This window comes from Segatella asaccharophila, from assembly GCF_054687055.1.
This window is the reverse complement of sequence record NZ_BAACAN010000020.1, coordinates 1-57,419: the sequence shown is the minus strand read 5'-3', so window position 1 is coordinate 57,419 and position 57,419 is coordinate 1. Positions and strand designations below refer to the sequence as shown.

Annotated in this window: 42 protein-coding genes, 1 tRNA gene and 2 pseudogenes; 30 read left to right on the top strand and 15 right to left on the bottom strand. The window is 45.5% G+C overall.

The window, feature by feature from the left end; all coding sequences use genetic code 11:
* The 3 genes and pseudogenes from ACYRYG_RS10680 to ACYRYG_RS10670 all read left to right on the top strand — a co-directional run.
* Positions 1 to 181 (top strand): annotated as a pseudogene (locus ACYRYG_RS10680) (IS1595-like element ISPbu1 family transposase); the annotation flags it as partial.
* A gap of 642 nt (positions 182 to 823) precedes the next feature.
* Positions 824 to 2,752 (top strand): ATP-dependent zinc metalloprotease FtsH, encoded by a 1,929-nt coding sequence (ftsH, locus tag ACYRYG_RS10675; RefSeq protein ID WP_460198133.1) that lies wholly within the window; start codon positions 824 to 826, stop codon positions 2,750 to 2,752.
* Positions 2,753 to 3,001: 249 nt separating this feature from the next.
* Positions 3,002 to 3,571 carry a hypothetical protein gene (locus ACYRYG_RS10670; RefSeq protein WP_293416775.1) on the top strand — a complete coding sequence of 190 codons (570 nt, stop codon included), beginning with the start codon at positions 3,002 to 3,004 and terminating at the stop codon, positions 3,569 to 3,571.
* Between the two features lie 47 nt (positions 3,572 to 3,618).
* Here ACYRYG_RS10670 and ACYRYG_RS10665 read toward each other — a convergent pair whose 3' ends face one another.
* Both ACYRYG_RS10665 and ACYRYG_RS10660 read right to left on the bottom strand, forming a co-directional pair.
* On the bottom strand, positions 3,619 to 4,290 hold the full coding sequence (locus ACYRYG_RS10665; RefSeq protein WP_293416778.1) for a YggS family pyridoxal phosphate-dependent enzyme: 672 nt from the start codon (positions 4,288 to 4,290) through the stop codon (positions 3,619 to 3,621).
* Between the two features lie 66 nt (positions 4,291 to 4,356).
* Complete coding sequence (locus ACYRYG_RS10660) at positions 4,357 to 4,896, bottom strand: DUF4494 domain-containing protein (protein WP_293416781.1); 540 nt, start codon at positions 4,894 to 4,896, stop codon at positions 4,357 to 4,359.
* 115 nt (positions 4,897 to 5,011) lie between these two features.
* Here ACYRYG_RS10660 and ACYRYG_RS10655 point away from each other — a divergent pair, with 115 nt between their 5' ends.
* The 4 genes from ACYRYG_RS10655 (at position 5,012) to ACYRYG_RS10640 (ending at position 11,064) form a co-directional block, all read left to right on the top strand.
* Positions 5,012 to 6,223: a pyridoxal phosphate-dependent aminotransferase gene (locus ACYRYG_RS10655; protein ID WP_460198131.1), complete on the top strand. Its 1,212-nt coding sequence runs from the start codon at positions 5,012 to 5,014 to the stop codon at positions 6,221 to 6,223.
* A 9-nt stretch (positions 6,224 to 6,232) separates the two neighbouring features.
* Positions 6,233 to 7,480, top strand: a complete 1,248-nt coding sequence (locus tag ACYRYG_RS10650; protein ID WP_293416787.1) for an ABC transporter permease — start codon at positions 6,233 to 6,235, stop codon at positions 7,478 to 7,480.
* A 206-nt stretch (positions 7,481 to 7,686) separates the two neighbouring features.
* On the top strand, positions 7,687 to 9,351 hold the full coding sequence (locus tag ACYRYG_RS10645; RefSeq protein WP_293416790.1) for an AMP-binding protein: 1,665 nt from the start codon (positions 7,687 to 7,689) through the stop codon (positions 9,349 to 9,351).
* 48 nt (positions 9,352 to 9,399) lie between these two features.
* On the top strand, positions 9,400 to 11,064 hold the full coding sequence (locus ACYRYG_RS10640) for an AMP-binding protein (RefSeq protein ID WP_293416850.1): 1,665 nt from the start codon (positions 9,400 to 9,402) through the stop codon (positions 11,062 to 11,064).
* Between the two features lie 54 nt (positions 11,065 to 11,118).
* On the opposite strand, the gene ACYRYG_RS10635 is transcribed toward ACYRYG_RS10640, so the two are convergent.
* A complete protein-coding gene (locus ACYRYG_RS10635) occupies positions 11,119 to 11,718 on the bottom strand; it encodes a Crp/Fnr family transcriptional regulator (RefSeq protein WP_293416793.1) in 600 nt (199 codons plus the stop codon).
* A 130-nt stretch (positions 11,719 to 11,848) separates the two neighbouring features.
* Positions 11,849 to 13,645: a translation elongation factor 4 gene (gene lepA, locus ACYRYG_RS10630; RefSeq protein ID WP_293416796.1), complete on the bottom strand. Its 1,797-nt coding sequence runs from the start codon at positions 13,643 to 13,645 to the stop codon at positions 11,849 to 11,851.
* A gap of 86 nt (positions 13,646 to 13,731) precedes the next feature.
* Between lepA and ACYRYG_RS10625 the strand changes: the two genes are divergently transcribed.
* Positions 13,732 to 14,199, top strand: a complete 468-nt coding sequence (locus ACYRYG_RS10625) for a hypothetical protein (RefSeq protein WP_460198129.1) — start codon at positions 13,732 to 13,734, stop codon at positions 14,197 to 14,199.
* 397 nt (positions 14,200 to 14,596) lie between these two features.
* Here ACYRYG_RS10625 and ACYRYG_RS10620 read toward each other — a convergent pair whose 3' ends face one another.
* The 5 genes from ACYRYG_RS10620 to ACYRYG_RS10600 all read right to left on the bottom strand — a co-directional run bounded on the left by ACYRYG_RS10620 (position 14,597) and on the right by ACYRYG_RS10600 (position 20,788).
* Positions 14,597 to 14,848, bottom strand: coding sequence for a TIGR03905 family TSCPD domain-containing protein (locus ACYRYG_RS10620; RefSeq protein ID WP_460198128.1), 252 nt, complete (start codon positions 14,846 to 14,848; stop codon positions 14,597 to 14,599).
* Positions 14,848 to 15,594 carry a YebC/PmpR family DNA-binding transcriptional regulator gene (locus ACYRYG_RS10615; RefSeq protein ID WP_293416802.1) on the bottom strand — a complete coding sequence of 249 codons (747 nt, stop codon included), beginning with the start codon at positions 15,592 to 15,594 and terminating at the stop codon, positions 14,848 to 14,850. The genes ACYRYG_RS10620 and ACYRYG_RS10615 overlap by 1 nt, the downstream gene beginning before the upstream one ends.
* 64 nt (positions 15,595 to 15,658) lie before the next feature.
* A complete protein-coding gene (gene pheT, locus ACYRYG_RS10610; protein ID WP_460198126.1) occupies positions 15,659 to 18,127 on the bottom strand; it encodes a phenylalanine--tRNA ligase subunit beta in 2,469 nt (822 codons plus the stop codon).
* 232 nt (positions 18,128 to 18,359) lie between these two features.
* Positions 18,360 to 19,004, bottom strand: a complete 645-nt coding sequence (locus ACYRYG_RS10605) for a cytidylate kinase-like family protein (RefSeq protein ID WP_293442946.1) — start codon at positions 19,002 to 19,004, stop codon at positions 18,360 to 18,362.
* A 158-nt stretch (positions 19,005 to 19,162) separates the two neighbouring features.
* Positions 19,163 to 20,788, bottom strand: coding sequence for an NAD(P)/FAD-dependent oxidoreductase (locus tag ACYRYG_RS10600; RefSeq protein ID WP_293442949.1), 1,626 nt, complete (start codon positions 20,786 to 20,788; stop codon positions 19,163 to 19,165).
* Positions 20,789 to 21,038: 250 nt separating this feature from the next.
* Here ACYRYG_RS10600 and ACYRYG_RS10595 point away from each other — a divergent pair, with 250 nt between their 5' ends.
* The 4 genes from ACYRYG_RS10595 to thrC all read left to right on the top strand — a co-directional run bounded on the left by ACYRYG_RS10595 (position 21,039) and on the right by thrC (position 26,668).
* The gene (locus ACYRYG_RS10595; RefSeq protein ID WP_293428852.1) at positions 21,039 to 21,305 is read left to right on the top strand and encodes a hypothetical protein; all 267 of its coding nucleotides are present in this window, start codon (positions 21,039 to 21,041) and stop codon (positions 21,303 to 21,305) included.
* A gap of 255 nt (positions 21,306 to 21,560) precedes the next feature.
* A complete protein-coding gene (gene thrA / locus ACYRYG_RS10590) occupies positions 21,561 to 23,996 on the top strand; it encodes a bifunctional aspartate kinase/homoserine dehydrogenase I (RefSeq protein ID WP_293416817.1) in 2,436 nt (811 codons plus the stop codon).
* Positions 23,997 to 24,012: 16 nt separating this feature from the next.
* Positions 24,013 to 25,275 carry a cofactor-independent phosphoglycerate mutase gene (locus ACYRYG_RS10585; RefSeq protein ID WP_293416820.1) on the top strand — a complete coding sequence of 421 codons (1,263 nt, stop codon included), beginning with the start codon at positions 24,013 to 24,015 and terminating at the stop codon, positions 25,273 to 25,275.
* Between the two features lie 61 nt (positions 25,276 to 25,336).
* Positions 25,337 to 26,668 carry a threonine synthase gene (gene thrC / locus ACYRYG_RS10580; RefSeq protein ID WP_293432040.1) on the top strand — a complete coding sequence of 444 codons (1,332 nt, stop codon included), beginning with the start codon at positions 25,337 to 25,339 and terminating at the stop codon, positions 26,666 to 26,668.
* Between the two features lie 12 nt (positions 26,669 to 26,680).
* Here thrC and ACYRYG_RS10575 read toward each other — a convergent pair whose 3' ends face one another.
* The 3 genes from ACYRYG_RS10575 to ACYRYG_RS10565 all read right to left on the bottom strand — a co-directional run bounded on the left by ACYRYG_RS10575 (position 26,681) and on the right by ACYRYG_RS10565 (position 28,640).
* Positions 26,681 to 26,833 carry a hypothetical protein gene (locus tag ACYRYG_RS10575; protein ID WP_293416826.1) on the bottom strand — a complete coding sequence of 51 codons (153 nt, stop codon included), beginning with the start codon at positions 26,831 to 26,833 and terminating at the stop codon, positions 26,681 to 26,683.
* Between the two features lie 68 nt (positions 26,834 to 26,901).
* Positions 26,902 to 27,828 (bottom strand): RluA family pseudouridine synthase, encoded by a 927-nt coding sequence (locus tag ACYRYG_RS10570; protein WP_293422251.1) that lies wholly within the window; start codon positions 27,826 to 27,828, stop codon positions 26,902 to 26,904.
* On the bottom strand, positions 27,825 to 28,640 hold the full coding sequence (locus tag ACYRYG_RS10565) for an HAD family hydrolase (RefSeq protein ID WP_460198124.1): 816 nt from the start codon (positions 28,638 to 28,640) through the stop codon (positions 27,825 to 27,827). The genes ACYRYG_RS10570 and ACYRYG_RS10565 overlap by 4 nt, the downstream gene beginning before the upstream one ends.
* A gap of 56 nt (positions 28,641 to 28,696) precedes the next feature.
* Between ACYRYG_RS10565 and ACYRYG_RS10560 the strand changes: the two genes are divergently transcribed.
* The 8 genes and pseudogenes from ACYRYG_RS10560 to ACYRYG_RS10525 all read left to right on the top strand — a co-directional run bounded on the left by ACYRYG_RS10560 (position 28,697) and on the right by ACYRYG_RS10525 (position 40,378).
* The gene (locus ACYRYG_RS10560) at positions 28,697 to 30,310 is read left to right on the top strand and encodes an ABC-F family ATP-binding cassette domain-containing protein (RefSeq protein ID WP_460198123.1); all 1,614 of its coding nucleotides are present in this window, start codon (positions 28,697 to 28,699) and stop codon (positions 30,308 to 30,310) included.
* 95 nt (positions 30,311 to 30,405) lie between these two features.
* A complete protein-coding gene (locus ACYRYG_RS10555; RefSeq protein ID WP_293416835.1) occupies positions 30,406 to 31,041 on the top strand; it encodes a nucleotide exchange factor GrpE in 636 nt (211 codons plus the stop codon).
* A 44-nt stretch (positions 31,042 to 31,085) separates the two neighbouring features.
* The gene (gene dnaJ / locus ACYRYG_RS10550; protein ID WP_293416838.1) at positions 31,086 to 32,252 is read left to right on the top strand and encodes a molecular chaperone DnaJ; all 1,167 of its coding nucleotides are present in this window, start codon (positions 31,086 to 31,088) and stop codon (positions 32,250 to 32,252) included.
* A gap of 142 nt (positions 32,253 to 32,394) precedes the next feature.
* A complete protein-coding gene (locus ACYRYG_RS10545) occupies positions 32,395 to 33,705 on the top strand; it encodes a bifunctional folylpolyglutamate synthase/dihydrofolate synthase (protein WP_293426431.1) in 1,311 nt (436 codons plus the stop codon).
* 175 nt (positions 33,706 to 33,880) lie between these two features.
* On the top strand, positions 33,881 to 34,969 hold the full coding sequence (locus ACYRYG_RS10540) for an aldose epimerase family protein (protein ID WP_460198122.1): 1,089 nt from the start codon (positions 33,881 to 33,883) through the stop codon (positions 34,967 to 34,969).
* A gap of 64 nt (positions 34,970 to 35,033) precedes the next feature.
* Positions 35,034 to 36,341, top strand: coding sequence for an MFS transporter (locus ACYRYG_RS10535; protein WP_293416844.1), 1,308 nt, complete (start codon positions 35,034 to 35,036; stop codon positions 36,339 to 36,341).
* A gap of 80 nt (positions 36,342 to 36,421) precedes the next feature.
* A complete protein-coding gene (galK, locus tag ACYRYG_RS10530; RefSeq protein ID WP_460198121.1) occupies positions 36,422 to 37,582 on the top strand; it encodes a galactokinase in 1,161 nt (386 codons plus the stop codon).
* Positions 37,583 to 37,904: 322 nt separating this feature from the next.
* Positions 37,905 to 40,378: pseudogene (locus ACYRYG_RS10525) on the top strand (TonB-dependent receptor domain-containing protein).
* Between the two features lie 258 nt (positions 40,379 to 40,636).
* Here the strand turns inward: ACYRYG_RS10525 and ACYRYG_RS10520 are convergent.
* A tRNA-Gln gene (locus ACYRYG_RS10520) sits at positions 40,637 to 40,707 on the bottom strand.
* A 187-nt stretch (positions 40,708 to 40,894) separates the two neighbouring features.
* On the opposite strand from ACYRYG_RS10520, the gene rsfS reads away from it, so the two are divergent.
* From rsfS to ACYRYG_RS10505, 3 genes are read left to right on the top strand one after another with little or no spacing between them, the layout of a single operon-like run.
* Positions 40,895 to 41,275, top strand: coding sequence for a ribosome silencing factor (rsfS, locus tag ACYRYG_RS10515; RefSeq protein ID WP_293422242.1), 381 nt, complete (start codon positions 40,895 to 40,897; stop codon positions 41,273 to 41,275).
* Between the two features lie 45 nt (positions 41,276 to 41,320).
* On the top strand, positions 41,321 to 43,513 hold the full coding sequence (ftsH, locus tag ACYRYG_RS10510) for an ATP-dependent zinc metalloprotease FtsH (protein ID WP_293428862.1): 2,193 nt from the start codon (positions 41,321 to 41,323) through the stop codon (positions 43,511 to 43,513).
* Between the two features lie 5 nt (positions 43,514 to 43,518).
* Positions 43,519 to 44,388: a phosphatidate cytidylyltransferase gene (locus ACYRYG_RS10505; RefSeq protein WP_293425298.1), complete on the top strand. Its 870-nt coding sequence runs from the start codon at positions 43,519 to 43,521 to the stop codon at positions 44,386 to 44,388.
* Positions 44,389 to 44,416: 28 nt separating this feature from the next.
* On the opposite strand, the gene lpxB is transcribed toward ACYRYG_RS10505, so the two are convergent.
* Together lpxB and surE are read right to left on the bottom strand one after the other, a co-directional pair.
* Positions 44,417 to 45,736 carry a lipid-A-disaccharide synthase gene (gene lpxB, locus ACYRYG_RS10500; protein ID WP_460198120.1) on the bottom strand — a complete coding sequence of 440 codons (1,320 nt, stop codon included), beginning with the start codon at positions 45,734 to 45,736 and terminating at the stop codon, positions 44,417 to 44,419.
* Between the two features lie 24 nt (positions 45,737 to 45,760).
* A complete protein-coding gene (gene surE / locus ACYRYG_RS10495; RefSeq protein WP_460198119.1) occupies positions 45,761 to 46,531 on the bottom strand; it encodes a 5'/3'-nucleotidase SurE in 771 nt (256 codons plus the stop codon).
* Between the two features lie 115 nt (positions 46,532 to 46,646).
* Here surE and ACYRYG_RS10490 point away from each other — a divergent pair, with 115 nt between their 5' ends.
* The 7 genes from ACYRYG_RS10490 (at position 46,647) to ACYRYG_RS10460 (ending at position 56,979) form a co-directional block, all read left to right on the top strand.
* The gene (locus tag ACYRYG_RS10490; protein WP_293419588.1) at positions 46,647 to 47,411 is read left to right on the top strand and encodes a ParA family protein; all 765 of its coding nucleotides are present in this window, start codon (positions 46,647 to 46,649) and stop codon (positions 47,409 to 47,411) included.
* 39 nt (positions 47,412 to 47,450) lie between these two features.
* Positions 47,451 to 48,374, top strand: a complete 924-nt coding sequence (locus ACYRYG_RS10485) for a ParB/RepB/Spo0J family partition protein (protein ID WP_293419585.1) — start codon at positions 47,451 to 47,453, stop codon at positions 48,372 to 48,374.
* The gene (locus ACYRYG_RS10480; protein ID WP_293419582.1) at positions 48,371 to 49,129 is read left to right on the top strand and encodes a DUF5683 domain-containing protein; all 759 of its coding nucleotides are present in this window, start codon (positions 48,371 to 48,373) and stop codon (positions 49,127 to 49,129) included. Before ACYRYG_RS10485 ends, ACYRYG_RS10480 begins: the two co-directional genes overlap by 4 nt.
* 168 nt (positions 49,130 to 49,297) lie before the next feature.
* Positions 49,298 to 50,758: a lytic transglycosylase domain-containing protein gene (locus ACYRYG_RS10475; protein ID WP_460198117.1), complete on the top strand. Its 1,461-nt coding sequence runs from the start codon at positions 49,298 to 49,300 to the stop codon at positions 50,756 to 50,758.
* A 19-nt stretch (positions 50,759 to 50,777) separates the two neighbouring features.
* Positions 50,778 to 53,057: a RelA/SpoT family protein gene (locus ACYRYG_RS10470; protein ID WP_293419576.1), complete on the top strand. Its 2,280-nt coding sequence runs from the start codon at positions 50,778 to 50,780 to the stop codon at positions 53,055 to 53,057.
* A gap of 302 nt (positions 53,058 to 53,359) precedes the next feature.
* Positions 53,360 to 54,337, top strand: coding sequence for a pectinesterase family protein (locus tag ACYRYG_RS10465; RefSeq protein ID WP_293427710.1), 978 nt, complete (start codon positions 53,360 to 53,362; stop codon positions 54,335 to 54,337).
* Positions 54,338 to 54,702: 365 nt separating this feature from the next.
* A complete protein-coding gene (locus tag ACYRYG_RS10460; protein ID WP_460198115.1) occupies positions 54,703 to 56,979 on the top strand; it encodes a cation:proton antiporter in 2,277 nt (758 codons plus the stop codon).
* Positions 56,980 to 57,419 lie beyond the last annotated feature (440 nt).

Below are 57,419 nucleotides of genomic sequence, written 5' to 3'. Positions count from 1 at the left end.
GAATGCAAAGTCACTTTTGCTTGATATGTATCATGGCATCAAAGACGAGTTCCTTCAGAGTTATCTGGATGAATTCTGCTGGAAGTTCAACCGAAGATCATTTGGTGACAGACTTTTTGACAGGCTACTTGTTGCGGCTATGTCCTATAGGCCGATGTTTCAGCACAGAATCTATGATTGAAGAAAATCTCTCAGTTGAGGATAATCATATATTTTTTTATCCATCTTTTACACTATTTTGCTTATCTGCATCTTCAACCCTAAAATATTATCACTTATAAGACAAATGATAAAAATAAGGCTAAGTTTAGTTCACACTTTTTTAAATTTCAGAGCAGATTACAGAGGAACCGTTCAATTATCTTAACGTTCTATTTTTAAAACCTTTAAGACTGAAAGGACCAACTATCTCGATCAACAATTTTTTCATCTCCACGAGTTCTTATATATTCAAAACGCCCATACTTATCAATCTTTCAAAGGAAATTCGATCTTTAACATCAGTTATCACTCTGCTTTCACATCTGAATTTATCATTTAAAAGAGAGAATCCCTATTTCCTCCATCATCAAGTCTTTTTTACTCCCATCAAAAAAGTATTAATCAATAGATTACCTTATTATTATATTCTTGACATCAGAATTTTTAATATCACATAATTCTTCTGAGAATGTTCTCGATTAATAAACCATAATACACCTTCTGTTAACAAGCGGTACGACTGCCCCACATAATCCTCAGGGAAATAAAAAGATTCATCAAATTTCACTTGCAAATTACCTACTTTTTTTATAACTTCGCATAATAATCAACATCGTGAAATATGATGAAAATGAATAACAATAAGAAAAAGGCTCCAAAATCATCTAAAACCTATAATTTCTGGGGAGTCTTTTACAGTATTCTGTTACTGGTCCTCCTCAACGGACTATTATTCCCGAGTCTTCAGAAACCCAAAATCGTCAACACAGACTATGGTACTTTCATTGCTGAATTAAACAGTAATAGAGTTAAGGATGTAGTTATTAAAAATCACATCATTTATTTTACTGTAGTCGCTCGAACAGGAGAAATCAGCTATCAGACCACAGAGATTAATGATCCGGATCTGGTAAATCGCCTGATAAAAGCGAAAAGTCCGAATAAGAACGGAAAGATCACCTTTTCTGAAACTCCGCCTAAAAAAGATTCACCTCTGCTCGATTTCTTTCTGTGGTGGATACTGCCCGGCCTGATCCTCTACTGGATCTGGCAGAAAGGTTCCAGTAAAATGATGGCAGGAGCAGGCAATTTTATGTCCTTTGGTAAAAGCGGAGCAAAAGTCTATGCAGAGAATAGTGTCAAAACGGTCTTTGCTGATGTTGCCGGTCAGGATGAAGCTAAAGATACTCTGAAAGAGGTAGTCGATTTTCTCCATAATCCAAAGAAATATACCCGTCTGGGAGCAAAATTACCCAAAGGTGTACTGCTCGTTGGTCCTCCAGGAACAGGAAAGACCCTCATTGCGCGTGCTGTAGCAGGTGAGGCACATGTTCCTTTCTTCTCTATCTCCGGCTCTGAATTCGTACAGATGTTCGTCGGTATGGGAGCTGCCAAGGTGCGTGACCTGTTCAAACAGGCTTCTGAAAAAGCACCTTGCATTATCTTCATTGACGAAATTGATGCCATCGGTAAAAGTCGTGATAGTGCGATGGGCGGCAATGACGAACGGGAACAAACTCTCAACCAACTCCTTACAGAAATGGATGGTTTTGATGCCACAAAGGGTGTAGTCATCCTTGCCGCCACCAACCGGCCAGAAAGTCTGGACAAGGCCTTGCTGCGTCCGGGACGTTTTGACCGTCGTGTACAAATGGAACTGCCAGACCTGGCAGGAAGAAAGGCTATTTTCAAAGTTCATCTGAAAAACATCAAGCATGGTGCCATAGACCTGGACCTTATTGCCCGGTCAACAGCAGGTTCGTCAGGAGCTGAAATTGCCAACATCGTCAACGAAGGAGCTCTCCGCGCCGTCCGTCTGGGGAAAAAGGAAGTGGGGACTGATGATCTGGAAGAGAGCGTAGAAACGGTTATGGTAGGAGAGCAGAAAAAAGGAGCTGTCATCAATCCTAAAGAGAAAAAGATCATATCCTATCATGAAATAGGACACGCTATGGTAGCAGCACTACAAAGTCATACGGCCCCCGTACAGAAAATCACCATCATTCCACGCACGTCAGGAGCATTAGGCTATACCATGCAAGTTGATGAAGGAGAAAAACACCTGTTAAGCAAGCAGGAGTTGCTTAACCGCATTGCAACCTGCACAGGCGGACGGACAGCTGAAGAAGTAATATGTCATACCTGCACAACCGGCGCAAGCAATGACATCGAACAGGCTACCAAAATGGCACGCTACATGATTACCATGTATGGAATGAGTGATAAATACGGAATGATGCAACTGGAAAGTATCCAGAACAGATATTTAGGTGGTAACAGTTCACTGATCTGTTCAGCCCAGACAGCCTCTGATATTGACCAGGAAGTTCGTTCAATCATAGAAAAGGCTCATGCTAAAGCCGTTGACATCATTTCGACCCACCATAAGGAAATGGATGAAGCTGCAGCTATCTTGCTTGAGAAAGAAACCATTTCTGGAGAGGAATTCATGGAAATCCTTAGACGTAATGGAGACTTCCCGGAGGAAGGAAACAAGAATCAGAAGAGTCTGCCAGAAGAGAACAAGGATGAAACCTTACAGGGAAATTGAGACCCAGTTGCTTCTCTGAAGACAAATCCTTTTCTGCAAGAAAAAGGAAGAAGTACAAACCATAGGAAGAATAAACGCAATAGGGTATTTCCTCGTAACAAAAGGGGTATTCCTATCGCTTTTTAGGGATCTCAATCCTATAAACTGGTGACAAATTCATAAATTTGCAAAAGAAACCTGAGGGCACCTGATCAAATTCACCCCCGAAGGCCGAACAAAGGTTTGTTTAATTCTTTAATGCTTACGATTATGAAACGGAATATCTTCTTACTTGCAGCCTTGTTGATCATGTCCTTATCAGCAAAGGCAATGGGCTATAAAAGAGCGGCTGTTGAAGCCAGGTACCTGACGGATAAAATGGCTTATGAGATGGGACTCTCTTCCCGTGAATATGACAGGGCATACCGCATCAACCTCAACTATTTCTTGGGTATCAACGACAGAAATGACCTTTATGCTTCCGGATGGCGGACACGCAGCTCCGCTTTCAGGGTTTTCTTCAACAACAGACAGTGGAATCTGTTCATCGGCACAGACTACTTTTACCGTCCTGTCTCCTGGCGCAATGGCAGTTACGTTTATAATGTTTATTCGAGGTATCCCCGCCATGACAATGGTCGCCATCGTGGAAATTACAACAGTCAGTATCGTGGAGATTACAACGATCGGCATCGTGGAAATTACAACGGCCGCCACTATGGGCAGGACAGGAAAAACTCGCACGATGAAGTTTACGGATTTGATCGTCAGCCCTATCGTAAAAATCAGGAGAAAATTGATAAACGTATGGAGAGGGGAAACAAGCATCATGAGTGGTGAGAAACGCTCTCCCTCATGAGGACCTCTCCCCAGGCAGACCAGTAAAATCAGTAGACCCTCGGTCCAAAAATAGCCGTACCGACACGGACCATCGTGGATCCGTGCTCTACGGCTACACGATAATCATGACTCATGCCCCAGGAACGTTCCTTGAAATCAGGATCATCAGCAAAATACTTAGACTTGACTTCTGTAAAGAATGTGGCAGCTTTATCAAATTCCTGAGCGATCTGATGCTGATCATCTATGTTTGAAGCCATCATCATCAGGCCACAGATCCGGACATGCTTCATATCCTTCCAAACTCCGGAGTCAAGCAGTTCCCGGCATGCATCCAGTGTCAATCCATATTTGGTAGCCTCCTCAGCGATATGAAGCTCAAGGAGCACCTTGATCACCCGGTTACATTTTGCAGCCTGCTTCTCGATCTCTTTCATCAATTTCACACTGTCACAGGATTCTACCATGGTGATATAAGGTACAATATATTTCACCTTATTTGTCTGAAGGTGACCGATAAAATGCCATTCAATATCCTTGGGAAGGACTTTCACTTTCTGTTCAAGTTCCTGTTCATGGCTCTCGCCGAAAACACGTTGGCCCTCGGCGTATGCCACTTCTACATATTCCTTAGGATGAAACTTGCTGATGGCAACCAATCTTACTCCATCGGGCAGGCTGTCCAGCACTTTGTGTAAATTCTTTGCAACATCAACCATTTCATTATTGATTAAAAATCACCTCCGCGGCAACAGGCCACGGAAGTGATCGTCATTTATCCTTCATTATTTGACTGCCCCAGCTTGCTGATCAGGATCAGATGGCTGTTCCTCATATTCAGGGACATCATTTTTCTCCTCTTTCTTTTTTGAAGTTCCAGGAGCATGATGTTCAAAGACATCCATAATCTGCGTCTCGACAATAGAAGCGATCACATAATCGATCATCGTGCCGCCCATGACCTCATCAACATGCTTCACGGCACCTGGCAGAGAAGCAGCCTGAACCAGATAATACACGTTGGAACGTTTCTCTTTCTCACTCTTCTCATCAATGGTGATAAACTGCAGTTTGGCTTTATACCATTTATCATCTGAATCCATGTCACTGAAAAAGACCTCGCCGTATGAAGCCGGTTTAATATCCGTAATCTTCATCTCTCCGCTGATATAAGAAGACATCTCCTCAATGATCGTGTTTTCAGCTTCCGTGAAACTCAAGGCATCGACGACATACTGTTCCGTAACCTTTTTCTGCATGCCATCTTCCATCATCTTCTCATATCTGATCTTGGTCTCAAACCAAGTACTCGTTCTGGATCTCATAATCGATTTAATTAGTATTTGTGAAAGTTCGTTTATTCTTAATTTTTCTCAATCATCATGCAAAGATAATAAAAATTTCCTTATCTTTGCAATTCGATAATTAATTATTCATACAATGCCAGAAATATCAGTACGTGGATTAAACATGCCAGAGTCACCAATTCGCAAATTAGCACCATTGGCGGCGGCGGCAAAAGAAAAGGGCATTAAGGTTTACCACCTGAATATTGGTCAACCGGATATGCCTTCTCCACAATGCGGACTGGATGCACTCAAGCATATTGACCGCAAAGTTCTGGAATATGCTCCAAGTCAGGGCTTTTTAAGTTTTCGGACTAAATTAGTAGACTATTACAAACGATATAGTATCAATGTTTCTCCAGAGGACATCATTATCACCAGTGGAGGAAGCGAGGCTGTCATGTTCGCTTTCATGAGTTGTCTGAACCCCGGTGATGAGATCATCATGCCTGAACCCGGCTATGCCAACTATATGGCTTTCGCCGTTTCCGCAGGCGCCAAGATCCAGACCATCGCGACAACTATTGAAGAAGGTTTTTCCCTGCCTAAAGTAGAGAAATTCGAAGAACTGATCAACAGCCACACTCGTGCTATCATGATCTGTAACCCGAACAATCCGACGGGGTACCTCTACACACGCAGGGAGATGAACCAGATCCGCGACCTCTGCAAGAAATACGACCTGTTTCTATTCTCCGATGAAGTGTATCGTGAATATATCTACACCGGCTCTCCCTATATCAGTGCCATGCACCTGAAGGGCATTGAGCAGAACACGGTACTTATCGATTCCGTTTCCAAACGATATTCAGAGTGTGGAATCCGGATCGGGGCATTGATCACGAAAAACGAACAGGTACGAAAGGCGGTAATGAAGTTTTGTCAGGCCAGGCTGAGCCCTCCTCTCATCGGACAGATTGTCGCTGAGGCTTCGCTGGATGCGCCGAAAGAATACTACAGCAATGTCTACGATGAATATGAACTCCGCCGTAAATGTCTCATTGACGGACTGAACCGCATACCTGGCGTCTACTCCCCCATCCCGATGGGCGCTTTCTATACGGTAGCCAAACTGCCGGTAGATAATGCTGAAAAGTTCTGCAGGTGGTTACTGACCGACTTCCATTACGAGGGAGAAACTGTCATGCTGGCTCCTGCAGCAGGATTCTATACCACTCCCGGAGCGGGAATCGACCAGGTCCGCCTGGCTTATGTTCTGAAAAGACCCGACCTGGAAAAAGCACTTTTCCTGCTACACAAGGCTTTGGAAACTTATCCGGGACGAAAAAAGACATTTGATATCTGACACCCAGGCATGAATTTTCCTTTATACATAGCGAAGAAGATCTATTTTGATGCAGGCGGCAGGCAAAAGGTTTCCCAGCCGGCCATCCGCATCGCCACAGCAGGCGTAGCCATTGGCCTTGCCGTGATGATCATCTCTGTATGTATTGTTCTGGGATTCAAGCACTCCATACGAGACAAAGTCATCGGCTTCGGAGGACAAATCGAAGTAGCTGATTTTCTCACCTTACAGTCCAGCGGGAATTACCCTGTCGTCATCAACGATTCCATGATGAATGTGTTTAAGGGGATACCGGGCGTAAAGCATGTAGAGCGCTTTGCCCTTAAACAGGGAGTACTAAAAACTGACTCCGATTTTCTGGGAGTAGCCTTCAAGGGAGTAGGACCGGAATGGGATTCTACTTTCATCCATAAGAATATGGTGGCAGGAAGCATCCCGAAGTTTAGTGACAAAACCAGCAGCAATCATATTCTGGTTTCCAAACTGATGGCCGATAAACTTCATCTGAGCGTGGGACAGCGCATCTTTGCTTATTTCATAGACAGCAAGGGGGTCAGGATCCGACGTTTTACAATCCAAGGCATCTATGAGACCAATCTAAAGAAATATGATGAAATAACCTGCTATACCGACCTCTACACTGCCGTAAAGTTGAATGGCTGGGATAGCGACCAGGCCAGTGGTGCAGAGATAACGGTAAAGGATTTCAACAAAGTAAACGAGACTGAAGCTTATCTTATCAATAAGGTGAACCGGACAGTGGACCATTTCGGGGAAACTTATTCCAGTGCGACAATACAGGAAATTAACCCACAGATATTTGCATGGCTTGATCTGCTGAATCTGAATGTATGGGTCATCCTCGGCCTGATGATGGCTGTTGCCGTCGTCACGATGATTTCAGGATTACTGATCATCATTCTTGAAAGGACCAACATGATCGGCATATTGAAAGCTTTAGGTGCACGAAACAAGACCATCAGGCATACTTTCCTGTGGTTTGCCGCCTTTATCGTCGGCAAGGGATTACTCCTGGGGGATGCCATTGGCATCGGACTTCTTGCCTTACAGAGATATACAGGACTGATCAAACTTGATCCACAGACCTATTATGTCAATACCGTTCCTATAGAATTCAACTGGGCATTCATTTTAACCTTGAACATCATCACCATGATCATCAGCATGATGATGCTCGTGACTCCCAGTTATTTAATTTCACACATCCACCCCGCTCAAAGTATCCGATACGAATAGGAAGGAATTCCATCCTATGATCAGATCCCGCAAAAGGGCAGGCAGGAGCCGGCATTCTTGCCGACAAGTCACAGAAAACGAAGATTTATTGTCCCTTTTTCCCGTTAAAGACAAAATTCTTACAGAATTAACTAAAATACTGCACAGAAAGTTTTGGGATGTGCAGAAAACTGGTTACCTTTGCACAAAATTTTTAGTTTTGTGCAATGGATACGAATCTAAGCTTTAACTCGTATATTGAAAAAAGCATTGTAGATAATTGGGACAACGATTCACTTACTGATTACAAGGGAACAACTCTTCAATATCACGATGTTGCACGCAAGATTGAAAAACTCCATATCTTGTTTGAGAGCTGCAATATACATAAAGGTGATAAAATAGCTATATGCGGACGCAATAGTGCCAACTGGGCAGTTGCTTTCCTGGCGACACTGACATACGGCGCTGTAGCTGTACCCATCTTACATGAATTTACATCCGAACAAATACATAACATTGTCAATCATTCCGAAGCAAAAATTCTCTTTGCGGGTGACATTATTGCGACACAAATAGATCCCGAAAAAATGCCCAACCTTGAAGGCATTATCTATCTGCCCTATCGCTCTCTCATCCTATCCCGTAACCCGCAGTTTTCCTATACGGTAGAGCATGTCAATGAGATCTTCGGCAAGAAATACCCAAAGTATTTCGGCAAGGAGCACATCCACTATTATCACGATCAGCCAGACGAACTCGCGCTGATCAACTACACCAGCGGAACGACCGGTTTCTCAAAGGGCGTGATGCTCTCCTATCAGGCTCTCTGGAGCAATCTGGACTTCATCCTGAACGCCTTAGGACCACATCTGAAAAAGGGCAGCCCCGTGCTCAATATCCTGCCGATGGCCCACATGTACGGGTTGATGGTGGAATTTCTGTTCGAGTTCTGTTTCGGAAATCACATCTACTTTCTGACAAGGCTCCCCAGCCCCTCCGTCATCGCACAGGCCTTTCACGAGATTAAACCTGCGATCATCATCGCCGTACCACTGATTATAGAAAAGATCGTACGCAGAAAGATCATGCCGCTGCTCCAGACCAACAAGATGAGGCTGCTTCTGAGCATGCCGATCGTCAGCAAGAAAATCAAGGAAAATATCCTCGAAAGGGTAAAAGAACTGTTTGGAGGCAACCTGTACGAAATTATCATAGGCGGAGCAGGACTCAATAAAGAGGTTGAAAACTTCTTTACCAGCATACATTTCCCCATCACTATCGGTTACGGGACTACAGAGACCGCCCCGCTGATCACTTTCACCAACTGGGAGGATTTCGTTCCCGGCTCATGCGGGAAACCCGTTAAGAACATGGAGGTCAGGATATTAAGCCCTGACCCGGAGAATATTCCGGGAGAGATTATTACCCGCGGGCTCAATGTCATGCAAGGGTACTACAAGAACGAGGCAGCCACAAAGAAGGCACTCGTTGATGGCTGGTTTCACACAGGAGACCTGGGAACGATGGATAAAGGCAACAACCTGTTCATCAAGGGGAGGATAAAAAACATGCTCTTAGGAGCAGACGGACAGAATATTTATCCCGAAGAAATCGAAGATAAACTCAATTCCATGGCTATGGTCAATGAGAGCCTGGTCATCCAATCAGGCGGAAAACTCGTCGGTCTGGTCAATCCGAATCGTGAAGAGGCCCAGTCCTTAGGATTTACGGAAGAGGATCTCACAAACATTATGGAGCAGTATCGGAAACAATTGAATTCCGTACTCCCTTCCTTCTGCAAGATCTCACAGATCCAGCTCCAGGACAAAGAATTTGAAAAGACACCGAAAAGAAGTATCAAGCGTTATCTCTATAAGGATATGGTCTGATATGATCTTTTCTCACAATAAATTTGCACACAAAACATAGATCAAATGATGGAAAATATTCCCAGCTTAAATTCACTAATCGAGAAAAGCATTATTGACCATTGGGATTTTGATGCATTGACGGATTATAAGGGGAAAACCCTCCAATATAATGATGTAGCAAGGAAGATTGAAAAACTTCACATCCTGTTTGAATATTCGGGCGTAAAAGAGGGCGACAAGATAGCCCTCTGCGGGCGTAACAGTGCCTGCTGGGCCGTGGCCTTTTTAGCCACACTGACGTATGGATGCATCGCTGTACCCATTCTTCATGAGTTTACTGCCGACCAGATCCAGAATATCGTCAACCACTCCGATGCGCGGCTCCTCTTCGTAGGAGATATAGTAGCCACACAGATCAATACGACGAAAATGCCTAATCTGGAAGGTATCATCTATATCCCTGACTATTCCTTAATCCTCAGCAGAACGGATAAACTGACCTATGCGCGGGAGCATCTGAACGAAATATTCGGTCAGAAATTCCCCAAATATTTCAGGAAACAGCACGTTCATTACTATCGGGAGAAAAGTCCGGAGGAGATGGCACTCATCAATTATACCAGTGGGACTACAGGTTTTTCAAAGGGAGTGATGATCCCTTACAGAGCCCTATGGAGTAATCTTGACTTTGCCAAACAGGTTTTAGGTGACCGGATCAAACAGGGGTGCAAGACGATATGTATCCTTCCGATGGCCCACATGTACGGGATGTCCTTCGAATTTCTGTTTGAATTCCTGCAAGGCGTCCATATCTTCTTCCTGACACGCCTGCCCAGTCCGTCGATCATCGCCCAGGCCTTTGATGAGATACAGCCTTCCCTGATCATATCCGTTCCGCTGATCATCGAAAAGATCATCAGAAGGGAAGTCTTCCCGAAAATCCAGAATAATAAAATCCGTCTCCTCCTGAGCATGCCAGTTGTCGGCAAGAAAGTAAAGGAAAGGATCAAGGATCAAGTCATCAAAGCCTTTGGAGGAAAGTTCTATGAAATCATCGTCGGCGGAGCAGCCTTCAACCAGGAGGTAGAATCATTCCTGCGGCAGATTGATTTCCCTTATACCGTGGGTTACGGGGCCACGGAGACGGCGCCGATCATGTGTTATGCAGACTGGCATACCTTCGTGCAAGGGTCATGTGGCAGACCGGTCGTGCACATGCAATTACGAGTCAACAGCCCTGATCCGGAGAACATACCGGGAGAGATCCTGGCCAAGGGCCTGAATGTCATGCTGGGCTACTATAAAGACCCGGCTGCGACGAAAAAGGCCATCGACAAGGATGGCTGGTACCATACAGGTGATTTGGGGACAATGGATGCCGAAGGCAACCTCTTTATCAAGGGCCGCTCGAAGACTATGCTGCTGGGATCCAACGGACAGAATATTTATCCGGAAGAAATCGAGGACAAACTCAATTCCCTCACGCTCGTCAATGAATGTCTGGTGATCCAGGACAATCAGAAACTGATCGGTCTGGTTCATCCGGACTATGATGAAGCAAAAACACTGGGACTATCAAATGATGACCTGAAAAATATCATGGAACAGAACCGGCAGGAATTGAACGCACAGATGCCTGTCTACAGTAAGGTTGCAGAAATCAAGATCCAGAAAGAAGAATTCCAGAAGACGCCCAAAAAGAGCATCAAAAGGTATCTCTACGAAAAATAATGCCTCTCCCGGAATACCGGGCTCACGCAGCGAAGCGATACCTTACGGGGATTCTCAATCTTCGTTAAGAGCAGCAGTCCGGACACGACTCAAGGTTTCCGGAGTCATCTGCAAATAGTTAGCAATGTAATTCAGTGGAGCCCTCAGCACCAGTTGGGGGTTCAACTTGCAGATCTTCTTATAACGGGCCTGGGCCGTCTCAAAACGTACAAGGTCAGCATGTACCTGGGAGATGATCAGACTCTCTTCCAGGATCTTACGGTACAGCATCTGAATATTCACATTGTGAATAGCCTCCTCTTCCAGTCGCTTCTTTGGCAGAGCATAAACGATGGAAGGTTCCAGCGCCTCTACCTGAAGCTTAGACGGTTCCTCTCTGAAGAGACTCTCTATGCACATGAAAATCGATCCGTCAACACCCAGGTGCTCAGTCACTTCCTTGTCATTCTTAAAATAGAACTGACGGATCAAGCCCCGCCAGATATAATAGATGGATTTGCATACCTCTCCCTTATGAATGATCATATCTCCCTTGGCAAACTTCATAGGAACCAGGATACCCTCCAGGGTGGTCAGTTCGTCGTGAGTCATCGTACTGTACTTTCGCGCAAGTTCCCGAGCGATGTCTCGTGTGGTTACAGCTAATTCTTTCATACTTCCTCCTTATCAAAAATTACACTTATATCTTCTTTTAACATACCAATGAGGGGTGGTGCTTCCGGATGAGGCTTCAAAATCAAGAAGCCAACAAGATCAGATGACTGTCTCTGCGCCGGAGGACAGGTCAGTCATCCAGTTTCAGTACAGCCAGGAATGCCTTTTGAGGCACCTTGACATTCCCGATCTGTTTCATCCGCTTTTTACCCTTTTTCTGTTTTTCAAGTAATTTCCGTTTACGGCTCACATCTCCGCCATAGCATTTCGCCGTCACATCCTTACGGACCTGCTTGACGGTCTCCCGGGCAATAATCTTCCCTCCGATAGCCGCCTGAATGGCAATATCAAACTGCTGTCGAGGGATCAGCTCCTTTAACCTCTCACACATCTTCCTGCCAAAGGTCACCGCATTACTTTCATGAGTCAGGGTAGACAGGGCATCTACAGGCTCACCGTTGAGAAGGACATCCAACTTGACGAGCCGGGACGGCCGGTAAGAATCGAAATGATAGTCAAACGAGGCATAACCTTTAGAGATGCTCTTCAATTTGTCGTAGAAGTCGATGACGATCTCCCCTAAAGGCATCAAGAAATACAGTTCCACACGATCACCGCTCACATATTCCTGGTTAAGCAGCTCTCCCCGCTTATCCAGGCACAACTTCATGATCGGGCCGATAAACTTTGTCGAAGTGATGATGCTAGCCCGGATATAGGGTTCCTCGACATGCTCAATCAGCGTCTGGTCCGGCAGCCCGGCAGGGTTGTGAACTTCCGAGACATTCCCCTGTTTATCGAAGACCTTATAGCTTACATTAGGAACCGTAGTGATGACATCCATATTAAACTCACGATCAAGTCGTTCCTGCACGATCTCCATGTGCAAGAGACCGAGGAAGCCACAACGGAATCCGAATCCCAGGGCGATGGAACTCTCAGGGGAGAAAGTAAGGGACGCATCATTCAACTGGAGTTTCTCCAATGAAGTACGCAGGTTTTCATAATCATTAGGATCAATAGGATAAACCCCGGCGAAGACCATGGGTTTAACCTCCTGGAAACCCTCAATAGCCTGAGTACACGGACGTTCAGTGGCCGTAACCGTGTCCCCTACCTTCACCTCAGTAGGATCCTTGATCCCGGTAATGATGTAGCCCACCTCACCCGTGGAAAGTGTATCCCGTGGAACCAGGTCCATTTTCAGCACCCCCACCTCTTCAGCCACATATTGCATTCCCGTATTGAAAAGTTTCACCTTTTCCCCTTTCCTGATAAAACCATTATCCACCTTACAGAGAATAATGATTCCCCGGAAAGGATTGTATAGCGAGTCGAAGATCAAAGCCTGGGTGGGCGCATTGGCATTCCCCTGGGGATGGGGGATCCGGAGGACGATAGACTCGAGGATCTCCTCTACCCCTTCGCCTGTTTTTGCAGAAGCCCTCAGGACATCCTTCCGGTCACAACCCGTCAGATCCACCATCTCATCCTCCACTTCATCCGGCATAGCATTCGGCATGTCGATCTTATTGATGACCGGAATAATCTCAAGATTATGGTCCACGGCCATATACAGATTAGAGATGGTCTGAGCCTGCACCCCCTGTGTGGCATCCACCACCAGCAAGGCACCCTCACAGGCAGCTATACTCCGGGACACTTCATAAGAAAAGTCCACATGTCCGGGAGTATCGATCAGGTTAAGGATATAACTCTTTCCATCACGGGCCTTGTACTCCATCTGGATAGCATGGCTTTTGATGGTAATACCCCGCTCCCGCTCCAGATCCATATCATCCAGCATCTGCCCTTCTGTGATCTTGATCGTATGAGTCTTCTCCAGAAGGCGGTCAGCCAGCGTAGACTTACCATGGTCAATATGAGCGATGATGCAAAAGTTTCTGATTTTACTGATATTATCCATGCGTTATTCTCACTTTTTAGAACACAAAGATACAAAGTTTTTATTATTTCTTTGTATATTTGCAAAAATAAAATTTAAAGTTAATAATGACGACTAATACATTTCATTCCCATTACACCCTACATTCCGTATGGAATAAACCTATTCTGGGAATGGCCCTTCTGTTCTGTTTTACCTTATCTGCCTGTCATGAGAGTCTTTCAGACCGGGCAGTGCGTGAAAGCAAGGAATACACGGAGAAGTTCTGCCCCACTCCCGTCATCAATGACGAGCGAACGGACAGCATGTCTTTCGATAAGGCTACGCACACGATGAATTATTATCGGACACTTTCGGGCAAGGCCGATAATCCCCAGGTCATCAAGTTCAATGCAAAGAAGTTGAAAGGGGTATTGCTGACGGCCCTGATCGACGATCCCAGTTCAAAAGCTTACAAAGATGCCGGTTTCAATTTCCGTTTTCTGTACCGTTCTGCCAGGCACAGGGGGAAAACTCTTTTCGAAGCGGTCTATACGCCCAGGGATTATCAAAAGGGACACTCCGGAAGACCATAACATAGTGACCGAAAAATAGCAGGTTAAAGGAGGAAAAACTTACCAAGCCGTAGGAAGATGATTACCAGGCCGTGGTAACGAACTTACCAGGCCGTGGAGACATGCTTACCAAGTCTTGGAGACAAGATTACCAGGCCGTGGTAAAATTGCCGACATAATATATACAGGAATCAGTTACATCTTTTGTTGTTGCTAAATTACCTTTTAGTTGACTAAGATAATTTGTTAACCACAGATCAGATGGTCACCGAGGCAGTTGGCATCCCCTTGATTCCCTATTGAGTATGGCAGAAAAACCTTACTTGCAAGAAAGGCAAAATAAGAAAGGGATGGACGCAAGTTTTCAACTTTTGCGTCCATCCCTTTTTCGACAGGAAAGATCCACTGCCGTCAATAGTCAATAGCCCATCTCTTCCAGGGCATGAGCCAACTGATCAGGGCAGCTCGTAGGCCTCTTTCCACAAAGAATACCCTTGAGACGATTCTTGACCTCGGTTGCTTTCATCCCCCTAATCAGCGAGCAGATTCCCTTCGCATTCCCCTCACAGCCACCCGTAAAACGTACGTTTCCGACATTTCCGTGATCATCCACATCCACATCGATCCACACGCTGCAAGTGCCGTGGGTCTTATATCTCAAATGTGCCATCAGGCCTCTTCTTCTGTCTCCTCCTCAGGCTTCATGTTCGTATATACATTCTGCACATCCTCAAACTCCTCGAGTTTATCCTGCATCTCATCGATCGTCTTCCGCTGCTCCGGAGTCACATCCTTCAGGTCATTCGGAATACGGGTAAACTCAGCAGTAGTAATCTCAAAGTCATGATCCTCCAGGTATTTCTGGATATCCCCGAAACTCTTCGGGTCACCATAGATCGTAATCTCACCCTCCTCCTCATCGTCATCATAATCATCATCCACGCCATAATCAATCAGATCCAGGATGATTCCGTCCATGTCCATATCCTCTTTCTTCTTGAAGGAGAACACGCACTTATGATCAAAAAGATAGCTCAGGGATCCCTGAGTTCCCAGGTTACCATTAAACTTATTGAACACGGAACGCACATCTGCCACTGTACGGGTGGTATTATCCGTCAAGGTATCCACAAAGACAGCAATCCCATGAGGGCCATAACCTTCATAAGACACCTCCTTATATTCACTCTGATCCTTTCCCTGAGCATTTTTGATGGCACGAGCCACATTATCCTTGGGCATATTCTCCCGCTTGCAAGTAGCTATGATTGCACGCAGATTAGGATTATTTTCAGGATCAGGCCCGCCCTCCTTGACAGCGATAGTAATTTGTTTACCTAATTTCGTAAATGTACGGGCCATGTGCCCCCATCTTTTCAGCTTTGTAGCCTTTCGATATTCAAATGCTCTTCCCATTGGAGTAATATTAATTTTTTATCTTAAAAATCTTGATTGAAAATGTATAAAAAGTATAAAAGGATCACCTTAATTCAGCATGCAACTGAGTTGTCAACTGATGGATCAGTTTTTTCATTACCGTGTCGATTGCCTTATCATCCAGCGTCTTCGCATCATCCTGAAGGATGAAATTGATAGCATAGCTCTTCTTTCCAGATGGCAGGTTCTTTCCTTCATAGACATCGAAAAGTTCGACTCTCTTCAAGAGTTTTTTCTCCGTCTTACGGGCTATCTGCTCAATCTGGCTGAATTCGACATTCTTGTCTATCAGCAATGCCAGATCACGGCTGACCGCCGGGAACTTGCTGACCTCCTTAAACTCAAACTTAATTTTACGGATAGTCCTGGCCAGATCTGTCAAGTCAATGTCTGCGAAGAACACGTCCTGATTCAGTTCAAAAGCCTTTTTAATCTTCAAGTCCACGATACCTGCCTCCGCCAGCAGGTCCCCCTGATGGGTCTCATACCGCAAACCTTTGGAGAAGATATTATTGTCACTCGTTTTAACAACCACCGTATGATACTTCAAGCCACAGACCCGCAAGATATTTTCCACGTAGGCCTTCAACTCGAAGAAACTGCTATCCTCATCCGGGTGAGCCCAGGAACCCTCCACACGCTTACCGGTCACCCAAAGACCCAGATGATGCGACTGTTTATAAGCATTGATCGGGTGCTCCGGTGTTCTCTTTTCGGCGAGAAACCGGTAACAGTTACCGACCTCGAAGAACTTCAGGTTCGGATTTTTACGATGCACATTACGTACGATACTCTCCAGTCCGCCAAAGAGCAGCGTCTGCCGCATCACTCCCAGGTCAGAACTCAACGGGTTCATCACCTTTACCGTAACATCCCAGGGATACCTGTTGAGTTGAGTCCCCTGATAGTATGCAGTCTTTGTCAGAGAATTATTCATAATCTCAAAGAAGCCACACCCCACCAGCAGTTCAGAGACATGGTTTTCCAGATCAGCTTTCTGATCCTCCACCCCCTGGATATTCAATGAGCTCTTCAAAGTCAGAGGGATCTCCACATTATTATATCCGTAAATGCGCAGAATATCTTCCACTACGTCACACGGGCGCTGTACATCCACCCGATAAGGAGGAACGGAAAGATCCAATCCTTCAGAGTCCTCTCCCTTGATCTTCATCTCAAGGCTTGTGACAATATTTTTTATCGTCGTCCGGTCAAGTTGCTTTCCGATCAACCGGTCACAATATTCATAATTCAAACGGACGTCAAAATCCCCGATTGGTTCCGGGTAGACATCCTTAATGGACATGCTCACCTTTCCCCCCGCAAGTTGGCAGCAGAGGATGGCAGCCTGCTTGAGGGCATAGATAATCCCATTCGGGTCTATTCCCCGTTCAAACCGATAACTGGCATCCGTTCCCAATCCGTGGCGGCGTGCGCTCTTTCGGATCCAGGTAGGATGGAAGTAAGCACTTTCCAGGACCACATTCCGTGTCGTCTCGTAAGTTCCCGAGCCTTTCCCGCCGAAAATCCCGGCAATGCACATCGGTTCCTCAGCATTGCAGATGCTCAGGTCATGTGCCCCGAGGGTATGCTCAACCCCATCAAGGGTGACAAATTTTGTTCCCTCAGGCTGAGTCCGGACCACGATCTTGTGGCCCTTCACCATATCGGCATCAAAGCAGTGCATCGGCTGGCCGTATGCCATCATGATATAGTTTGTAATATCCACGATATTATTAATCGGGCGTAATCCGATGACACGGAGTTTATCCTGCAGCCATTTCGGACTCTCCTTCACGTCACAGTCCGTAATACTTACACACGCATAACGCTTGCAAGCCTCCGTATTCTGTATCTCCACCTCTATCGGCAGGTCATGGTTATCTACCCGGAAGGCATCACAGTCAGGACGATGGAGACGTGTCTGATACCCATTCTGCTTCAGCCACGCATACAAGTCACGGGCTACTCCGTAATGACTGAGTGCATCTCCACGGTTAGCCGTAATATCAATCTCGATGACCCAGTCACTTTCCAGATGATAGTATTCAGCCGCGGGAATCCCCACCACCGCCTCATCAGGAAGGACGATGATGCCCGAATGATCCGTGCCAATACCTATTTCGTCTTCAGCACAAATCATCCCACAACTTTCCACTCCACGAAGCTTTGCTTTCTTGATGATAACCTTCTGGTCCCCATCATAAAGTTCACACCCCACATCAGCGACGATCACCTTTTCACCTGCCGCCACATTAGGAGCACCGCAGATGATCTGGCTCGGTGTACCTTTCCCCAGATCCACCGTAGTGATATGCAGATGGTCAGAGTTAGGATGCGGCTCACAAGTCAGGACCTTGCCTACATATAATCCTTTCAAGCCACCCTTGACCGTCTGGACCTCTGTAAGGGCATCAACCTCAAGACCTGTAGAAGTCAGCGCGTCCGCTGTCTCCTGAGGCGTCAGGTCAAAATCGACGTATTCTTTAAGCCATTTATACGAAATGTTCATTATAATGATTTTATATAATTTCTGAAACTCTGCAAAAATACGAAAAAATCAGTAGATAAACAAATTTTTTGTAAACTTGCTTCATCATTCATGACCATAAGGCATCAGTGAACATCGGTCAGGTCACATACACGATCAGGTACCAACAGACCAGGAAAGAACCGTTACGGAAAGAGCACATCCCGCACCCGAGGAAACGCCTCCATCCGAGCAGCAATCTTCCGGAATATGCTCATCGCATTCTCCCCTTCCAGAACTTTCCCACAAAATCCACCAGGAAATCAACGGCTCCCTCAATCCCTAAAGTCCCCTCATTAAGGGTAAGTTGATAATTCCGAGTATCATACCATTCCTTTCCTGTGAACGTCCGGGTATAGAGTTGGCGGGTATAATCGTGGTCAGAAATCATCTGCCGGGCCTTGTCCTCACGAACATTATAACGTCCTTCGATCCGCTCTATGCGGTCCGCCAGAGGAGCATAGACAAAGACTTTCAAGGCAAGGGGATCCTCCCCGAACACATGAAAGCCACAACGGCCCACGACCACACAACTCTCTCTACTTGCAATATCCTTCATTGCCTCCGCCTGAGCGAAGAAGAGCTGTCTGGAAGTGATGTCCCTTCCGCTGGCTTTATATTCATGCTTACTCGTATAATCCTGGTAGAACTTAGCGAAATCATCCCACCAGGAAGGGTGTCTCAATTCCAATTTCTCAGTCTGTTCCTCAGTCAGATGATACCTTTCAGCCACCGCCTTCAGTATTTGCCTATCCATCAGTTTGACCTGCAGGCGCTGAGCCAGCAGGCGCCCGATCTCATGTCCGCCGGAGCCGAACTCCCGGTTGATGGTAATAACGAATTGGTCAGAAATATTCATGGCTTGAAATTTAGATTAAACGATTGCCGCGCCCACGGCCCTTCCGGACTTTCCGGATGCCATACAAAGATACAAAAGATTAATCAAACCCCTCATCCTTTTGCAAAAAGTTTAAGAAAAACCAGAGCTCCCATGATCCGGTACGGATCACGATACCCTCACCGGTCAGAGGGAGCAGCCTGAAGATAAGCCGCACAACTGTCCGCACAACGTTCCCCGTCAATCCCCGCGCTGACAATTCCCCCTGCATATCCAGCACCTTCACCACAAGGAAAGAGCCCCTCGATACGCAGATGCTGCAAGGTTACACGGTCACGTACGATTCTCACCGGTGCAGAGGTCCTGGTCTCCACAGCCATCAGCACCGCCTCATTTGTCAGGAAGCCATGGGCATGGCTGCCAAAGGACCTGAACCCCTCCTGAAGTCTCTTGGCGATAAAGGGAGGCAGCCAGAAGTGCAACGGACTGGAGATCAGTCCTGGAGCATAACTCGACGCCGGCAGGTCATACGACAGATGACCGTTGACGAAATCGGTCATCCGCTGGGCAGGAGCCGTCTGCTTATGGTTTCCCTGTTGCCAGCACATCTTTTCCAACTGCTCCTGAAGGTACATCACTTTCAGCACCTCCGGGTGTGTCCCCTCCTCCTCAGTCTGGAAAGTCAAGGGCAACTCTTTCGTCCCGACATCTTCCGGCCGGATTTCCACGACCATGCCCGAATTCGACCAGGCAGTCCCCCGGTTGGACGGGCTCATTCCATTGACAACGATTTGTTCAGGTCCCGTAGCGGCAGGGATGACAAAACCACCCGGGCACATACAGAAACTGTAGACCCCGCGCCCCTCCACCTGGGTGACGAAGGAATACTCTGCCGCCGGCAGATAGTCCCCTCTGCCCGCCCGACTGTGATACTGAATCTGGTCAATCAACTTTGAAGGATGTTCCAGGCGCACGCCGGCAGCAATCCCTTTAGCCTCCATCTCGATGCCTGTACGGGCAAGATAGCGATAGACATCCCGTGCGGAATGTCCCGTAGCCAGGATGACAGGTCCGCGGAAAGTCTCTTCCGCTCCGGTGTTCAGGTCCACCGCCTCCACGCCGACTACCCTGTCGTGCTCCGTCTGAAGGGCCGTCATCTTCGTCTGGAAATGCACTTCGCCACCACTCTTCAGAATGGTCTCCCGCATATTTTCAATCACCCGCGGCAATTTGTCCGTTCCGATATGCGGATGGGCGTCTGCCAGTATAGACAACGGTGCACCATGCTGGCAAAAGACATTCAATATTTTTTCCACCGATCCCCGCTTTTTACTGCGTGTGTATAATTTTCCATCCGAATAGGCCCCGGCCCCCCCTTCACCGAAACCGTAATTACTTTCCGGGTTCACCTTCTGTGTCCGGGAGATCTGAGCCATATCCACTTTCCTCGAATGCACATCTTTCCCACGTTCCAGAACCACAGGCCTGATCCCCTTTTCTATCAGTCGTAAAGCAGCAAAAAGGCCGCCAGGTCCCTCGCCTACCACGATAACCGGTGTCTTCCCGCTTACCTCCGGGTAGCAGGTGCGGGCAAACTCATCCTCCTGTGGCATCTCATTGAGATAAGCCCGGACTTTCAGATTCACATAGATGACCCGCTGACGAGCATCGATGCTACGGCGCAAGACACGGACATGGGTAAGGGTCTGGGCCTCCAGCCCCTCCTCCCTGACGAGATATTGTGCAATGCTTGCCTCTGAACAGGCCACCTGAGGCAAGACTCTGATTTGGTATTCTTTGATCATACCTGCAAAAATAAGAAGTTTTCTGCAATCTTACAAGATAAATCCATGAAGTTTCCATCATGACCCCTTCATTTCCCCTGTCCCGTCCCCGCTGCCCAGGTGGGGCTGTTCCATCCAGGAAAAGGACAGACCCCGGAAAGTTATTTCTGATAAAAATTTTGGAAACGAGTTGAATATTTTCTATATTTGCAAGACCAGAGCCAGAAACAAGAGCAACCGGCATTTTTCAAATCCGTAAATAAAGTCCTGTATGAGCAAAAAAGATCTGATGAACATCCTCTCCCTGTTGATGGTAGCCTACATAGGATTCCAGGAAAAATACTCCTACGCCCACTACCACGGTCAGTCATGGTTTAAGATCATGATCATCCTTATACCCCTGATTTTCATGACTGTGATGGCCGCCCTGATCAGGAAGAGCAAAATGGGCAAGAAGGGACAAACATGGGCAATGATCGCATTAGGCATCTGCGTAGCGGCATTGCTCATCATGAACATCACAGAATTCCTGTGCTGAGCAGGAACGTCCGGTCACAAAATCACGGAGCTCTCCAAAGGATACGGCAGACAACTCTCTCCTGGACGGAGTCATACGCGGAAGCCGAAGCGCCTTTCTCCTCCAATAACAGATCAGACCGTCCACAAAAATCATAAATTTATTACCCAATTTTTGGGTGGTCTGATATTTCTTCGTATTTTTGTAACCAAGTTCTGTTCTGGCCTCGCTGGTTTCGAGGAGGACAAGACATTATAATAACTAATTTTCAAGCCAATGAAAGTTCTAAAATTCGGCGGAACATCTGTAGGTTCCGTGAAAAGTATCCTAAGTCTGAAGAAGATCGTAGAGAAAGAGGCCAAGCACCAGCCTGTTATTGTTGTTGTCAGTGCACTCGGTGGAATCACCGACAAATTACTCTCTACGGCACAGTTAGCTCTCAAACATGATAACCAATGGAGGGATGAGTATAATGCGATGGTAGACCGGCATCACACCCTGATAGACACGATCATCACCGATACTCAGAACAGAGAAGATCTGTTCAACACCGTCGACGCCCTTCTCGAACAGTTGAAGAGCATTTATTTTGGAGTCTACCTCATCCATGACCTCAGCGAGAAAACCAAGAATGCCATTGTCTCTTATGGAGAACGGTTATCCAGTAAAATCGTAGCCACCCTGATCAGAGGATCAAGATGGTTTGATTCCCGCGAATTCATCAAAACCGTCCGGAAGAACGGCAAGGACATGCTTGACTCGGAGTTAACCACAGGACTGGTCAAGAGCACATTCAGGGACCTTCCACGCATCTCCCTGATACCCGGATTCATCAGCAAGGACCGCGACACTGACGAGACGACGAACCTCGGGCGAGGAGGAAGTGACTATACCGCAGCCATTCTCGCCGGTGTCATGGGGGCTGAAGTACTGGAAATATGGACAGATGTCAACGGGTTCATGACCGCTGACCCGAAGGTCATCAAGACAGCCTATACGATCAATGAACTGAACTACGTAGAGGCCATGGAACTCTGCAACTTCGGTGCCAAGGTTATCTATCCGCCAACGATCTACCCGGTATGCATCAAGAATATTCCCATCAAGGTGAAGAACACCTTCAACCCCGCCAATCCTGGAACGATCATTAAAAGTAAAATAGAAGATGACAATAAACCCATCAAGGGGATTTCGTCCATCAGCGGTACGGCACTGATTACGGTAAGCGGATTGAGTATGGTAGGGGTGATCGGAGTCAACCGACGGATATTCACGGCACTGGCAAACAAGGGGATCTCCGTGTTCATGGTCAGTCAGGCCTCTTCCGAAAACTCCACCTCCATCGGAGTCCGGGAGGCAGACGCGCCGGAGGCCGTAAATGTGCTCAACAAAGAATTTGCTGCTGAGATCTCAGACGGAGAGATGTTCCCAATGCATGCCGAATGCGGGCTGGCCACTATTGCTATCGTAGGAGAGAACATGAAGCATACGCCGGGGATTGCCGGAAAACTTTTCGGTACCCTGGGGCGTTCCGGTATTTCGGTCATCGCCTGTGCCCAGGGGGCTTCAGAAACCAACATCTCTTTCGTCGTAAAGAGTGATTCCCTGAGAAAGAGCCTCAATGTACTGCATGACTCTTTCTTCCTCTCAGAATATAAGGAACTCAACCTTTTCATCTGCGGAGTAGGTACGGTAGGCGGAAAACTCATTGAGCAGATCAGAAATCAGTATAATGCACTCAAGGAACGCAGCAGGCTTAAGCTGACGGTCGTCGGCATTGCCAGTTCACATAATGCGATCTATGACCGGGACGGCCTGAACCTGGAGAATTTCCGGGAGCAGTTAAAGTCATCCCAGCCCAGTGATCCTAAGAAACTGTGCGATAATATCATCGGCATGAATATTTTCAACTCTGTGTTTGTAGATTGTACGGCCAGCAAGGATATTGCCGATCTCTACCAGACCTTGCTGGAACATAACATTTCCGTTGTGGCTGCCAATAAAATCGCTGCCTCAGATCAATATGATAAATATGTCAAACTCAAGCATACGGCCCTGACCAGAGGGGTCAAGTTCCGTTTCGAGACCAATGTCGGTGCAGGACTTCCCATCATCGGCACCATCAATGACCTGCGTAATTCAGGAGATAAGATCTTGAAGATCGAAGCAGTCCTCAGCGGGACACTCAACTTTATCTTCAATGAGATCTCTGCAGACGTCCCCTTCTCGGAAACGGTCCGCCGTGCAAAGCAAGAAGGGTACTCCGAACCGGATCCCCGGATAGACCTGAGCGGTGTAGATGTTATCAGGAAACTGGTGATCCTGACCAGGGAAGCAGGTTATCGCGTAGAACAGTCCGATGTGGAGAAACACCTTTTCATCCCCCCATCCTATTTCGAAGGAACGCTGGAGAATTTCTGGGAAAAATTACCCGATCTCGATGCAGGCTTTGAACGGAAACGCAAGCAACTGGAAAAAGAGGGGAAGCGATGGCGCTTCGTAGCTTCGATGGAAGGGGGCAGGACCAGCGTGGAACTGAAATCTATTGGCAAGAACCATCCTTTCTATAATCTGGAAGGAAGCAACAATATCGTTCTCCTCACAACAGAACGCTATAAAGAATATCCGATGCTCATCCAGGGGTACGGTGCCGGGGCAAGCGTAACGGCTGCCGGTGTATTCGCCAACGTGATGAGTATCGCCAACATCTGATCAAACTGATTTTCAAATGAAACATATTATTATATTAGGTGACGGAATGGCCGACCATCCTGTACAAAGACTGGGCGGAAAAACACTATTACAGTATGCTCAAACCCCTTATATGGATTTGCTGGCTAAACAAGGTAAGACAGGCAGGTTGATAACGGTCCCGAACGGATTCTATCCGGGATCAGAGGTTGCCAACACAGCCATATTGGGTTATGACCTGAACCAGGTATACGAAGGACGGGGGCCTCTCGAGGCAGCCAGCATCGGTTATCAGATGGCTCCCGAAGATATGGCGATGCGTTGCAATTTCATCTACCTTGCTGATGGTAAAATCATTACCCATAATGGGGGGAACCTACAGACAAAAGACGGTGATGTGCTCGTGAAATATCTGGATGACAAACTCGGCAATGAGCAAGTCCACTTTATGACCGGTATCCAATACCGCCATCTCCTGATCATTAAATATGGCAGCAAGCACCTGGTATGTGCCCCCCCTCATGACCATCCGAACGAAGAATGGCGGCCCCTTCTCATCCAGCCGGAAAAGGGTTGGGAGGATGTACATGAACCGATCAGCGGTACAGACAAAACCAGGATGACCGCCCGCGAGACAGCCGACCTGCTGAATGACCTTATTCTCAAGAGCCAGGACCTTCTGGAAGAACATCCCTATAACAGGAAACGGGCCGCAGAAGGGCTGCGCCAGGCTAATTCCATCTGGCCCTGGGGGGGCGGTTATCACCCGAAGATGAAAACCCTCATGCAACTCTATCCTGAGATTAAAACAGGCAGTGTCATCTCGGCCGTGGACCTGATCCGCGGGATCGGTCATTATGCAGGACTGGACATCATCAAGGTTCCCGGCGCTACAGGGCTGGCAAACACCAACTATGAAGGCAAGGCAAAGGCTGCCATCAACGCATTGAAGAAACAGGATTTTGTCTATCTCCACCTGGAGGCAACCGATGAAGCAGGACATGACGGAAACCTTGACCTGAAGATCAAAGCTATCCAATATCTGGACCACCGCATCGTAGAACCTATCTATAAGGAAATATCATCCTGGAAAGAGCCGGTCTGCATAGCCGTCCTCCCGGATCACCCTACTCCCGTAGAGATCCGCACCCATGTCAAGGAGGCGGTACCTTTCCTCATCTGGTATCCCGGAATCAAACCCGATTCGGTACAACAATATGATGAGGTGAGCTGTGTATCCGGAGAATATGGCTTGCTCCGCCTCAACGAGTTTATGAACACCTTCATGTCATACGAATAGAAGCACTGCACAATAACGTGACGAACGGAAGGATGTAAAAAGAAACATAAAACCTATAAGTATGAAATATTACAGTACGAACAAGAAAGCACCTTCAGTCTCCCTTCGTGAGGCCGTCATCAAAGGGCTTGCTCCCGACGGAGGGCTCTATATGCCGGAAAAGATCAAACATCTGGTAGATGACTTTTTCGAGAACATGGATAAGATGTTCCTGCCGGAGATTGTCTTGACCGTAGCAAACGCCTTCTTCGGAGAGGATGTCAATGCAGAATCCCTGGAGAAGATCGTTTATGATACTTTGTCATTCAAGATCCCGACCGTAAAAGTTGAAGACCATATTTATTCCCTGGAACTCTTCCATGGTCCCACCATGGCTTTCAAGGATGTCGGCGCACGCTTTATGGCACGTCTGCTGGAGTACTTCGTCCACCAGAGCGGAGACAAGGACATCAATGTTCTCGTGGCCACGTCCGGTGACACCGGTTCAGCTGTAGCTAATGGCTTTCTCGGTGTCAAGGGTGTTCATGTCTATGTACTCTATCCCAAAGGAAAAGTCAGCAAGATTCAGGAGAGCCAGTTTACGACCCTCGGGCAGAACATTACTGCCCTGGAAGTCAACGGCACCTTTGATGACTGCCAGGCTATGGTAAAAGCTGCCTTTATGGATCAGGAGCTTAACGAGCACCTGTTGCTCACCTCAGCCAACAGCATCAATGTCGCCCGCTTCCTGCCACAGGCCTTTTATTACTTCCTCGGTTATGCACAGTTGAAGAAAAGGGGGGTCATACGGTTAGAGAAAGAAGGTGGCAAGATCAACTCTAACCTGGTGGTCTGCGTACCTTCAGGTAATTTCGGGAACCTCACCGCAGGGTTGTTCAGCAAGAGGATGGGACTGCCTATCAAGCGTTTCATTGCAGCCAACAATGCCAATGACATCTTTTATAAATATCTGAAAACGGGCAAATACAATCCTAAGCCCTCCAAGCAGACCATTGCCAATGCCATGGACGTAGGTAATCCCAGCAACTTTGCCCGCATCCTTGACCTTTATGAACACTCCCATCAAGCCATCGTGCAAGACATCAGCGGAGCCACCTACAAGGACAACCAGATCCGCGAGACCATCAAGGACTGTTATCAAAAGAACGGATATATTCTGGATCCACACGGCTGCTGTGGCTACCGGGCATTGAAAGAAGGGCTGAAACCCGGAGAGGCAGGAGTCTTTCTGGAAACAGCAGATCCGGCCAAATTCAAAGAGAAGGTGGATGCTGTCATCGGAGGAGACATAGACATCCCAGAAAGACTGGAAAAATTCATCCATGGGAAGAAGCAGAGTATCCCCATGGAAAATGATTTCCAGGTATTCAAGGCTTTTCTGATGGACAAGTAATCTAAAAACAGATTACCTGATATACGTAAAATAAAGAAATGCCAGAAGGACGACCAAGGCGATCATCACGACGGACTTGATCAGACAACTGGCTACTTTCTTCAAGACCAGAAAGGCAACGATGAGAACGATGAGTGCAAAAATGTAGTAAGCGAACGGATGCATAGTCGGTGTATTTAAATCATCTTTGATTCAGTGGATAAAAAGGCCCGGTCCCCAGGGCAATGATCCTGTCAGCCACGTTCCCTTCCATAAGAAGGTTCACCGGGCCTGAACAACTGGCGGAAACTGTAAGGTATGGGGACCTTAAATTCCATACGTTCCCCCGTGACCGGATGGTAAAAGCACAAGATGTAAGCATGAAGGCAAAGCCGGTGACAGGGATCATCGCCATTGCCATATTTAGGATCACCGCAGACGGGGTGCCCCATATCTGCAGCATGTACCCGTATCTGGTTTTTCCGTCCCGTCTCAAGGCGGAATTCCACCAGAGAGTAATGGTCGCTCCGGTCCAGGACGTGATAATGGGTCACGGCATATTTCCCGCCGTTATCAACAGATGAAGAAACCGTGGTATAAGCAGCATCTTCCGTCAGCCAGCTCGTCAGGGTGCCACTATCCTTTTCCATCACACCGCTCAGTACCGCTACATAGCGACGGTCATAAACCGTCTGATGCCAGTTTTTCTCCAGTTGCATGGCGATCTGTACATCTTTGGCATAGATCATGAGACCACTGGTGTCCCTGTCGAGGCGATGGACCACATGAGCATGGCATTTCTGCCTGTTATCATGGAAATATTTATCCAGAACAGTTTTCACATTCAAGGAAGAGTGCCCCGCAGCCATGGAAAGTATGCCGGTATTTTTCTCAATCACGATCACATAAGGGTCCTCATAGACCACCCTGATAAATGGATTCTGAGGTGTCCTGACCTGCTTAGACCTGGACACACCCACCCTCATCCCCGGGAGAAGCGGATAGTCGAATCTCGTTATCGTCTTACCGTCAACGGTGATGCCCTGTCCCTTCAGTGTCTCCTTGATTTTTGTTTTACTCTGGCCTTTGATATTCTCCAGAAGCCAGGCCAGCAGAGGAGCCGGCTTGCTCACCTGATAAACCGTATAATGATCTTCGTCTTTAAAATGTCTGTTGTTCATTCTTTACCTTTCAAGAGTTCCGGTATCTGCCCGAAATCGTCAACGATCATATCTGCTCCCGCCCCTTCAAGTTCATTCCTGTATCCATTGCCATAGGTCACGCCACAAGTCCTTGCTCCGGCCCGCTTTCCCATGAGAATATCAAACTTAGTATCCCCTACCACCAAGGCTTCCTGAGGATCCACAGAAAAGGTGCGGAGTATTTTCTGTACCGGGTACGGATCAGGCTTGGACCGCTGGACATCATCAGCACCTAAGATGCAAGAAATATATGATTTCAGATGCATCTCCTCAACAAAGGCCTCAAGAGAAGCATGCCCCCGACTGCTGGCCAGCGTAATGATCATCCCTTTGTGATAAAAAAAGCGGATGCTCTCCAGGACATGCGGAAATACCGGCACACTGCCAGGATGGTTGCTGACCGAAAAGATACGACGATAAACCGTTGCACACTGCTTTGCCACCGCTGGATCCGAAGAATGCAGGACTTCCAGGAAGCATTGCTCCAGAGGCAATCCGATTGTCCGAGAGCATTCTTCCGCCGAACATACCGGAAGATCCAGTTCCCTTAACGTACTCTGCATCGTACTGGTGATCAGAGAATTGGTATTTCCGATCGTTCCATCAAAATCTAAAATCAAAAGTTTCATGTCATTATTTCTATTCAGGGCACATCCGCCATCAAAGTTTACGCATTCCCAGCCCTTCACAATCCTGTTGTCCTGAAAGACTATTTTTTCAGCCCTATCAATGACCTGCATGCCGTATATTTCCCCACAAAAGTACAAAAGAAATCCTAAACATACAGGCATCTCGATTCTTTTTTATACCTTTGTACACAAATTATTATACAATAAGGTATTAGAAAATGATTATAATAACAAATCTTGCCATCCAATTTGGAAAGAGAGTGCTCTACAAGGACGTCAACCTTAAATTTACTCACGGCAACATCTACGGTATCATCGGCGCCAACGGTGCAGGTAAGTCTACGCTCCTCCGCGCCATCAGCGGAGACCTTGAGCCCAATAAGGGGACCATTGAAATGGGGCCGGGAGAACGGCTCTCCGTCTTGGAGCAGGACCATTTCAAATATGATGATTACCGTGTCCTCGACACCGTGTTGATGGGACATCAACCGCTATGGAAGAACATGAAAGAGCGGGAGGCTTTATACGCGAAAGCAGAAATGACAGATGCTGAAGGCAACCGTGCGGGAGAACTTGAGGAAAAATTTGCCGAGATGAACGGCTGGTCCGCAGAGTCAGATGCCGCCCAACTCTTACAGGACCTGGGTATTCCGGAAAAATACCATAATGAAAATATGAAGGAGCTTTCCAACAATCAGAAAGTACGGGTCATGCTGGCCAAGGCCCTCTTCGGCAAGCCGGAGAACCTGCTGCTGGATGAGCCTACCAATGATCTGGACCTGGACACCGTAGAATGGCTTGAAGATTATCTCGGGGAAGTGGAGCAAACGGTCCTGGTCGTCAGCCATGACCGCCATTTCCTGGATGCCGTATCTACACAGACCGTAGATATAGACTACGGGAAGATCACCATGTTCGCCGGCAACTATTCTTTCTGGTACGAGAGCTCACAGTTGGCTTTAAGGCAGGCCCAGAACCAGAGGATGAAAGCAGAAGAGAAGAAAAAACAACTGGAAGAGTTTATCCGCCGCTTTTCTGCCAATGCCTCCAAAAGCCGGCAGACCACGTCACGGAAGAAGATGCTGTCCAAGATCAATATAGAAGAGATCCGTCCTTCCAGCCGGAAATATCCCGGCATTATCTTTGAGATGGAACGTGAGCCAGGGACACAGATCCTGGAGGCAGAAGGTCTGAAAGCTGTAGATGAGGATGGAACGGTACTCTTTGATAATATCAATTTCACCGTAGAGAAGGGGCAGAAAATCATATTCCTGTCACATAATCCCAGAGCGATGACTACCCTGTTTGAAATCATCAGCGGTAACCGCAAGCCTGATGCCGGTTCATATAAATGGGGCGTAACGATCACCACGGCCTATCTCGCTCTGGACAATACCACCTTCTTCCAAAGTGACAAGAACCTTGTGGAATGGCTGAGTCAATACGGTCCGGGGAATGAAGTCCAGATGAAAGCTTATCTGGGCAGGATGCTCTTTTCAGGTGAAGAGATCCTGAAACAAGTCAATGTCCTCTCGGGAGGAGAAAAGATGCGTTGCATGATTGCCAGGATGCAATTACAAAAAGCCAACTGTCTTATCCTGGACACACCTACCAACCACCTTGATCTGGAAAGTATCCAGGCTTTCAACAATAATCTGATCACTTTCAAAGGAAATGTACTCTTCTCCAGCCACGACCATGAGTTCATCGAAACGGTAGCTAACCGGATTATCGAACTTACGCCTAAAGGAACTATTGACAAGCAGATGCCTTACAATGAGTATATTCACGATGAAGAGATCAAAGCCTTGAAAGAGAAGATGTATTCTTGAGTTGGCACAGATTTTGCTTGACCCTTGAAAGAGAAAGCGGAAGAAAAGAGCTGGCTTCCCCTCGCATCAAGAAGATCACTTTAACTTAAAGAACTATGGCAGAAAAAGAAAACGAAGAAAAGAAGATAAATCGTCAGGACAGTGAGTCTGAAAAGAAAGGAACACCTAAGGAAGAAACTGACAAAAAGGAGAAGAAAGATTCTCAAAAAGACGAAAAGTCAGAAAAAACTGACGAAAAGTCAGAAAAGGTATCCGATAAGGACAAAGAGCCAAAAGAAGAGAAGAAAGACCCGTTAAAAGAGGCCCAGGAGCAAATAGGACAGCTGAAGGATAAATACCTGCGTTCCGTGGCAGAATTTGACAACTACAGGAAGCGCACCCTCAAAGAAAAGGCAGACCTGATCCTGAATGGAGGAGAGAAGACCATCACCGCCATTCTTCCGGTCATGGATGATTTTGAACGTGCCCTGGCCAGTAAGAGCAATGAGCCCAAGGCCATCAAGGACGGGATGAACCTGATTTACAAGAAATTCCAGAAAGCCCTGGCCGGGTTAGGTGTCAAGGAAATAGACACGAAAGACAAGGACTTTGATACAACCTACATGGAAGCTGTGGCCATGGTTCCAGGTATGGGCGACAAGAAGAAGGGAAAAGTCATTGACTGTGTCCAGACAGGTTATACGTTGAATGATAAGGTAATCCGGCACGCCAAAGTAGCTGTAGGCCAATAAAGAAGACGAAGGCTTCAATTGCAATTGCAAAATAATTTTACATCATGGCAGAAAAAAGAGATTACTACGAAGTGCTCGGTGTCGACAAGAACGCTTCGGAGGATGAGATCAAGATAGCATACAGAAAATTAGCCATCAAATATCACCCGGACCGTAATCCGGGAAATAAAGAGGCAGAAGAGAAATTCAAAGAGGCTGCTGAAGCCTATAGTGTGCTCCATGATCCGGATAAACGCCGCCAGTATGATCAGTTTGGGTTCAATGGTCCTCAAGGTGATTTCGGAGGCTTCGGAGGAGGAGGCATGAACATGGACGATATTTTCTCCATGTTCGGTGACATCTTCGGAGGACACGGTTTCGGAGGCTTCGGCAGTAGTGGTTTCAGCGGTGGAGGAAGCAGGACACGTCCTCAGTTCAGAGGATCAGACCTTCGGCTGACCGTCCACCTCACCCTTCAGGAGATAGCGGAAGGAGTGACCAAGAAATTCAAGGTGCGTAAGTACATCACTTGTCCGAGTTGTCACGGTACCGGTTGTGAAGGAGGCACCAGCCCGGAGACCTGTCCGACCTGCCATGGAACGGGCTATACGATAAAAACCGTACATTCCGTTTTCGGACTGATGCAGACACAGGCCGCCTGCCCTACTTGTCACGGGGAAGGTACGATCATCAAGAACAAGTGCAAGAGATGCAACGGTGAAGGTGTGGTCAGTGGTGAGGAAGTCGTAGAAATCAATATCCCGGCAGGCGTAGCCGACGGCATGGTGCTCAATGTGCCCGGAAAAGGAAATGCAGGACGTCATAATGGCGTCAATGGCAACATCCAGGTGATCATCAAGGAGGAGCCGGACAACACTTTCATCCGCAATGGCCAAGATCTTTATTATAATCTACTTCTGGACCTTCCGACAGCTATCTTGGGAGGGAATGTGGATATTCCCACTGTCGGTGGTTCCAAAATATCACTTAAAATTGATTCCGGAACGCAGCCAGGCAGGCAGGTCCGGCTGAGAGGGAAGGGACTGCCTGCAGTCCAGGGATATGGACATGGTATGGGAGACATCATTGTCAACATCAGTGTCTACATTCCCAAGACACTTACAAAAGATGAAAAACAGGCCGTGGAAGTATTCAGGAATAGTGACAATTTCAAGTCCTCCAATGTAGATAAGAAATCTGTTTTTGAACATATCAAGAATCTGTTCAGTTAATCAGGTCCCCGACGCAATTACGCCTGTCGCAGTTGCATCGGGGTGGTCTTTATATTATCCGTCATATCCAGTGAATGACCTGCAATTCATTCAGGGAGATGACTTAATGCAACAGCAGGTAAGCTGTTCTTATTTTTGAGCAATGGATTATCAGCAAACCGTAAAATATCTTTTCAACAGCACCCCTGTTTTTGAAAAAGTGGGTGCACCGGCATATAAAGCCGGACTGGAGAATTCTCTGGCCTTAGATCAGCATTTCAATCATCCCCATACGCATTTTCTTACTATCCACATCGCCGGGACCAACGGCAAAGGTTCATGCTCCCATACCCTGGCGGCCATCCTCCAGGCAGATGGATACAAAGTAGGACTGTACACCTCTCCTCATCTCGTAGACTTCCGCGAAAGAATCCGGGTCAACGGCCAGCCTGTCAGTGAGAAATATGTCGTAGACTTTGTAGAGCAGAACCGAGATTTCTTTGAACCCCTTCATCCCTCATTTTTTGAACTGACCACCGCGATGGCTTTCAAATACTTTGCCGACCAGAAAGTGGATATAGCCGTCATCGAAGTCGGACTGGGAGGACGGCTGGACTGTACCAATATCATTACTCCCATCCTGTCCATTATCACGAATATCAGTTTCGACCATACCCAATTCCTGGGTCATACCCTGGCAAAGATCGCAGGAGAAAAGGCAGGGATCATCAAAAATGGAGTACCGGTGATTATCGGTGAGGCGGTGCCTGAAACGCGGATTGTCTTCGAATCAAAAGCCCAGGAGATGCAAGCCCAGGATGTCTACGCAGAAGATATACCTGCAGTTCTATCCTCAAAGGCCTGCGCAGATGGCGGCAGGATCTATGAGACACGCTATTTTGGAAAGATCAAAGGCGAACTTGGCGGAATCTATCAAGACAAGAATGCCAATACCATTCTGACGGCGGCCATCCAACTCCTGAACAGGAATATAATCCGTAATGCTGACAGTGTATCAAAAGGGTTCGCACAAGTATGTGAAATGACCGGATTAAGGGGCCGCTGGGAGCGGTTGAGGAAAGAACCGCTCGTCATCTGTGACACAGGTCACAATGTGGGAGGATGGCAGTATCTCGGCAGGCAGATCGCATCACAACCCTGCAGACAGCGGCGGATCGTTTTCGGAATGGTGAATGACAAGGATATCAATACCGTCATGGGCATGTTACCCAAAGATGGGATATATTATTGGACGCAACCCAGTTGTGAACGGGCTTTTCCAGTATCGAAAGTCGTAGAGACCGCAAAGGCCCATGAACTCCAGGGAAGGGCTTTTTCCTCAGTAGGAGAAGCATACGAAAAAGCACTGGAAGAGGCCGGTAAAGAAGATTTTATCTTCGTGGGCGGATCCAGTTATGTAGTAGCAGATCTTCTTAAAGAAATTCCATTTCAAAAAGCATCATCAGTTCACTGATGATGACATTTTGATTACAAACTTCTGTCATTTTACTGACGAGTTTTTTTATAACAGGGAATTATTAAAGACTTTTAACTCTGAATCAAAGGATTTTCCATCAATATAATTTGCTGTTTCCGTGATTTTTTACTTACTTTGCATATATATTTGTAACTAAAAACTTAACGATATTATGAGCACAGCAGAAACGGAAAATATCTGCGGCCTGAAAAGAGGAAATTTTCAGGCCACGATTCACGGCAAAAAGACAGACCTCTTTATCTTGCAGAACAAGCAAGGCAATGAGGTGGCTTTCACGAATTACGGAGGTGCTCTGGTGGCAATCATGGTACCGGACAGGAATGGCAAATTAGGAAATGTCATTCAAGGCCACGATAACATAAACGATGTGATCCACTCTCCGGAACCTTTTCTGAGTACGTTGATCGGCCGCTATGGTAACCGTATCTGCAAGGGGAAATTCACCCTGCATGGCAAGGAATACCAACTGGCTGTCAACAATGGTCCCAATGCCCTGCACGGTGGCCCGACAGGGTTTCATTCTAGAGTATGGGATGTACAGAGGATCAGCGATCAGGCAGCCGTCCTGAAATACAACAGTTCTTATGGCGAGGAGGGCTTCAGAGGTGAACTGGACGTATGGGTAGCCTATACTTTTACGGATGACAATGAGCTCATCATCAAATATTTAGCCAAGACGAACAAGAAGACTATTATCAACCTCACCCATCATGGTTTCTATTCACTGGCAGGCATAGCCAATCCCACCCCTACCGTCGATCCTATCATCTGTCAGATCAATGCAGACTATTATCTCCCTATTGACGACACTTCCATCCCCACAGGGGAAATCAGGTTCGTCAAGGATACCCCCTTTGATTTCCGTACCCCAAAGCCGATAGGACAGGACATCAACGCAGAAGATGAACAAATTAAAAACGGTGCCGGATATGACCACTGCTATGTGCTCAACAAGAAGGAAGAAGGCGAACTGAGTTTCGCGGCCAAAGTCATAGAGCCGGTGAGCGGCAGGACCATGGAGGTCTATACGACAGAACCTGGTATGCAGTTTTATACAGATAATTGGGCAGATGGCTATAAAGGGCAGAATGGAGCGACATTCCCTCGACGCTCAGCCATCAGTTTTGAAGCCCAGCATTTCCCGGATACACCTAATCACCCCTATTTTCCATCTGTGGAATTGACTCCCGGAGAAGAGTATCATCAAAAAACCATCTATAAATTCGGTATAGAGAAGTAATCCACGAAGAATTAGTCTCCGTAATATTCATAAAAGAAGAAGAAGATAATCAACAAAATCATAAATGGAAAATACGAATAAAAAACAAGGCAGCATCATTGCCATTATCACAATGATGTTCCTTTATGCCATGATTTCGTTTGTAACAAATCTGGCAGCTCCAATCGGGGTTATTTGGAAAAATGTATTCGAGGGCAGTAACATGATCGGAATGCTAGGGAACGCCATGAATTTCCTGGCCTATCTGTTTATGGGTATTCCCGCCGGAGCCATGCTTACTAAAATCGGTTACAAAAAAACCGCTCTCGTAGGTATTGCCCTCGGTTTCTTAGGAGTACTCATCCAATTTCTCAGTGGAGAATTCAATCCGGGTGTAACCGGATTCTGTGTTTATCTCTTGGGAGCATTCATCTCAGGTTTCAGTGTCTGTATGCTGAATACGGTCGTCAACCCCATGCTGAACCTTCTGGGTGGCGGAGGGAACCGTGGTAACCAGTTGAACATGATTGGTGGAACGCTGAACTCGCTGTCCGGCACGCTCACTCCTATGCTGGTAGGCTCGCTCATCGGCACCGTAACGGCAAACACCAAAATGGTCGATGTCAATCTGGTGATGTATATCGCCATGACCGTCTTTCTGGCTGCTTTCATCATTCTGGTCTTCATCCCCATTCAGGATCCGGAAATGGGAAAGACGAATGAACAGACCGTTTTTGAACACAGCCCGTGGAGTTTCCGTCATTTCGACCTGGGTATTATCGGAATCTTTGTTTATGTAGGAGTAGAGGTCGGTATCCCTGGTACCTTGAACTTCTATATCAGTGACACCTCAATGAAGGGCGGAGGAGGCGGACTTCTGAATGCTGCCGCCATCGGAGGTTTCATTGCCGGCACATACTGGTTTCTGATGCTGGTGGGACGCTTTCTGGCCAGTTTCATTGCCAGCAAGGTATCGAGCAAGCAACTGCTGACCATTACGACAATTTTCGGAATGATCTTTATCTGTCTGGCCATGATTCTGGGCAAGTCCTCTACCGTAAGTATGCCCGTATTCACAGGTTCGGCTTTCCAGATGGTTACAGTACCTATCTGTGCCTTGTTCCTGGTACTCTGCGGTCTGTGTACTTCAGTGATGTGGCCAAGTGTATTCAACCTGTCCACGGAAGGATTAGGCAAATACACCGCAAAAGCTTCCGGAATATTCATGATGATGGTAGTCGGTGGCGGTGTTCTTCCCCTGATCCAGAACTATATTGCAGACCATGTCAACTACATGATTTCCTATATTGTACCCTTCATCGCACTCGCCTATCTCTGCTTCTATGCTTTAATAGGCTCCAAGAATGTGAACAAGGACATCCCTATCGATTAAGATTGAAAGGCGTGACTTTCCGAAGTTACGCCTTTATTAACACCATAAATATCTTATCACTCTTTAAAACATCTTTTATTATGGATATAGAAAAAGTAAGAACTCGTTTCCTCAAGCATTTTGACAATAAGACTGGAAATATTTATATGGCCCCGGGACGTATTAATCTCATCGGTGAACACACAGACTACAACGGAGGATTTGTCATGCCGGGTGCAGTAGATAAAGGTATTATGGCTGAGGTCCGCCCTAACGGCCTACAGACTGTAATTCTCTATTCCATTGATTTAAAAGACCGTGTGGAATTTAATATTGATGATCCTAAAGGACCACATGCTACATGGGCAAGATACATCTACGGCATCGTACGTGAGATGAAAGCACTTGGTGTTCCGGTCAAAGGGTTCAATGCAGCCTTCTACGGTGATGTGCCCTTGGGAGCAGGAATGTCATCCTCTGCTGCACTGGAGAGTTGCTTTGCCTGTGCACTGAATGATCTATTCGGCGACAACAAGGTATCCAAATGGGACATGGCTCTTGCCGGCCAGGCTACTGAACACAAATATATCGGCGTCAATTGCGGAATCATGGACCAGTTTGCATCTGTCTTCGGAAAGAAAGGCCAACTAATGCGCCTCGACTGCCGCAGCAGAGAATTTACTTACCTGCCTTTCGATCCTAAAGGTTATAAATTAGTTCTGCTCAATTCAAAGGTCAAGCACGAACTGAAAGGTTCTCCTTATAACGACCGCCGGAACAGTTGTGAGAATGTGGTCAAGCATATTGCTGCCAGGCATGCAGACCAGAAGATAGAAACACTCCGCGACTGCACATGGGACGAGCTCGAAGAAGTGCGCTCCGAAGTCGGGGAAGAAGACTACAAACGCGCTCATTTTGTTCTGGGAGAGAAAGACAGGGTTCTGTCCGTCAGTGAAGCTCTCCAAAAAGGAGATTATGAGACCGTGGGACAAAAAATGTTTGAAACGCATAACGGTCTGAGCAAGGAATATGAAGTATCATGCGAAGAACTCGATTTCCTCAATAATATTGCTAAAGAAGACGACGTTACCGGTAGTCGTATCATGGGTGGCGGATTTGGTGGCTGCACCATCAATCTGGTCAAAGATGAAATTTACGACAAGTTCATCGCAGATGCCAAGAAGAAATTTAATGAAAAATACGGACATGAGCCGGAAGTCATCCCTGTTGTGATCAGTGACGGTGCTCATAAGGTATGCTGAAATTATATAAAATTCTATTATAAATTCGCAAGGATCATAAAAAGACGAACTAATTTTTAGTCCGTCTTTTTTTATCCAGACCTCCAAGGACTATTTACATCCGTTCGCTGAAGGTCATTATCCTCAGTTGTTTTCCGGTTCATCACCTTCCATGATTGCCGCTCCTGGGAATCAGTCTGATCCCCCGATCAAACAGCAAAATACAAATCTTAAAAAGGTAACTTACTGATCAAAATGAACAAATATTACCTTGTTTATTGAAATAAAATATGGCGAAATGATAAATTTTATGTATTTTTGCAGACAAAAATTGAATAAAGAGATGAAACGCATTAACTTACTTCTTCTTGCCATTCTGTTCTCCATGACGATGATGGCACAGAAAACCATTGTGACAGGTGTCCTCAAGGACTCCATTCTCAATACGACCGAGCCACATGCAACAGTCCGGGTTTATAAGGAAAATCAACCCGGCAAACCGGTAGCCATGTCGGTGACGGGAGTTAACGGTGAGATCAAGCAAGCCGTATCCGGTAAGGGGAAATATGTCATTACCTTCAATTCTGTCGGTAAGAAAGAAATCCGTCGGAAATTTACCCTGAATGGTGAACCCAGTGTGAACCTGGGAACAGTTTTCACAACTGATGACTCCAAAGTACTGAAAGGAGTCGAAGTGGTAGCCCAGAAACCACTTGTCAAAATGGAGACCGATAAAATGACCTATAATGTCCAGGAAGACGTAGACTCCAAATCACAGACCGTCCTGGATATGCTCCGGAAGGTACCTATGGTAACCGTCGACGGACAAGACAACATCTCTGTCAATGGCAACTCGGGATATAAGATCTATGTAGACGGAAAGCCGAATCCGATGTTCAATTCCAATGCCTCGCAGATCTTCAAGGCAATGCCTGCCTCAATGGTCAAGAATATTGAGGTGATCACCAATCCTGGAGCCAAATATGATGCCGAGGGTACCTCCTGTATCCTGAATATCAACATCAACCATACGGGCAGCAATGGTGCCGCAGGAAACATGGACGGATACAATGGAAGTGTCAGCGCCATGGCAGGTACAAGAGGCTATCGTGGATCTGCATCAATAAGCGGGCAACAAGGGAAATTCAGCTATAGTGCTATGGGGCTATACAACTACAGTAAACAAAATGGAACCGAGGTCCAGTTTGACCGGTCACAGTCGGACGGCTCCGATATGCATTACTATCAGAAAGGACATAACCATACCCCCTTCACGATGGGGAATATCGGCCTGGGATTGGAACTTGACTCCATGAGCAGTATGCATGCTTCACTGAATCTGATGAAATTCCATCTCTATAATGAAGGACACCCTACCACCACTTTCACAGGCGGATTATATGGTAAAGGCTTCTCCTACAGTAATGAGAACATCATGACAATGGACAATTTCTCCCTGAATGCCAGCGCAGACTATTCCCGTTTTCTCAACCATGACCGGACACGCAGTATAGCCCTCACCTATCAGTTCTCTATGGAACCACACCGGCAGAAGAATTACAGCTATTATGATCAGAATTATTCTGACATCTCATTCTTCAATATCAGTGACCGCTTTACCGATGATCATCCTCACAGTACCGAGCATACCGTCCAACTGGATTATGTGACCCCCTGGCCAAAGGGCATAGCCTGAGTCTGGGCACCAAGTATATCAACCATGTCAACCGTTCAAACTCAAAATTTTATGATATTCTCAATGGTGTAGAGACCTACAATGCAGACAATAGCCTGATCTACAAAGACAAACAGTCCATCGGCGCAGTATATGCCGAATACAGTGGCACTTTCGGTAAGTTCAGTACCCGTGACGGTGTACGTTACGAGCATACCTGGGAAAGCATCAGCTATGAACTTGGCAAAGGCTCAGACTATAAGAAAAATTATGGAAACCTGGTCCCCTCGGCAAGCTTTACCTATAATATCAACCCGGCAATCAATTTCGGGATTAACTATGCCATGCATATCCTCCGCCCAGGGATCACGTACCTGAACCCATACATCGACAAGTCTAACCCTACTGCCCTCACTTACGGCAATCCGGATCTGAAAGTAGAAAAATCACATAATGTCGGGTTCGTAGCTAACCTCTACACTCCCAGATTCCTTTTTAACCTGACGGCCAGTGAGAATTTCTGCAATAATCAGATTGGAGAATATACTTTTCTGGACAAGAATAACTTGCTGAATACGACCTATAGCAATGACATCCGCAACCGATGGACCAATATCAGTACCTTCATGCGCTGGGTGCCGAAAGGAAAGACCACACTGATGTTCAGTGGTGGCATGGACTATGGAGACATCCGGTCGAAGAAACTTGACCAGAAAAACAACGGCTGGCAATTCCATGGCTACCTGGGGCTGGAGCAGACCTTACCCTGGAGCCTGCAATGGAGTACAGGAATATTCGGTCAGAGTCGCCAGTATAATCTCCAGGGGTACAGAGGCGGGATCAGCTTCTTTACGACAGCCTTCACCAAGAAATTATTCGAGGATAAGTTAGCGATTAGTCTCCGCTATAATGTACCGTTCAGTGGCAAGTTCAAGATCAGTCAGTATACGCGCACCAATGCCTATGAGCAGAAGATGAGAATCACTGTTCCCATACAGGATATTAATCTGACCGTTACCTGGAACTTTGGTAACACAAAGAAACATTTCCAACAGTATCAGAGCCGTGTCAAGAATGAGTTTGGTGAGCAGAAATCAGTTGGCCAGCAGATTGGTACATCAGGAGCAAGTACCGGTATGTAACTAAGGAAGATCATTTATTCCAACAGTCCCACCTCGCTGGAAATCATACAAGCATTCATGATAGCCGTTTAAACCTAAACGGTTATACGTCTGAGAGTAAATTTATCTGAATGGAAGAGCCGAAAGCCCTGCCGTTCAGATAAATTCATTTATAGGATAAAGAAAACCCAACTTTATAAAATGATCCAAAGAAGGTCACACAAACAGTCCTAACTAAAAATGCAAGTCACTGACAACCAGTAACTTGCACTTTAAGCGTTGGGATACCCGGATTCGAACCAGGAATGACAGGACCAGAATCTGTAGTGTTACCATTACACCATATCCCAATATATATTCTGCAAATCACTTCCCTGATTTGCGTCTGCAAAGGTAAGTCTTTTTTTTGATTTGACAAACGTTTTAGCGAGAATTTTCTGAAAAAAGATCAAAATAACACGCATTCTTAGTGTTTTTTCAAGATTTAGGTGTATCTTTGTGGGCATTTAGATTGCATTACATCTTATAAAAAACTGAATGGAAGAAACGAAGCAATTAGTTGAAGTCATCATAAACGGTATTCAAAATAAACGAGGTGCCAAAATTGTATTGGTAGACCTCACCCATATCGAAGGAGCAATAGCAAATTATTTTATTATCTGTCAAGGAAATTCAAGCACTCAAGTTGAGGCCATCACTGAATCGGTCAGTGAATTCACTTTCAATAAACTTAAAGAAAAACCCTATCACGTTGCAGGATTAGGTAATGACGAATGGGTGGCATTGGACTTTGTCGATGTAATGGTACATATATTCCAGCCAGAGGCCCGCAAGTTCTACGACCTCGAAGACCTGTGGGATGATGTCCCCCTCATTGAAATTCCTGATGAAGAAGACTTACAAACAGCAGTAATCTGATGCCGGCAATTCATGTTTAATTCATTAAAAAAGGAAATAAAGAAGATGGAACAAGGTGGAAATAATCCTAAAAATAACAATAACGGCGACAACCAGCCTAAGATGCCTAAGTTCAACATGAACTGGATCTACATTCTGGTTCTCCTCGCCATCATTGGCGTCTTCATGTTTGGAGGCGGGGATGCCTTAGGAGGCAGTTCAGACCAAGAAGCCACCTACACGAAATTCAAGGAATACGTTCAGAAGGGATATGCTCAAAGTGTCGTCATCAACAAGAACGACAACACCCTGAAGATGTTCGTCAAGCCCAAAGACATCCGAAACGTTTTCCAGATGAGCGCAAAGCAGGTTGGCCCTAACCCATACGTGTCAGTACAGTTTGGTTCTGTAGATGAACTGGAGAAGTACCTGACGGCCGAGCAGAAAACCGGAAAGCTCACAGATTTCAGTTACAATAATAAAAAAGGCAATAATCTGCTGAATATTTTCATCAACCTGTTGCCGATCCTCTTTTTTATCTGGTTTATCTGGTGGATGGGCCGCCGGATGAGCGGAGGCAACTCAGGTGGCATGGGAGGAGTATTCAATGTCGGGAAATCAAAAGCGAAGATGTATGAGAAAGGAAACAGCATCGGCATTACCTTTAAAGATGTTGCGGGCCAGGAAGGAGCCAAACAGGAAGTCGAAGAAATTGTCGAGTTCCTGAAGAACCCAAAGAAATACATTAATCTCGGTGGCAAGATCCCTAAGGGAGCCTTGCTCATCGGTCCCCCGGGAACAGGCAAGACCCTGCTGGCCAAAGCTGTAGCCGGAGAGGCGGGAGTACCGTTCTTCTCCATGAGTGGCTCAGACTTCGTGGAAATGTTCGTAGGAGTAGGAGCCAGCCGTGTACGGGACCTCTTCCGCCAGGCAAAGGAAAAGGCGCCCTGTATCATTTTCATTGATGAAATAGATGCCATCGGACGAGCAAGGAGCAAGAATCCTTCAATGGGTGGCAATGATGAGCGCGAAAACACCTTGAATGCCCTGCTGACGGAGATGGACGGATTCAGCACAAACAGTGGAGTGATTATCCTGGCTGCAACCAACCGTGCAGATATGCTTGATCCAGCCCTGTTGCGGCCTGGACGATTTGACCGGCAGATTCATGTAGATCTCCCCGACCTGCAGGAACGCAAGGAAATCTTCAAGGTTCATCTGAGACCCGTAAAGATCAATGATACTGTAGATGTAGACCTGCTGGCACGACAGACACCTGGATTCTCCGGTGCGGACATTGCCAATGTCTGCAATGAGGCTGCTCTGATTGCCGCACGGCACAACGAGAAGTCTGTTGGGAAAAAAGACTTCCTGGATGCTGTTGACCGTATAGTCGGCGGATTAGAGAAAAAGACGAAAGTGATGACAGCAGAAGAAAAACGTACCATCGCGCTGCATGAAGCCGGGCACGCCACGATTTCCTGGTTCTGCCGTTATGCCAATCCTCTTGTGAAAGTCAGCATCGTCCCCCGCGGCCAAGCTTTAGGAGCAGCATGGTATTTGCCCGAAGAACGGCAGATCACGACCAAGGAAGAGATGCTGGACGAATTATGTTCCCTGTTAGGAGGACGGGCAGCAGAAGAACTGTTCACAGGGCATATCTCAACAGGGGCCATCAACGACCTTGAGCGTGCGACAAAAGCTACCTATGGGATGATCGCATACGCCGGCATGGGTGACCAATTACCGAATATCAGCTATTACAACACCAACGAATATCAATTTCAACGTCCTTATTCTGAGACCACTGCCAAGATTATAGATGATGAAGTACTGAAAACCATCAATGAACAATATGCTCGTGCCAAGAAGATCCTGACTGAACACAAGGAAGGTCACAACAAACTGGCAAAATTGTTAATGGACAAGGAAGTCATCATGGCTGAAGATGTAGAGAAGATATTCGGCAAACGTCCGTGGAAGAGTCGTACACAAGAGATTCTGGAGGCCGAACAGCCACATGTTGATGACACCGTAAAAAAGATGCCGGAGGTACAGGCGGCCATTGCTGAACATGCCAAGAATCATCAGGAAGATGAAAACACACCGAAAGGCATTCAAAAGAAAGAGGATTCTCCAAAGACAGACACCCCGGAGGGAGAGTCAGAAACAGAAAGCAAGCCTTCTGAAGATAACTCACAGAATCCAGCTTCTCCCCAAAAGGCCGGATCAGAAGAGGATGATACTAAACAAGTTTGAAAATAATGACAGAAAAGCAAAAGAATCTTATCATCAGAACCATTACCGGTATATTATTTGTTGCGGTAATGGTGATAGGTCTTCTGAACTGGATCGCAATGATCTTCCTGTTCGCTTTCATTACGGGCATGTCGATATGGGAATATAGCGGACTGGTCAATGCTAGAAAGGGAGTTAAAGTGAACCGATTCATCTCTACTCTTGCAGGTGTTTATCTGTTCCTCTCCTTCGCCGGTCTGCGTACAGGAATTGTCAACAACTTCATTGTCTTCATTCCCTATATTCTTACCATTCTGTATCTGATGATCAGCGAACTTTATCTCAAGCATGAGGATGCCCTTAACGACTGGGCCTATACCATGTTAGGACAGTTATACCTGGCCTTTCCCTTCTCACTGATCAATATTCTGGCATTTGAAAAAGACCCTATGGGTGACCTGGTTCATTTTAACACCCTGTTACCCCTTAGCATCTTTGTCTTCCTCTGGATAAATGACAGTTGTGCCTATATCTGCGGTTCCCTCTTCGGCAAGCACAAACTCTTTCCCCGGATCAGTCCCGGAAAGACATGGGAGGGAAGCATTGGCGGGGGGATCATTACCGTTATCATCGCCGGGATCATCGGCTATTTCTCCCACCAACTGTCAGTCACTGCTCCTCAACTTTCAGTCTTAGGGTGGATCGGTTTAGGCATTGTAGTTGTTATCTTCGGAACATGGGGAGATCTTGTAGAAAGTCTTCTCAAACGGACATTGGGTATTAAAGACAGCGGGAACATTCTTCCGGGGCATGGAGGAATACTCGACCGCTTTGATTCTGCGATCCTGGCTATCCCGGCTGCCATCATCTATCTCTACACCCTGGAACTGTTTTGACACCCCTTAAAAACTCATAAGGGATCTCTTATTCCTCAGAGCGGAAATCATTATCCTCCTGGCCTGACGAACAAGTATTCTCAGGATCAGATGAATCTGTATCTTCATCCTCATAAGAAGGGGCCATACTATCCTGATCCGATAAATTCTTATTGTCCTGCCCTGAAAGCTCATCAGAGGAAGGGTTATTCATGCTTGAACCAGCCTTATAGGTCCTCAAAAGATCGTACATGATATCAGCAGCCTGTACAGGAGCTATCTGATTCCCAAGACGACGGTAAACATCCTCATAACCTGCCAGCATCTCTTCCCGTTCAGGATGACCGGGAAGGATTTTACGGAGTTCAGAGGCAACCCCATCCACGGTAAACAGATCTGCCAACATTTCAGGTACGACTTTTCTGTCTGCTATCAAATTGACCAGAGAGATAAATCTGACATGAATGATATGCTTGAATCCGAAACGGATCAACTTAGGCAAAGGTGTCTCATAGCAAACCACCTGAGGAACATGGAAAAGAGCTGTTTCCAGTGTAGCCGTACCACTCGTGACAAGAGCCGCCGTAGCATGCGTCAACAAAGGATAGGTACGGTTTCTCACCAATTTCACATCAGTATCTCCTATCCATTTCTGGTAATAAGAATCCGGTATGGAAGGTGCACCAGCCAGGACCATCTGATAGTCCTCGAATCTTGATGCCGCCTCAATCATCACTGGAAGGTTATCTTTGATCTCCTGTTTCCGGCTTCCAGCCAGAAGAGCAATTATAGGTTTATAAGCATCCAACTGATGCTCCTGACAAAAAGATTCATAGCTCTGGTCATATCCGTTTCTGAATTCAGCCACTTCCTGAGCCGTCGGATTGCCCACATAATGGATGGGGTAATGGTGTTTCTTTTCATAAAAAGACACCTCAAAGGGTAGGATCGAGAACATCTCCTTGACATCACGCTTGATATTCCGGATACGCCATTCTTTCCATGCCCATATTTTCGGTGAGATATAATAATATACCGGTATGCCCGTCTTGGCATGCACAAACTTAGCGATGTCAAGATTAAACCCTGGATAGTCCACCAGGATAACGGCATCCGGCCTCCAACTGACAATATCCTTTTTACAAAAAGACATATTTCTCAGGATCATCCTCAAGTGAAGCAGCACGGGGATAAAGCCCATATAGGCCAGTTCGCGGTAATGCTTCACACAGGTACCGCCCACAGCCTTCATGTTGTCTCCGCCAAAATACCTGAAATCAGCGTCATGATCTATTCCCTTCAAAGCCTCCATTAAACGTGAGGCATGAAGATCGCCACTCGCTTCACCTACAACTATATAATATCTCATACACTTTCAAAGGAAAATCTGTTATTATAAATTCCATTCCTTGATGGCATCCATTGAACCGTATGCCGTCACGTCCATAGTCGTCGGAGTGATTGCCACATAATTATGGCGAAGTGCCCATCTGTCCGTACCTTCAGATGCAGGCTCATCATCCACATATTTTCCTAGCATCCAATAATAGTCATATCCACGAGGATGGTGCTCCTTCACCACTTCTTTCTGCCAATTACCAAAGGCCATACGGCAGACTTTCACGCCCTTGAATGGTGGTTTTTCCGGGAAATTGACATTCAGACAAGTCCCCTTTGGAAGCCCTTCCTGAAGCACCTTCCCGATAACAGGAAGAATATATTCCTTCAGATAGGATAAATCCGCATCCGTATCATAATTACAACTCGAAAAAGCGACAGAAGGAATAAACTTCATACACCCTTCCATGACAACCCCCATTGTACCAGAATAATGGCTGTTAACAGAAGAGTTATCACCATGATTGATTCCACCCAGAATGAGGTCCGGTTTACGATTTTTACAAAACTGATCTAGAGCAAGTTTCACACAGTCTACAGGTGTCCCGTTACACGACCAAGCCTCAACATCCCCTAACGTATGGCGCCGCTTCAGTCTTAAAGGCAATTCGGCCGAAAAAGCACAGGAGAACCCTGACCTTGCTGCCTCCGGTGCACAGACCAGAAGATCAGCCTTATCCCTCAACATTTCTACCAGATAGCGTATGCCACCGGAATGGTAACCATCATCATTGGAAATGAGTATAAATGGCTTCTTATTTTCCATCTTATTCCTAATTATTAATTTCGATACAAAAGTAATAAAAAAACGTTTAAGTTAATAGATTCTCATATAAAATCGTTAACTTTGCAACTATAACAGATGTAAAGAAACGAAGGAAATGGGAAAAATCATCGCTCTTGCTAATCAGAAAGGTGGCGTAGGAAAAACCACCACCACGATTAATCTGGCCGCATCTCTCGCCACCCTGGAAAAGAAGGTGCTTGTCGTTGATGCCGACCCGCAAGCCAATGCATCAAGCGGTCTGGGAGTGGACATCAAGGAAGTGGATTGCTCCCTTTACGAATGCATCATGGATCATGCTGACGTCCGCGATGCCATCTATACGACAGACATTGACGGACTTGACATCATTCCAAGTCACATTGATCTGGTGGGCGCTGAAATCGAGATGCTGAATCTGGAGAACCGGGAGAAAGTGATTAAGAAACTCCTTGAACCTATTCGCAATGACTATGATTTCATTCTTATTGACTGTTCACCTTCGCTGGGATTAATCACTGTAAATGCACTTACGGCAGCCGACTCAGTCATCATTCCCGTACAGTGTGAATATTTTGCCCTCGAAGGAATCAGCAAGCTGCTGAACACAATTAAAATCATCAAGAGTAAATTAAACCCGAAACTGGAAATTGAAGGTTTCTTATTAACGATGTACGACAGTCGTCTCCGTCTGGCGAATCAGATCTACGACGAAGTCAAGCGCCATTTCCAGGAGCTGGTCTTCAAGACCGTTATCCAAAGGAATGTCAAGTTGAGCGAGAGTCCGAGCCACGGTTTACCGGTCATCCTCTATGATGCCGACTCCACAGGAGCAAAGAACCATTTAGCCCTGGCAAAAGAAATCATCGAAAAAAACAGTTGATTCCCACATCCCCCATCCATATTATAATTATTCATCAATATGGCCGTTCATAAGAAATACAGTAATCACTCCTATAAAACAAATGCATTAGGAAGAGGACTGGATGCCCTGATCTCCACCGAAGAAATCAGCACCTCTGGAAGCAGCACGATCAATGAGATCGCCATTGACCAGATAGAGCCAAACCCTAATCAACCACGACGCGAATTTGATCCGGATGCGCTCAAAGATTTAGCACAGAGTATCCGTCAGATAGGCATCATCCAGCCCATCACATTACGTCAGGTCGCTACGAACAAATTTCAGATCATCGCTGGAGAGCGTCGCTGGAGAGCTTCTCAGATAGCCGGGCTAAAGGCTATTCCTGCCTATATCCGCACCATTGATGATGAGAACATCATGGAAATGGCGCTTGTAGAGAATATTCAGCGGGAAGATCTGAATCCTATTGAAATAGCGCTGGCTTACGAGCACCTGCTCGAAGAATCTGATATGACCCAGGAAAAAGTATCTGAGAGAGTAGGCAAAAGCAGGGCTGCAATTGCCAACTACCTGAGGTTGCTCAAATTGCCTGCACAAGTGCAAATGGCCCTACAGAAGAAAGAGATAGATATGGGCCACGCAAGGGCTTTGCTGGCCTTGGACAGTCCGTCATTGCAAATCAAACTTTTCAAGGAGATTCAAAAAAACGGATACTCCGTCAGGAAAGTCGAAAGCCTAGTCCAACAGTTAAAACAAGGTGAAGACATCGAAAGCGGCAAGAAGAAAATTGCTGCCAAGACCAAGATGCCTGAAGAATTTAACATTCTGAAACAACGCTTATCAAAATTCCTCGATGCAAAAGTCCAGATGACCTGCACGCCGAAAGGCAAGGGGAAAATCAGCATCCCCTTCTCTAATGAAGAAGAGCTGGAACGCATCATGAATGTATTTGATAAACTGAAAGAGCAATCTGAAAAGTGAATATTAAATTTTCACATCGCTATAGTCTGACTGTTCTGCTGGTAGGTATAACAGCCATTACTGCTTTTGGAAGGACCTGCATACCAGACCATGCAGCAATTTCAGAAATGAAGCAGGATACCATTCAAGCCTTGCAGAAGTCACATCCATCTGTGTCAAAAACTGAAGCCCAGACTGACAGGACGCGTATGGTCTCTCCCGATTCTATACCAACAAAGAAAAAGGCCAAGCGTGACTGGGCCACATGGCGGCCTGATACAAAAAGAGCACTGTGGCTTTCCATTGTCTTGCCCGGCGCAGGGCAGATTTATAATCGCAAATACTGGAAGTTGCCTATTTTCTACGGCGGTTTTCTGGGTTGCATCTATGCCATGTCCTGGAACAACCAGATGTATCATGATTATGCACAGGCATACGTAGACATCATGGACGATGACCCTTCAACGCAAAGTTACAATCAATTTCTGCACTTAGGGACCAAAGTTGACGCTTCAAACCTTACACGCTATCAACAACTCTTCAAGAGCCGCAAAGACCGTTTCCGCCGCTGGCGGGATCTAAGTGTATTCTCATTTATAGGAGTCTATGTGCTATCCGTCATTGATGCCTACGTGGATGCTTCGTTATCCGATTTTGACATCTCCAGAGATCTGAGCCTGCACATCCAGCCTGCCGTGATCAATGGAAATCAGATATATGGTTATAGCCCTTCACATAATCAAGCTATTGGAGTCAATTGCTATCTGACTTTTTAAACTCAAAGAAAGGAGTATCTAAAGATATTCAAAGACAAATAGATTTTCAAATATAAAAAACTTGAATGAATTCAGACATTGAATGGACGACATACCCATCGGAAGTGAATCAGGAAATTATCCAAGAATTCAGAATACTGCATTCATTCAACAAATCAAGAAATGGGAATGAAGAAATCGAACATATTACTTACTTTTCTGGCACTTTTCGGGAGTTGTCCCCTACAGGCCCAGAATATTACAACAAATGAAAAGACTATTACGGTAAATGATCCCCACGGTATAAGAGAACAGATTAGTTTACCTATTGGAATGACGATCAAAACGGATAGTCTTCTGCACCTTTATTTTGCAAAAAATTATCTTAAGAAAAATCCTTGCAACAGCAAGGACATCAGCTCTTCCTTCACAAAGCAAGATTACATTGAACGCCTGAAGAAACTTCCGACATTGATTGAAATGCCTTATAATGATGTGGTAAGGACTTTCATCGATCAATACTCAGGATCGGAACGTGACCGGATAAGTTATATGCTCGGTGCATCCAATTTCTATATCCCTATATTTGAAAAGGCTTTGGAAACGTATGGACTCCCCCTGGAATTGAAGTACCTGCCTTTCATAGAATCGGCTCTGGATCCTTTTGCTTCCAAGAATGGCAATGCCGGGTTATGGCAACTGAGTGTGAGTACGGCAAGGCATTATGGCCTAAAAGTTACTACCCTTGTGGATGAGCGGCGTGATCCGGTCAAGTCTTCGTATGCTGCAGCCCAATATTTAAAAGATCTGTTCAATATCTTTGACGACTGGGATTTTGCTATCACCGCATTCCATAGCAGTCCGTTCACTGTTGACAAAGCCATTCATCGTACAAAAGGATCAATAGATTTCTGGAGCATCTATCCTCACCTGACCTCATACGCACGTAGTTGTGTACCCGCTTTCATTGCAATGAATTATATTATGAACAACTATTGTGATCACGGTATCTGCCCTATGAATACAGACTTACCCGCTAAAACGGATACCGTTTCCGTTTCACAAGATATGCATTTACGACAGGTTGCTGATGTCCTTAATATAAATATTGATGAACTACGGGAGTTGAACCCGCAATACCGTCAAGATATCATTAACGGGAACAATGCTCCTATGCCTTTACGGCTACCCGCTTCCCTGATCGGAAATTTTATTGACCATGAAGATTCCATTTTAAAGTATAAAGCCAATGAGCTCCTGCTCAAGCGCGATGAAACTGAAGTAAGCGGATACATATCAGAACATCATTCCCGTCGGCACAGCCATAGCAGGAGGAAACTTTCAACTTCTTCCAATTCGTTAAACGGCAATGAAGAAACAACCGAAGAAGACCAGAATTCGGAAGGGACTAATAATTCCGGGAGTACTTCCAGGAAAAGAAGCAGAATTAACCGGAAAAAGGCCTCCAGAAAGACGAGGAACAGACACACAGACAGCAGCAATACCAAGAGTCAGAAGGTGGAAGTCAAAAATGGAGACACACTTTCTGAAATTGCCAAGCGCAACCATACCACCATCAAAAAACTCAGGCAATTGAATGGCATTAAAGGCAGTACCATCCATTCAGGGAAAAAACTCAAAATTAAATAACCAGTAACAGGAGGATTCTATGGACGACCAGAATGTAAAGGACCTCGAAAGAGAGCAGGCCGACAACAAAATGATTACAGATGCTTTCCAGCATCTGCTGAACACATACCTAGCCTCGCGCCACAGAAAGAAAGTCGACATCATCATCAAGGCCTTCAATTTCTCCCGCCAGGCTCATAAAGGGGTAAGGCGTCTCTCTGGGGAACCTTATATCATGCACCCCATCGCCGTCGCACAGATCGCCTGTGAGGATATGGGCCTGGGATCCACGAGTATCTGCTCTGCATTACTTCATGACGTCGTTGAAGATACGGATTATACCATTGAAGATATTCAGAATATTTTTGGTGATAAAATTGCCCAGATCGTAGAAGGACTGACCAAAATCAGTGGTGGCATCTTCGGAGACAATGCCTCCGCTCAAGCAGAGAATTTCAAGAAACTGTTGCTGACCATGAGTGATGACATCCGGGTCATCCTCATCAAGATCTGTGACCGGCTGCATAACATGCGTACCCTGGCATCACAGTCTGCTAACAGGCGTTATAAGATTGCGGGAGAGACACTCTATATCTATGCGCCATTAGCCAACCGACTGGGACTGAATAAGATCAAAACCGAACTGGAAGATCTGAGTTTCCGCTTCGAACACCCGGAGGAATACGAATATATTGAGACCAAACTTACTTCTACACAAGAAAAACGAGAAATCCTGTTCAGTAAATTTACAGAACCTATCAAGGAGTCCCTTGACAAGATGGGCATCAACTACATCATCAAAGCACGGGTCAAAAGTCCATACTCTATCTGGTGTAAAATGCAGAACAAGCATGTTACTTTTGATGAGATCTACGATATTCTTGCTGCCCGGATTATCTACACACCAAAGGTCCGCGCAGAAGAAATCAATGAATGTTTCCAGATCTATGTTGCTATCTGTAAGATCTACAAGAGTCACCCGGATCGCTTACGTGACTGGGTCAACCATCCTAAGGCGAACGGCTACCAAGCCTTGCATGTCACTCTGATGAGTAAGCAAGGCCGATGGATTGAAGTCCAGATACGCAGTGACCGGATGGATGAGATCGCCGAACAAGGATTTGCAGCTCACTGGAAGTATAAGGAAGGTGGAGAATATTCTGAGGATGAAGGAGAACTGAATGACTGGCTGCGTACAATTAAGGAAATCCTTGATGATCCACAGCCTGATGCAATGGATTTTCTGGACTCCATCAAACTCAATCTCTTTGCTTCTGAAATTTTCGTCTTCACGCCCAAAGGAGAAATCAAGACGATGCCGACAGGGAGCACTGCACTTGATTTTGCATTTGAGATACACACGTTCCTTGGAAGTCACTGCATCGGTGCAAAGGTAAATCACAAACTGGTACCACTCAGTCAGAAATTACAAAGTGGAGATCAGGTAGAGATCCTCACATCCAAAGCACAACATGTACAACCCTCATGGATGAATTTCGCAAGTACCGCCAAAGCCAAAAGTAAAATAATGGCGATCCTGCGGCATGATAATCGAGAAATACAATACAAAGGCAAGAAAATCATGCAGGATTGGTTGGCCAAAAACAGCTTTGAGTTAACCACTTCAATTATTGACAGGCTTCGGACCTTTCATGATATTCAAAAGCCTGAAGATTTCTTCCAGGCACTGGGTGATCATACAATTATCTTAGGAGATAAGGACTCTGATGAACTGCATGGCAAAAATTCAAAAGAAAACAAGAGCAGGAGTTGGCGCAGGCTGGTCCCATTCCTGAACAAGAAAGAAGGAAAGGATGGAAAAGGAGGAACAACAGATACTGATCATCTCGTTGTGGACAGTAACTTTGACAAGAAGAAACCTGTTATTATTGATGAAAACAACATTAACCAGTTCCTGTTCAAAGCTTGTTGCCACCCTATTCCGGGAGATGATATTCTTGGTTATATTGATAACATGAACCACATCGAGATACACAAACGTACTTGTCCGGTAGCCAATAAACTCAAATCGAGTTTCGGAAACCGAATCGTGGATGCGAAATGGGACATGCACAAAAAGCTCTATTTTGATGCCACTATAGAAATTCAAGGTATCGATCGTAAGGGAATGCTTCTGGATGTATCAAAAATTATCTCTGACCAACTGAATGTAAATATTCACCGAATTACCATAAACAGTGACCAGGGCATTTTTGATGGAAGAATAGAGATCAGGATTCATGACCGGGATGACGTCAAAGTCATTATGAACCGGCTGAAGGATGTACCTGATCTTCAGGAGATCCAGCAGATCATGTAATCTGCCTGTACCTGAAATCCCTGTGATCAACCGGATTCCAAGACACCATAGTAATCTCGGAGCCTCTCGACAAACTCCTCTAGAAGAATCTTATCCCGAAGGACATGACAAATTTCTGATCTGTTATCAGATTGGAATGAGATCTGCTCAATTATATGTTAAAAGACATTTCACCCAACCTTCTTCATGAGATACCATAAAATATTCCAGGGAGCATTAACCGAAACGGAATTTGTCTCAAGACCAACTCGGAAGTCAGTGTGAATATTCTTACCTACTAAATATTAAAACAAACTATCATCATGAAAAAAACAATTCTTTTCCTGTTTTTTATTTTAATGGCCCTTTCACTCCATGCCGTAAATAAATATGACAATCCAGATACGTTAGTCGTAGCCCGTGATGGCACAGGTGAGTTCCGAAACATTGATGATGCAATAGAAGTCTGTCGTGCCTTTATGCAATATCATAAAGTCATCTATGTCAAAAAAGGCATTTATAAAGAAAAACTGGTCATACCATCCTGGTTGAACAACATTGAAATATGCGGAGAAGACCGTGACCAGACTATCATTACGTGGGATGATCATGCCAATATCAGGTTGCCGGGCACAGAGAAACCTATGGGAACCTTTCGCACCTATACCCTGAAAATACAAGGCAGCCATATCACACTTAAAAACATTACTGTAGAGAACAATGCCGCCCGGTTAGGCCAGGCGGTCAGCCTGCATACAGAAGGAGACTGCCTGAAGTTTATCCATTGCCGCTTCTTGGGCAACCAGGATACCATCTACACAGGGATTGCCGGAACACGTCTTTACTTCAAAGACTGTTATATCGAAGGAACTACAGACTTCATTTTCGGCCCCAGCACAGCATGGTTTGAAGATTGCACGATTTACAGTAAGATCAACAGTTATATCACAGCTGCATCAACACCACAAAACCAGAAATACGGTTACATCTTCAATCATTGTAAACTCATTGCTGCTCCTGAAGCGACAAAGGTCTACCTCGGTCGTCCGTGGCGTCCTTATGCTTATACCTTATTCATGAACTGTGATCTTGGTCCTCAAATACGACCTGAAGGATGGTGGAACTGGGGGAATCCAGCTAATGAAAAAACTGCCCGTTATTTTGAATATCATAATCATGGTGCAGGTGCAAGTACCAGAGACCGTGTCTCCTGGAGCCATCAACTTACTTCCAAAGAAGCTGCACAGATCACTCCTCAGAAAGTTTTCTCCATGAGTTCTATATGGAGTCCCGAAGATTAAACAAAATAAGACACCTTACTGTTTATGCCATCTAACCCTATTCAAGTTATCTCTGCATAAAGTAAATGGATAAACGGATCATTTCAAAGAGAAATCTCATGGAATTTACTCCCCCTTCATTTATGGAGTTACAGCACCTGATTTGTCACTTAAAGACAAAGGACAAATCAGGTGCCAGTGGCCATAAACGAATGACTCTTCCCAATAATCTTCCCCCTCTTCATCCGTCAGAAAAGAGACATAACCTGTCGTAATGACCAATAAAATTGCACTTCAAAATCAAAAAAAGTCTGAAACTATAAAAAAAGACACTAGAATATCGTAACTTTGCGAATGTATCCTGTTTTACCCTTCACACGAACGATATGACGAAAAACAAAAAAGATTTTTTAATCTATTTCATTATGCTAGTTGTCTTTGGACTTCTAATATTAATTGGATTAAAAAGCGGTACTTATTTGCATCCTTCAAGTGAAAGCCTGCAACCCCATGTTTCTCCATTTACCACATTTATTTATACCGTAAAGGAACATTTGGGTACATCCGTGATGGTATTGCTTATTCAGATTATCATCATCCTTTTTGTATGCCGCATCTTTGCTTTTCTTTTCAACAAAATAGGACAACCGAGCGTTATCGGAGAGATTGTCGCCGGCATTGTTCTTGGTCCGTCATTTTTAGGTCATTTTTTCCCAAACGCATTCCAACTGATCTTCTCAAGGGGATCCCTTGTTAATATTCAACTGCTCAGCCAGATAGGACTTATCCTGTTTATGTTTATCATTGGTCTGGAGGTCGATTTCAAGGTACTGAAAAACAAGATCAACGAGACCCTAGTCATCAGTCATGCTGGAATATTGGCACCTTTTCTTCTAGGCATCATCGGTGCGCTGCTCGTTTATAAGGAATATGCCTATGCGAACACCAAATTTGTACCTTTTGCACTTTTTATAGGCATCTCCATGAGCATTACCGCATTTCCTGTCCTGGCCCGGATTGTACAGGAAAAAGGACTAGCCTACACTCCACTGGGCGTATTGACAATCGCTTCAGCAGCCAATGATGACGTAACGGCATGGTGCCTTCTGGCCATCGTGATTGCCATTGCTGAATCAGGAACTTTCATCAGTTCTTTATTCGCCGTAGCCTGCACCATCCTATACATCCTTTTCATGTTCTTTGCCGTTCGTCCTTTCCTTAAAAAAATAGGGACCTACTCTATCAAGAAAGAAAATATCAACAAGAACTTTATCAGTCTGACTTTTTTAACGCTCATTCTATCTGCGTCATTCACCCAGTTAATTGGTATCCATGCTCTGTTCGGAGCTTTTATTGCAGGAGTGATCATGCCTGCAGATCCTCATTTCAGGCATATCATGACGGATAAGATAGAAGATGTAACTTTAGTCTTTTTCTTACCATTGTTTTTTGCCTACACAGGATTGAACACCAACATATTGCTCATCAACAACTGGTCCATGGTACTCACCTGTATTCTATTCATCGTCCTCGCCGTAACCGGAAAATTCGGGGGATGTGCTATTTCTGCAAAGATCGTTGGAGAATCCTGGCATGATAGCCTGATCATAGGAACTCTCATGAATACGAGAGGACTGATGGAACTCGTCGCCTTGAATATCGGATATGAAATGGGTATCCTTTCACAGTCTATTTTTGCAATCTTAGTGGTCATGGCCCTCGCTACCACGTTCATGACAACTCCGGCCTTGCACTGGATTACCCGACTCTTTCCTCAGGACAAACGAATCAGTTCTCATAAATCAGAAAAGATCATGTTGTGCTTTGGAGACTCACAAAACAGTCTTAATATCCTGTCAATCATACAACTGGTCTTCGGCAAAGATTTGATCAAGAAGAAAATTATCGCTTCTCATTTCACCCAAAGTGCAGAACTGAATGCAATGACTGATAAACATTACTTCCAAGAAGATTTTGCCCCCATTATCTCAGAATCGAAAAGGAAACAGATTCCGATCACCAAATACTATAAACTGACAGAAGATATTACCAGTGAAATTATTGAGACAACCCAGCGGGAAAACATTGATTATCTATTTATTGGATCAGCATCCAAACAGATGAAAAATCAGAAAACACTTTCTAACAAAAAGCCTGATTTTCTGTATGCATTCCTTCAGAACATAAAGGAAAAATCATTGTCTCTGTCCGGCATTTCAATCACCGACAAAACACTGGAGATTTTAAATAGAGTTAATTGCATGGTTTTTGTCCTCATCGGCACGCACAGGATAGACTCTATTTTAAACGTATCCATTATTATTGATCAGGATGAAGATCTCCTGCTATTACCGTACATCCAGAACATCCTGCCCCTGGTACAGTCCATGCATATCTATCTTTCGGAATCTTTTGATCATCAACTTAAAGAAGAAAAGATTGATCCACTACTTCACCAGAATCCTCAAGAAATAAAACTTTATCAATACGGCAAATTGACTGAGTTGAATCTGGGCAGGTATCATAAGCATCTGGTCATCTCACCCTATACGATAAGTGAAACGATCCTAAAGTTAAACAAGAAACTTCAGCTCCGGCCTACCTATCTGTTCGTCCAATATAAAAAAGACATTACTGACAATAACAAGAGCCTCAACAGATAAAAAAGGTACATTCAGTGACAACTAGCATCACGTGAAGAATTATCTTTCATCTAAATTTATCATGAACCGGCATCTAAAAGATCAATAGTTAAATATGTCGGCTTTAATATATGAAACAAAAATTAACTATTAAGTTAATCTAATATAAAAACCATTTTTAGTATTCAACAGATTAAGATATTTTTATATCTTTGTAAAAATCTGATAAATAGATAAAAGAACATCTAAAAACACATGAAAGATATCCGAAGTAATCTATTTTAAGTAAACTTAAAAACTAAAACAAAACAACTACAGTTTTATATTAAATTAACTGAAGTTTCCCACCCCATAAAATAGGCTAAAAACAGTACTGTAAAAATAAAAGTTTCTCGCAAAAAAGTTGTAAATTTGTAGTATCAATCAAACAAATAACGCTTTTTATTAAGAAACTTTTATGC

Bases quoted from the DNA above. Each gene is read 5' to 3' on its own strand.
- ftsH (WP_460198133.1), top strand. From the start codon at position 824: ATGATGAAAATGAATAACAATAAGAAAAAGGCTCCAAAATCATCTAAA.
- ACYRYG_RS10670 (WP_293416775.1), top strand. From the start codon at position 3,002: ATGAAACGGAATATCTTCTTACTTGCAGCCTTGTTGATCATGTCCTTA.
- ACYRYG_RS10665 (WP_293416778.1), bottom strand. From the start codon at position 4,290: ATGGTTGATGTTGCAAAGAATTTACACAAAGTGCTGGACAGCCTGCCC.
- ACYRYG_RS10660 (WP_293416781.1), bottom strand. From the start codon at position 4,896: ATGAGATCCAGAACGAGTACTTGGTTTGAGACCAAGATCAGATATGAG.
- ACYRYG_RS10655 (WP_460198131.1), top strand. From the start codon at position 5,012: ATGCCAGAAATATCAGTACGTGGATTAAACATGCCAGAGTCACCAATT.
- ACYRYG_RS10650 (WP_293416787.1), top strand. From the start codon at position 6,233: ATGAATTTTCCTTTATACATAGCGAAGAAGATCTATTTTGATGCAGGC.
- ACYRYG_RS10645 (WP_293416790.1), top strand. From the start codon at position 7,687: ATGGATACGAATCTAAGCTTTAACTCGTATATTGAAAAAAGCATTGTA.
- ACYRYG_RS10640 (WP_293416850.1), top strand. From the start codon at position 9,400: ATGGAAAATATTCCCAGCTTAAATTCACTAATCGAGAAAAGCATTATT.
- ACYRYG_RS10635 (WP_293416793.1), bottom strand. From the start codon at position 11,718: ATGAAAGAATTAGCTGTAACCACACGAGACATCGCTCGGGAACTTGCG.
- lepA (WP_293416796.1), bottom strand. From the start codon at position 13,645: ATGGATAATATCAGTAAAATCAGAAACTTTTGCATCATCGCTCATATT.
- ACYRYG_RS10625 (WP_460198129.1), top strand. From the start codon at position 13,732: ATGACGACTAATACATTTCATTCCCATTACACCCTACATTCCGTATGG.
- ACYRYG_RS10620 (WP_460198128.1), bottom strand. From the start codon at position 14,848: ATGGCACATTTGAGATATAAGACCCACGGCACTTGCAGCGTGTGGATC.
- ACYRYG_RS10615 (WP_293416802.1), bottom strand. From the start codon at position 15,594: ATGGGAAGAGCATTTGAATATCGAAAGGCTACAAAGCTGAAAAGATGG.
- pheT (WP_460198126.1), bottom strand. From the start codon at position 18,127: ATGAACATTTCGTATAAATGGCTTAAAGAATACGTCGATTTTGACCTG.
- ACYRYG_RS10605 (WP_293442946.1), bottom strand. From the start codon at position 19,004: ATGAATATTTCTGACCAATTCGTTATTACCATCAACCGGGAGTTCGGC.
- ACYRYG_RS10600 (WP_293442949.1), bottom strand. From the start codon at position 20,788: ATGATCAAAGAATACCAAATCAGAGTCTTGCCTCAGGTGGCCTGTTCA.
- ACYRYG_RS10595 (WP_293428852.1), top strand. From the start codon at position 21,039: ATGAGCAAAAAAGATCTGATGAACATCCTCTCCCTGTTGATGGTAGCC.
- thrA (WP_293416817.1), top strand. From the start codon at position 21,561: ATGAAAGTTCTAAAATTCGGCGGAACATCTGTAGGTTCCGTGAAAAGT.
- ACYRYG_RS10585 (WP_293416820.1), top strand. From the start codon at position 24,013: ATGAAACATATTATTATATTAGGTGACGGAATGGCCGACCATCCTGTA.
- thrC (WP_293432040.1), top strand. From the start codon at position 25,337: ATGAAATATTACAGTACGAACAAGAAAGCACCTTCAGTCTCCCTTCGT.
- ACYRYG_RS10575 (WP_293416826.1), bottom strand. From the start codon at position 26,833: ATGCATCCGTTCGCTTACTACATTTTTGCACTCATCGTTCTCATCGTT.
- ACYRYG_RS10570 (WP_293422251.1), bottom strand. From the start codon at position 27,828: ATGAACAACAGACATTTTAAAGACGAAGATCATTATACGGTTTATCAG.
- ACYRYG_RS10565 (WP_460198124.1), bottom strand. From the start codon at position 28,640: ATGCCTGTATGTTTAGGATTTCTTTTGTACTTTTGTGGGGAAATATAC.
- ACYRYG_RS10560 (WP_460198123.1), top strand. From the start codon at position 28,697: ATGATTATAATAACAAATCTTGCCATCCAATTTGGAAAGAGAGTGCTC.
- ACYRYG_RS10555 (WP_293416835.1), top strand. From the start codon at position 30,406: ATGGCAGAAAAAGAAAACGAAGAAAAGAAGATAAATCGTCAGGACAGT.
- dnaJ (WP_293416838.1), top strand. From the start codon at position 31,086: ATGGCAGAAAAAAGAGATTACTACGAAGTGCTCGGTGTCGACAAGAAC.
- ACYRYG_RS10545 (WP_293426431.1), top strand. From the start codon at position 32,395: ATGGATTATCAGCAAACCGTAAAATATCTTTTCAACAGCACCCCTGTT.
- ACYRYG_RS10540 (WP_460198122.1), top strand. From the start codon at position 33,881: ATGAGCACAGCAGAAACGGAAAATATCTGCGGCCTGAAAAGAGGAAAT.
- ACYRYG_RS10535 (WP_293416844.1), top strand. From the start codon at position 35,034: ATGGAAAATACGAATAAAAAACAAGGCAGCATCATTGCCATTATCACA.
- galK (WP_460198121.1), top strand. From the start codon at position 36,422: ATGGATATAGAAAAAGTAAGAACTCGTTTCCTCAAGCATTTTGACAAT.
- rsfS (WP_293422242.1), top strand. From the start codon at position 40,895: ATGGAAGAAACGAAGCAATTAGTTGAAGTCATCATAAACGGTATTCAA.
- ftsH (WP_293428862.1), top strand. From the start codon at position 41,321: ATGGAACAAGGTGGAAATAATCCTAAAAATAACAATAACGGCGACAAC.
- ACYRYG_RS10505 (WP_293425298.1), top strand. From the start codon at position 43,519: ATGACAGAAAAGCAAAAGAATCTTATCATCAGAACCATTACCGGTATA.
- lpxB (WP_460198120.1), bottom strand. From the start codon at position 45,736: ATGAGATATTATATAGTTGTAGGTGAAGCGAGTGGCGATCTTCATGCC.
- surE (WP_460198119.1), bottom strand. From the start codon at position 46,531: ATGGAAAATAAGAAGCCATTTATACTCATTTCCAATGATGATGGTTAC.
- ACYRYG_RS10490 (WP_293419588.1), top strand. From the start codon at position 46,647: ATGGGAAAAATCATCGCTCTTGCTAATCAGAAAGGTGGCGTAGGAAAA.
- ACYRYG_RS10485 (WP_293419585.1), top strand. From the start codon at position 47,451: ATGGCCGTTCATAAGAAATACAGTAATCACTCCTATAAAACAAATGCA.
- ACYRYG_RS10475 (WP_460198117.1), top strand. From the start codon at position 49,298: ATGAAGAAATCGAACATATTACTTACTTTTCTGGCACTTTTCGGGAGT.
- ACYRYG_RS10470 (WP_293419576.1), top strand. From the start codon at position 50,778: ATGGACGACCAGAATGTAAAGGACCTCGAAAGAGAGCAGGCCGACAAC.
- ACYRYG_RS10465 (WP_293427710.1), top strand. From the start codon at position 53,360: ATGAAAAAAACAATTCTTTTCCTGTTTTTTATTTTAATGGCCCTTTCA.
- ACYRYG_RS10460 (WP_460198115.1), top strand. From the start codon at position 54,703: ATGACGAAAAACAAAAAAGATTTTTTAATCTATTTCATTATGCTAGTT.